53 protein-coding genes and 2 pseudogenes (2 of these 55 running past the window's edge) are annotated in these 56,332 nt (G+C 63.9%); 29 read left to right on the plus strand and 26 right to left on the minus strand.

Annotated features, from left to right (window positions below):
* The 9 genes from C4K40_RS11325 to C4K40_RS11365 all read left to right on the plus strand — a co-directional run.
* Positions 1 to 343: the final stretch of an RtcB family protein gene (locus C4K40_RS11325; RefSeq protein ID WP_053138441.1), read on the plus strand. 884 nt of this gene lie to the left of the window's left edge; only the last 343 of its 1,227 coding nucleotides appear in the window; its start codon lies off the left edge, out of view; it ends in the stop codon at positions 341 to 343.
* Between the two features lie 4 nt (positions 344 to 347).
* The gene (locus C4K40_RS11330; protein ID WP_053138438.1) at positions 348 to 1,688 is read left to right on the plus strand and encodes a hypothetical protein; all 1,341 of its coding nucleotides are present in this window, start codon (positions 348 to 350) and stop codon (positions 1,686 to 1,688) included.
* A 16-nt stretch (positions 1,689 to 1,704) separates the two neighbouring features.
* Entirely contained in the window at positions 1,705 to 2,349 is a 645-nt protein-coding gene (locus C4K40_RS11335) for a hypothetical protein (RefSeq protein WP_053138435.1), read from the plus strand.
* A 14-nt stretch (positions 2,350 to 2,363) separates the two neighbouring features.
* Complete coding sequence (locus C4K40_RS11340; RefSeq protein ID WP_053138432.1) at positions 2,364 to 3,155, plus strand: nucleotidyltransferase domain-containing protein; 792 nt, start codon at positions 2,364 to 2,366, stop codon at positions 3,153 to 3,155.
* Positions 3,156 to 3,163: 8 nt separating this feature from the next.
* The gene (gene rtcA, locus C4K40_RS11345) at positions 3,164 to 4,195 is read left to right on the plus strand and encodes an RNA 3'-terminal phosphate cyclase (RefSeq protein WP_053138429.1); all 1,032 of its coding nucleotides are present in this window, start codon (positions 3,164 to 3,166) and stop codon (positions 4,193 to 4,195) included.
* A 36-nt stretch (positions 4,196 to 4,231) separates the two neighbouring features.
* Entirely contained in the window at positions 4,232 to 4,867 is a 636-nt protein-coding gene (locus tag C4K40_RS11350; protein ID WP_031321440.1) for a glutathione S-transferase family protein, read from the plus strand.
* Positions 4,868 to 4,948: 81 nt separating this feature from the next.
* Complete coding sequence (locus C4K40_RS11355; protein WP_022643607.1) at positions 4,949 to 6,037, plus strand: site-2 protease family protein; 1,089 nt, start codon at positions 4,949 to 4,951, stop codon at positions 6,035 to 6,037.
* Between the two features lie 102 nt (positions 6,038 to 6,139).
* The gene (locus C4K40_RS11360; RefSeq protein ID WP_022643608.1) at positions 6,140 to 6,433 is read left to right on the plus strand and encodes a DUF3144 domain-containing protein; all 294 of its coding nucleotides are present in this window, start codon (positions 6,140 to 6,142) and stop codon (positions 6,431 to 6,433) included.
* Positions 6,434 to 6,636: 203 nt separating this feature from the next.
* The gene (locus C4K40_RS11365; protein ID WP_053138426.1) at positions 6,637 to 7,053 is read left to right on the plus strand and encodes a hypothetical protein; all 417 of its coding nucleotides are present in this window, start codon (positions 6,637 to 6,639) and stop codon (positions 7,051 to 7,053) included.
* 67 nt (positions 7,054 to 7,120) lie between these two features.
* On the opposite strand, the gene C4K40_RS31795 is transcribed toward C4K40_RS11365, so the two are convergent.
* Positions 7,121 to 7,297 (minus strand): hypothetical protein, encoded by a 177-nt coding sequence (locus C4K40_RS31795; RefSeq protein ID WP_157064377.1) that lies wholly within the window; start codon positions 7,295 to 7,297, stop codon positions 7,121 to 7,123.
* 584 nt (positions 7,298 to 7,881) lie between these two features.
* On the opposite strand from C4K40_RS31795, the pseudogene C4K40_RS32215 reads away from it, so the two are divergent.
* Positions 7,882 to 8,517, plus strand: a pseudogene (locus C4K40_RS32215) (cache domain-containing protein); the annotation flags it as partial.
* A 585-nt stretch (positions 8,518 to 9,102) separates the two neighbouring features.
* Positions 9,103 to 9,639, plus strand: a pseudogene (locus C4K40_RS32220) (methyl-accepting chemotaxis protein); the annotation flags it as partial.
* 92 nt (positions 9,640 to 9,731) lie between these two features.
* On the opposite strand, the gene C4K40_RS11380 reads toward C4K40_RS32220, so the two are convergent.
* Both C4K40_RS11380 and C4K40_RS11385 read right to left on the minus strand, forming a co-directional pair.
* Positions 9,732 to 10,157, minus strand: a complete 426-nt coding sequence (locus C4K40_RS11380) for a hypothetical protein (RefSeq protein ID WP_022643612.1) — start codon at positions 10,155 to 10,157, stop codon at positions 9,732 to 9,734.
* A 118-nt stretch (positions 10,158 to 10,275) separates the two neighbouring features.
* A complete protein-coding gene (locus C4K40_RS11385) occupies positions 10,276 to 11,169 on the minus strand; it encodes a LysR family transcriptional regulator (RefSeq protein WP_053138419.1) in 894 nt (297 codons plus the stop codon).
* Positions 11,170 to 11,303: 134 nt separating this feature from the next.
* Here C4K40_RS11385 and C4K40_RS11390 point away from each other — a divergent pair, with 134 nt between their 5' ends.
* Positions 11,304 to 12,740, plus strand: coding sequence for an MFS transporter (locus C4K40_RS11390; protein ID WP_053138416.1), 1,437 nt, complete (start codon positions 11,304 to 11,306; stop codon positions 12,738 to 12,740).
* A 36-nt stretch (positions 12,741 to 12,776) separates the two neighbouring features.
* Complete coding sequence (locus C4K40_RS11395) at positions 12,777 to 14,498, plus strand: alkaline phosphatase D family protein (protein WP_053138413.1); 1,722 nt, start codon at positions 12,777 to 12,779, stop codon at positions 14,496 to 14,498.
* 144 nt (positions 14,499 to 14,642) lie between these two features.
* Here C4K40_RS11395 and lysA read toward each other — a convergent pair whose 3' ends face one another.
* Positions 14,643 to 15,875: a diaminopimelate decarboxylase gene (gene lysA / locus C4K40_RS11400; RefSeq protein WP_022643696.1), complete on the minus strand. Its 1,233-nt coding sequence runs from the start codon at positions 15,873 to 15,875 to the stop codon at positions 14,643 to 14,645.
* Positions 15,876 to 16,003: 128 nt separating this feature from the next.
* Here lysA and C4K40_RS11405 point away from each other — a divergent pair, with 128 nt between their 5' ends.
* Both C4K40_RS11405 and C4K40_RS11410 read left to right on the plus strand, forming a co-directional pair.
* Positions 16,004 to 16,927 (plus strand): LysR family transcriptional regulator, encoded by a 924-nt coding sequence (locus C4K40_RS11405; protein WP_053138411.1) that lies wholly within the window; start codon positions 16,004 to 16,006, stop codon positions 16,925 to 16,927.
* 306 nt (positions 16,928 to 17,233) lie between these two features.
* Positions 17,234 to 17,536: a hypothetical protein gene (locus C4K40_RS11410; protein WP_053138407.1), complete on the plus strand. Its 303-nt coding sequence runs from the start codon at positions 17,234 to 17,236 to the stop codon at positions 17,534 to 17,536.
* A gap of 217 nt (positions 17,537 to 17,753) precedes the next feature.
* Here C4K40_RS11410 and C4K40_RS11415 read toward each other — a convergent pair whose 3' ends face one another.
* Genes C4K40_RS11415 through C4K40_RS11425 form a run of 3 tightly spaced genes read right to left on the minus strand, consistent with a single transcriptional unit; the run spans position 17,754 to position 20,337 of the window.
* Positions 17,754 to 18,932 (minus strand): acetyl-CoA C-acetyltransferase, encoded by a 1,179-nt coding sequence (locus C4K40_RS11415; RefSeq protein WP_022641052.1) that lies wholly within the window; start codon positions 18,930 to 18,932, stop codon positions 17,754 to 17,756.
* 10 nt (positions 18,933 to 18,942) lie between these two features.
* Entirely contained in the window at positions 18,943 to 19,602 is a 660-nt protein-coding gene (locus C4K40_RS11420) for a CoA transferase subunit B (protein ID WP_031320552.1), read from the minus strand.
* 36 nt (positions 19,603 to 19,638) lie between these two features.
* The gene (locus tag C4K40_RS11425) at positions 19,639 to 20,337 is read right to left on the minus strand and encodes a CoA transferase subunit A (RefSeq protein WP_053136486.1); all 699 of its coding nucleotides are present in this window, start codon (positions 20,335 to 20,337) and stop codon (positions 19,639 to 19,641) included.
* Positions 20,338 to 20,553: 216 nt separating this feature from the next.
* Between C4K40_RS11425 and C4K40_RS11430 the strand changes: the two genes are divergently transcribed.
* Positions 20,554 to 21,453: a LysR family transcriptional regulator gene (locus tag C4K40_RS11430; protein ID WP_053136455.1), complete on the plus strand. Its 900-nt coding sequence runs from the start codon at positions 20,554 to 20,556 to the stop codon at positions 21,451 to 21,453.
* Position 21,454: 1 nt separating this feature from the next.
* On the opposite strand, the gene C4K40_RS11435 is transcribed toward C4K40_RS11430, so the two are convergent.
* The 9 genes from C4K40_RS11435 to C4K40_RS11475 all read right to left on the minus strand — a co-directional run bounded on the left by C4K40_RS11435 (position 21,455) and on the right by C4K40_RS11475 (position 31,760).
* Entirely contained in the window at positions 21,455 to 22,294 is an 840-nt protein-coding gene (locus tag C4K40_RS11435; RefSeq protein ID WP_053136452.1) for an NAD-dependent protein deacetylase, read from the minus strand.
* 144 nt (positions 22,295 to 22,438) lie between these two features.
* On the minus strand, positions 22,439 to 24,670 hold the full coding sequence (locus C4K40_RS11440) for an LTA synthase family protein (protein WP_053136449.1): 2,232 nt from the start codon (positions 24,668 to 24,670) through the stop codon (positions 22,439 to 22,441).
* Positions 24,671 to 25,089: 419 nt separating this feature from the next.
* Positions 25,090 to 25,530, minus strand: coding sequence for a CBS domain-containing protein (locus tag C4K40_RS11445; RefSeq protein ID WP_022641043.1), 441 nt, complete (start codon positions 25,528 to 25,530; stop codon positions 25,090 to 25,092).
* A 206-nt stretch (positions 25,531 to 25,736) separates the two neighbouring features.
* Positions 25,737 to 26,261 carry a DUF2867 domain-containing protein gene (locus tag C4K40_RS11450; RefSeq protein ID WP_022641042.1) on the minus strand — a complete coding sequence of 175 codons (525 nt, stop codon included), beginning with the start codon at positions 26,259 to 26,261 and terminating at the stop codon, positions 25,737 to 25,739.
* A 385-nt stretch (positions 26,262 to 26,646) separates the two neighbouring features.
* Positions 26,647 to 27,759, minus strand: coding sequence for a polyamine ABC transporter substrate-binding protein (locus C4K40_RS11455; protein WP_053136446.1), 1,113 nt, complete (start codon positions 27,757 to 27,759; stop codon positions 26,647 to 26,649).
* 60 nt (positions 27,760 to 27,819) lie between these two features.
* A complete protein-coding gene (locus tag C4K40_RS11460) occupies positions 27,820 to 28,716 on the minus strand; it encodes an ABC transporter permease subunit (RefSeq protein ID WP_053136443.1) in 897 nt (298 codons plus the stop codon).
* The gene (locus C4K40_RS11465) at positions 28,713 to 29,594 is read right to left on the minus strand and encodes an ABC transporter permease subunit (protein ID WP_162165130.1); all 882 of its coding nucleotides are present in this window, start codon (positions 29,592 to 29,594) and stop codon (positions 28,713 to 28,715) included. The genes C4K40_RS11460 and C4K40_RS11465 overlap by 4 nt, the downstream gene beginning before the upstream one ends.
* A 41-nt stretch (positions 29,595 to 29,635) precedes the next feature.
* Positions 29,636 to 30,778, minus strand: a complete 1,143-nt coding sequence (gene potA / locus C4K40_RS11470) for a polyamine ABC transporter ATP-binding protein (protein ID WP_053136440.1) — start codon at positions 30,776 to 30,778, stop codon at positions 29,636 to 29,638.
* Between the two features lie 226 nt (positions 30,779 to 31,004).
* Complete coding sequence (locus C4K40_RS11475) at positions 31,005 to 31,760, minus strand: gamma-glutamyl-gamma-aminobutyrate hydrolase family protein (protein WP_053136438.1); 756 nt, start codon at positions 31,758 to 31,760, stop codon at positions 31,005 to 31,007.
* A gap of 259 nt (positions 31,761 to 32,019) precedes the next feature.
* On the opposite strand from C4K40_RS11475, the gene C4K40_RS11480 reads away from it, so the two are divergent.
* The 8 genes from C4K40_RS11480 (at position 32,020) to C4K40_RS11515 (ending at position 40,961) form a co-directional block, all read left to right on the plus strand.
* Complete coding sequence (locus tag C4K40_RS11480; RefSeq protein ID WP_124421294.1) at positions 32,020 to 33,402, plus strand: glutamine synthetase family protein; 1,383 nt, start codon at positions 32,020 to 32,022, stop codon at positions 33,400 to 33,402.
* A 33-nt stretch (positions 33,403 to 33,435) separates the two neighbouring features.
* Positions 33,436 to 34,926 carry an aldehyde dehydrogenase gene (locus C4K40_RS11485; RefSeq protein WP_022641036.1) on the plus strand — a complete coding sequence of 497 codons (1,491 nt, stop codon included), beginning with the start codon at positions 33,436 to 33,438 and terminating at the stop codon, positions 34,924 to 34,926.
* A gap of 52 nt (positions 34,927 to 34,978) precedes the next feature.
* Complete coding sequence (locus C4K40_RS11490) at positions 34,979 to 36,259, plus strand: FAD-binding oxidoreductase (RefSeq protein WP_053136437.1); 1,281 nt, start codon at positions 34,979 to 34,981, stop codon at positions 36,257 to 36,259.
* Between the two features lie 318 nt (positions 36,260 to 36,577).
* The gene (locus C4K40_RS11495) at positions 36,578 to 37,126 is read left to right on the plus strand and encodes a cupin domain-containing protein (RefSeq protein WP_022641033.1); all 549 of its coding nucleotides are present in this window, start codon (positions 36,578 to 36,580) and stop codon (positions 37,124 to 37,126) included.
* 414 nt (positions 37,127 to 37,540) lie between these two features.
* The gene (locus C4K40_RS11500; RefSeq protein WP_053136434.1) at positions 37,541 to 38,524 is read left to right on the plus strand and encodes a DUF1852 domain-containing protein; all 984 of its coding nucleotides are present in this window, start codon (positions 37,541 to 37,543) and stop codon (positions 38,522 to 38,524) included.
* A gap of 26 nt (positions 38,525 to 38,550) precedes the next feature.
* Entirely contained in the window at positions 38,551 to 39,579 is a 1,029-nt protein-coding gene (locus C4K40_RS11505; RefSeq protein ID WP_172681676.1) for a methionine synthase, read from the plus strand.
* A 103-nt stretch (positions 39,580 to 39,682) separates the two neighbouring features.
* On the plus strand, positions 39,683 to 40,192 hold the full coding sequence (locus C4K40_RS11510) for a flavin reductase family protein (RefSeq protein ID WP_053136431.1): 510 nt from the start codon (positions 39,683 to 39,685) through the stop codon (positions 40,190 to 40,192).
* A gap of 115 nt (positions 40,193 to 40,307) precedes the next feature.
* Entirely contained in the window at positions 40,308 to 40,961 is a 654-nt protein-coding gene (locus tag C4K40_RS11515) for an epoxyqueuosine reductase QueH (protein ID WP_031321478.1), read from the plus strand.
* Positions 40,962 to 41,293: 332 nt separating this feature from the next.
* Here the strand turns inward: C4K40_RS11515 and C4K40_RS11520 are convergent, their stop codons facing one another.
* The 5 genes from C4K40_RS11520 to C4K40_RS11540 form a co-directional block, all read right to left on the minus strand.
* Positions 41,294 to 42,007, minus strand: coding sequence for a lecithin retinol acyltransferase family protein (locus C4K40_RS11520; RefSeq protein ID WP_083456980.1), 714 nt, complete (start codon positions 42,005 to 42,007; stop codon positions 41,294 to 41,296).
* A gap of 75 nt (positions 42,008 to 42,082) precedes the next feature.
* Entirely contained in the window at positions 42,083 to 42,643 is a 561-nt protein-coding gene (locus tag C4K40_RS11525) for a hypothetical protein (RefSeq protein WP_022643704.1), read from the minus strand.
* A gap of 105 nt (positions 42,644 to 42,748) precedes the next feature.
* On the minus strand, positions 42,749 to 42,910 hold the full coding sequence (locus C4K40_RS11530) for a DUF2986 domain-containing protein (RefSeq protein ID WP_083456979.1): 162 nt from the start codon (positions 42,908 to 42,910) through the stop codon (positions 42,749 to 42,751).
* 83 nt (positions 42,911 to 42,993) lie between these two features.
* Positions 42,994 to 43,653: a hypothetical protein gene (locus C4K40_RS11535; RefSeq protein WP_053136428.1), complete on the minus strand. Its 660-nt coding sequence runs from the start codon at positions 43,651 to 43,653 to the stop codon at positions 42,994 to 42,996.
* An 89-nt stretch (positions 43,654 to 43,742) separates the two neighbouring features.
* The gene (locus C4K40_RS11540) at positions 43,743 to 44,921 is read right to left on the minus strand and encodes a hypothetical protein (protein ID WP_124421295.1); all 1,179 of its coding nucleotides are present in this window, start codon (positions 44,919 to 44,921) and stop codon (positions 43,743 to 43,745) included.
* Between the two features lie 298 nt (positions 44,922 to 45,219).
* On the opposite strand from C4K40_RS11540, the gene C4K40_RS11545 reads away from it, so the two are divergent.
* On the plus strand, positions 45,220 to 45,726 hold the full coding sequence (locus C4K40_RS11545; protein WP_053136421.1) for a GNAT family N-acetyltransferase: 507 nt from the start codon (positions 45,220 to 45,222) through the stop codon (positions 45,724 to 45,726).
* A gap of 114 nt (positions 45,727 to 45,840) precedes the next feature.
* On the opposite strand, the gene C4K40_RS11550 is transcribed toward C4K40_RS11545, so the two are convergent.
* The 5 genes from C4K40_RS11550 to C4K40_RS11570 all read right to left on the minus strand — a co-directional run bounded on the left by C4K40_RS11550 (position 45,841) and on the right by C4K40_RS11570 (position 52,029).
* Positions 45,841 to 46,590 carry an amino acid ABC transporter ATP-binding protein gene (locus C4K40_RS11550; RefSeq protein WP_172681675.1) on the minus strand — a complete coding sequence of 250 codons (750 nt, stop codon included), beginning with the start codon at positions 46,588 to 46,590 and terminating at the stop codon, positions 45,841 to 45,843.
* Positions 46,591 to 46,604: 14 nt separating this feature from the next.
* Complete coding sequence (locus C4K40_RS11555) at positions 46,605 to 47,264, minus strand: amino acid ABC transporter permease (protein WP_022643710.1); 660 nt, start codon at positions 47,262 to 47,264, stop codon at positions 46,605 to 46,607.
* 9 nt (positions 47,265 to 47,273) lie between these two features.
* Complete coding sequence (locus tag C4K40_RS11560) at positions 47,274 to 47,921, minus strand: amino acid ABC transporter permease (protein WP_053136417.1); 648 nt, start codon at positions 47,919 to 47,921, stop codon at positions 47,274 to 47,276.
* Positions 47,922 to 47,984: 63 nt separating this feature from the next.
* Positions 47,985 to 48,773: an ABC transporter substrate-binding protein gene (locus tag C4K40_RS11565; protein ID WP_053136413.1), complete on the minus strand. Its 789-nt coding sequence runs from the start codon at positions 48,771 to 48,773 to the stop codon at positions 47,985 to 47,987.
* Positions 48,774 to 48,981: 208 nt separating this feature from the next.
* Positions 48,982 to 52,029, minus strand: coding sequence for an aminotransferase class III-fold pyridoxal phosphate-dependent enzyme (locus tag C4K40_RS11570; protein ID WP_053136410.1), 3,048 nt, complete (start codon positions 52,027 to 52,029; stop codon positions 48,982 to 48,984).
* A gap of 139 nt (positions 52,030 to 52,168) precedes the next feature.
* Between C4K40_RS11570 and C4K40_RS11575 the strand changes: the two genes are divergently transcribed.
* The 4 genes from C4K40_RS11575 to C4K40_RS11590 form a co-directional block, all read left to right on the plus strand.
* On the plus strand, positions 52,169 to 52,609 hold the full coding sequence (locus C4K40_RS11575; protein WP_022643714.1) for an Lrp/AsnC family transcriptional regulator: 441 nt from the start codon (positions 52,169 to 52,171) through the stop codon (positions 52,607 to 52,609).
* Between the two features lie 177 nt (positions 52,610 to 52,786).
* Positions 52,787 to 53,293: a sigma-70 family RNA polymerase sigma factor gene (locus C4K40_RS11580; RefSeq protein ID WP_022643715.1), complete on the plus strand. Its 507-nt coding sequence runs from the start codon at positions 52,787 to 52,789 to the stop codon at positions 53,291 to 53,293.
* Positions 53,290 to 54,255 (plus strand): FecR domain-containing protein, encoded by a 966-nt coding sequence (locus C4K40_RS11585; RefSeq protein ID WP_053136408.1) that lies wholly within the window; start codon positions 53,290 to 53,292, stop codon positions 54,253 to 54,255. The genes C4K40_RS11580 and C4K40_RS11585 overlap by 4 nt, the downstream gene beginning before the upstream one ends.
* A gap of 97 nt (positions 54,256 to 54,352) precedes the next feature.
* Positions 54,353 to 56,332 carry the 5' portion of a TonB-dependent receptor gene (locus tag C4K40_RS11590; RefSeq protein WP_053136405.1) on the plus strand. It continues 855 nt past the right edge of the window, so the window shows 1,980 of its 2,835 coding nt (coding positions 1–1,980); its start codon is at positions 54,353 to 54,355; its stop codon lies off the right edge, out of view.

Below are 56,332 nucleotides of genomic sequence, written 5' to 3' on the forward strand. Positions count from 1 at the left end.
GGTGACCCGCAAGGGCGCGGTGTCGGCGAAGAAGGGCGAGTTGGGGATCATCCCCGGGTCTATGGGGGCCAAGAGCTTCATCGTCCGCGGATTGGGTAACGAGGAGGCGTTCTGCTCCTGCAGCCACGGTGCCGGTCGAACCATGAGCCGGACCAAGGCCAAGAACACCTTCACCCTGGCCGACCAGATCCGCGCCACCGCCCATGTGGAGTGCCGTAAGGATGAGAACGTGATCGACGAGATCCCGATGGCCTACAAGGACATCGACCAAGTGATGGACGCCCAGCGCGAACTGGTGGAAGTACTGCATACCTTGCGTCAGGTGGTATGCGTTAAGGGGTAGAGCGATGGATGTCATGGATATGCTGGAGTGCCCGCCCGATTGGCACTATCAACTGAGCGACTATGAAATTGGCCGGATGCGCGAAGTCTGGCAAACCCGGGACGAACACGATGCCTGGCTGGTCCTGAGCGGTTTTGGCAATGGCTTCGTGCGCCAGTCGGCAGTACGACGCCTGGCCCGCCAGCCGTCGGCCGCCGCCTTGGTGGTGCTGCTGGAGCGTCTCAACGATTGGGTACCCCAGGTTCGCCAGGAGGCGGCTACGGCCGTGGAGCTGTACCTGGTACCTGAACATGGCGCCTTGTGGTTGCAGGTTCTCGGTCCGCTGCTGGCCTTGACCGCCAAGCAGCGGGTCAGCCACGGGGCGACCCTGGAACGGGCACGAGCGGTGCTGCAGTTGCCGCAAGTACGAGGCAAGGTCGAGCAGGCCTTTGCCGCTTGCCGGGGCCGGGCCGCACGGTTCGTCTTCGAGCTGCTGCTGGACAGTGGCGCGGATCGCCCGGCACTGCTGGCCCAGGCCCTGGGCCATGGCGAGGTCAGCGTGCGGCAGATGGCGGTGGACGCCTGCGCCGAGCTGGCTAAAGAGCAGGCCCGGCCGTTGCTGGAGCAGGTCATGCGGACCTCGGGCGCTAGCGTGCGGGTCAAGGCCCTGCGCTTGTTGCTGCCGCTGTTGGACGACCCGCGCGAGCAATTGCGCCAGGCCTTGCTCGACCCCTCGGCGGCCCTGCGTGGCCTGGGGCATTGGGCGGCGCCACGCTATGGCCTGGAGCCACGGGAAGTGCTGCTGGCCCGGGTGCTGCAACCGGCGCCGGCAAACCGGTCGCAGTGGCAGGGCCTGCTGGGCCTGGCCAGGGAACTGCAAGAGCCCCGGGCCGATGCCATGGTGCAACTGGCCCTGGACTCGCCGGCCTTGAACACTCGTCTGCTGGCCCTGCATAGCCTGGGCGAGCGCGGCATGGCCTGGCAGCTCAAGGCCCTGGGCGATGTCTCGGACAAGGTCTTCGAGATGGCGGTCAGCCTGCTGCGCGAACAACCCTGGGCGGTATTCGACGAAGCCCTGGAGCAGTACCTGGATGTTCACTGGCCAGCGCTGCCTGCATGGCGCCAGCGGATGCTGCTGAGTCTCAAGCCGGGCTGGCGGCAGCTGGAGTACCTGCTTTGGTGCCTGGACCAGGCCCCACAACAGGCGAGCTACTGGCAGGCGCAATTGGCCGGCTGGTGCAGTGGGCGTTATGCGCTGTTCGACCCGGTGACCCCCAAGCCGCTGCGCGAGGCGCTGACCCAGCGGGTACGAATGATGGAAAAAACCGGAGAACTGCCGGCGGGCTCACTCAAGTGGCTGCCATGAACCAAGGAGAGCAAACATGCTGCCAGCACTGCTGAACCTGCAGGACAACGAGTCGATCCAGGCCCTGCGCCGGCAATTGAGTGAGGCGGACTGCGTGTTCGATTTCGCGGTGCTGGACGTCGCGCCACAGGCCAGCGTCGACCTTGATCTGCATCGCCAGGCCCTTGGCGCCTTGTACCTGCAGATAGAAGAGCAGCGCCGCGAGGCGCGGCGCCGGCTGATCCAGGAACATCCGCGCTATGCCGATCTCGGCGAGGCGCCGCCGATGCGCTGGGAAGTGCAGCGGGCCGTGGCTCGGGAGCTGGGTGCGCAAGAGATCCAGCGCCTGGGTACCGCCAGCGTGCTACCAGGTCCGCAGGCCTTGTACCAGGCCTTTATCGATCCGCCTTACCGAACGCGTTTCCCCGAGGATGGCGAGCCGCCGGAGGCGATCTTCCAGCGCTGGCTGGCGTTGCTGGGGCTTGAACCCGAGGCGCGGCCGGTGGTGATCGACTGGGTGAGCGACTTGCAGTTGGAGTGGGAGGTCGAGGGCACTGCGGCGACCGAGGCCTGGAGTGATTATTTCGATGAGGGCCTGGAGTGGTGGGGCGTCTGGTGCCTGAGCATCTGGAACCCCGAACGCCGGACCTTGGGGGTGCTGATGGCCAGTGCCACCGATTGAACAGGAAGCAGGACATGCAAGTAGACAAGGAACTTCACCCCCTGGACGACGCTATGCGCGAACGGGTCCTGGAGGAGCTGGCGCGGATCGAGCGCGAGCGCAATGTGCAGGTGCTGTATGCCTGTGAGTCCGGTAGCCGGGCCTGGGGGTTCTCCTCCACCGACAGCGACTATGACGTGCGTTTCATCTACGTGGAGAAACCCGAGTGGTTCATCCAGGTGGACGCCGCGCGGGACGTGATCGAGCGCCCTCTGGACGATGAGCTGGATGTCAGTGGCTGGGAGCTGCGCAAGACCCTGGGGTTGCTGCGCAAGTCCAACCCGACCTTGCTGGAATGGCTCGACTCGCCCCTGGTGTATCGCCGCGAGGCGACTGCGACCGCGCGTTTGCGCGAGCTGGCCGAGACCTTCTACAGCCCGCCGGCGGCACGCAACCACTACCTGTCGATGGCCCGGAAGAACTTTCGCGGCTACCTCCAGGGCGACAGCGTGCGGTTCAAGAAATACTTCTATGTGCTGCGACCGTTGCTGGCTGTGCGCTGGATCGACCAGGGCCGGGGCCGACCGCCCATGACCTTCGCCGAGCTGCTGGAGACCGTCGATGACCGGCGACTGCTGGACGAGGTGGATGAGCTGCTGGACTTGAAGCGTCGTGCCGATGAGTCCGCCTACGGTCCACGGCGCCCGGTGCTGCACGACTTCATCGCCGCCGAGCTTGCGCGCCCGGTGCCGAAGCTTGCGCGCACCCATGAAGACAATGCCCTGCTGGACGCCTACTTGAGAGACACCGTCCGGCACTACGCTTAAGGAACATGATGAAACAGGATGTGATCGAGCTGGACGGCGCCATTGGCGGCGGCCAGGTACTGCGCAGTGCCCTGAGCCTGTCGATGCTCACCGGCAAGGCCCTGCGGATCGGCAATATACGCGCCCGGCGCAGCCGCCCGGGCCTGATGCGCCAGCACCTGACGGCGGTCCAGGCCGCTGCCCAGGTGTGCGGGGCCAGTGTCCGGGGGGCCGAGCTGGGCTCCCAGGTGCTGGCCTTCGAACCGGGGCCGATTCGTGGCGGCGACTACCGCTTTTCCATCGGCACCGCCGGCAGCTGCACCCTGGTGTTGCAGACCTTGCTGCCGGCGTTGCTCCAGGCTCCGGAGCCCAGCCGGGTGATGGTTACCGGCGGCACCCATAATCCCCTGGCGCCACCGGCGGACTTCCTCCAGCACTCCTGGCTGCCGCAGCTGCGGCGCATGGGCGCGCAGGTGGAGTTGCAGTTGCTGCGCCATGGTTTCGTGCCGGCTGGCGGTGGCGAGCTGGAACTGTTGGTCCGGCCTTCGACCCTGCAACCTGTGCATCTGCAAGAGCGTGGCGCCTTGCTTGGGCGTCGGGCCTGGGCCCTGAGCGCCGGCCTGCCGGAGCATGTGGCCGAGCGTGAACTGCGGCGGGTGGGCAATCGCCTGGGGCTGTCCCGGGAGGAGCTGCAAGACGTGCAACTGGATGAGCAATACGGCCCGGGCAACGTGCTGTTGCTGGAGTTCGCCCACGAGCACCTGACCGAGTTGTTCTGCGGTTTCGCCCAGAACGGCCTGCGGGCCGAAAGCGTCGCCGATGCTGCCATCGACCAGGCCCGGGAATGGCTGGCCTCCGGCGCGGCGGTGGCCGAGTGCCTGGCCGACCAGTTGTTGCTGCCCATGGCTCTGGCCGGTGGCGGCAGCTTCACCACGCCGCGCCTGACCAATCATCTGGCGAGCAATATCCAGGTGATCGAAGCCTTCCTGCCGGTGCGCTTCCAGACGCGCTCCGTGGCCGAGCAGGTGCTGCACGTGGAGTGTCGTTCCCGGGACCGATAGGCGTAGAGTGCCCCGGTCAACCTGGAGGTCGCCAAGATGTATCACTTGTATGGAAGCCAGGGCACGGGGTCGGCCATGGTGGAGATTGCCCTGGAGTATTGCCAGGCGCCGTATCGCTGTATCGAGGCCGCGCCCTGGCAAGCCAGCCCGGGGCGGGATGCCCTGGAGCGGCTCAATCCGTTGTTGCAGATTCCCACCTTGCAACTGCCCGACGGCAGCATCCTCACGGAAAGCGCGGCGATCCTGATCCACCTCGGGTTGCAGTTCGCCGATTCCGGGTTGCTGCCGACCCAGGCCTCGGCGCGGGCCCAGGTCATTCGTGGCTTGGTGTACATCGCCGCCAACTGCTATTCGGCGATCGGCATCCTCGACTACCCGGGACGTTGGGTGAGCGATGCCGACCCGGCGCTGGAGGCGCGGGTGCGCCAGGCGACCGGGCAACGCCTGCACCACGCCTGGGAGCTGTTCGCCCGCCAGTTCACCCCACGGCCTTTCCTGGGTGGCGACGCGCCCGGGGCCCTGGATATCCAGGCGGCGGTGGTGTCGCGTTGGGGCGGCGCCAGGGACGCGCTGCGCCACAGCCAGCCGCACTTCGTGGCCTTGCTCGAGCGCATCGAGCACGAGCCCCGGGTGGCCCCGGTGCTGGCCCGGCATTGGCCCGGATCCTGCTGAGAGCCGGCTTGAGGTGTTGGGGGCAAAGCTGGCAGTCTGCGCGCCCGGATTCCCCAAGGTTCACTTCGAGGACGTTACGCAATGGATGGCAAGCACTGGCCCAAGGCCCTGAACCGACTGCTGCTGATGGTGCAAGGCGCCTTGGTGATCAGCGGCTGGTTCAGTGCCACCTTCGTCATCGGCACCAGCAGCGGCCGGCCATTGCTGGGGCTGCTCCTGGCCTTGGCGCTGGGGATCCTGGGCATCTTCGTGCACGAGGCCGGGCACTACCTGGCGGCCCGCTGGTGGGGCATGCCGGTGCTGTCGATGCGGCTCACCGTCCTCGAACTCCAGGCGCGACGGCGTGGCTGGCGGCTGCGCCTGCGCAAGTGCCTGGGCGGTTATGTGATGGCGGCGAGCAACCTGCAACGCTCGCTGCGCGGGCAATGGCTGGCGGTGGCGTTCTGTGGCCCATTGCTGAACCTGCTGGCGGGCCTGGCCGCCCTGGGCCTCGGGCTCGCCTGGCCTGGGTTGGCCGGCGCGGTGCTCCTGGGGTTTGCCGCGATCAACCTGGCGCTGGGGGCGGCCAATCTCATTCCGACCCTGGGGACCATGCCCAGTGACGGCCTGCTGCTGTGGCGCTGGTTCACTCATCGTGATGACCAGCTAGCGGAACTGGCCTACGCCCGACTGCTGGCCCTGAGCGTGGCCGGAGCCACCAGTGGGCAGTTGCCGCAAGCGGACCTCGAACACCTGGACCAGGCGGCCATGCCCCAGCCCCTGGTCGCCTTCAGCTACCGGCTCGCTGCCCGGCAAGAGCAGGGCGACTGGGCGGCGGCGCAGGCGATGGAACCTGAACTGGAGCGGCTGCTGGAGGGTCGGGCAGGGGAGCTGCCTGGCCTGCAGGTGGTGGTCGATCTGTTGCGCACGGAACTGGCCTTCTGCCGTGCCTGCCAGCAACGTGACGCGAGCCTGTTGCAAGGGGCTCCGCTGACCGCCGAGGTCGAGTGGTACTCACCCTGGTTGCGGCCGCGGGGCCAGGCTCTGGCGGCATTCCTCGACGGTGACCGGCCGCGGGGCGAGTCGCACCTGGAACAGGTCCAGCGGCTGGCCGATGACAGCGTGATTTTGTCCCTGGGCAAGAGCGAAGCCTTGTTGGCCGAGCATCTGCGGGCCTTGCCCGGAGCATAGGGGCAGGCGGAGATTGGCGCGGCGCTGAAAACCGTCGGTTTTGCCGGGCAAAGCTCTTATACTCCGGCGCCTCGTTTTCATACCCAGTAAAAGGACCCACCTGTGGCCAACGAACCGGATCACGAATTCTTCGATCGCGCCGACGCCATCATCGACCTGGCCAACTCCCAGGTCGCCACCTGCGGCCGTGGCAAGGTCAGCGCCTCGCTGATGTACGCCAATGCCCGTTTCTGCGCATTCATCCGCGCCACCGGTTGCCGTGACGCCGAGGAAATGGCCGCTTCCAAGCAGCAGACGCTGGACTACTTCGTCGATCAGTTCCGCCACATGCTCGACGAGCACTTGACGGACTACGCCGAGAATTTCGCGCAGTACACCAACCGCTCGCCGGAGTGAAGACCGCCGGCGCCGCCTGGCGCCGGGGCACCCAACCGCTGGTCCTGTTCCTGCCAGGAGTCCCGAGGCTTGCCGAGGGGCTCGACTAGACTTCGCTTGCGGCGCGTCTTGCCGGTCGTTGCACCTGTACCAGAGGCCAGCGTCCGGTAGTGGCAGGCGCTGTCCGCAAGCAGGACATACCCAATCAGCAAGGAGTGCCAACCATGATCGTCATTCCACAACGTGTCATCGAAAACGGTAGTGTCATCTCGCTGCGTGGCGACTCGGGCAACTACATGTCGCGCATGGGCGCGACCGGCCTGGAGTTGTCCAAGGGTTCCATCGATCAGTACTGCAAGTTCAAGGTGGTGCTGGTGCAGATCGGCACCGACAAGAAGCTCGCCCTGCAGGGCGATAACGGCAAGTTCATGTCGCGCATGGGGGCCACGGGCCTGGAGCTGTCCAAGGACAGCATCGACCCGTATTGCCAGTTCGCCTACGCCATCGATACGGCCAGCGGCCAGATATCCCTGCGTGGCGACAACGGCAAGTGGATGTCGCGGATGGGCGAGAAGGGCCTGGAGCTGTCCAAGGACGGCATCGATCGCTTCAGCCAGTTCATGCTGGTGCTCGAAGGTTGAGGCGCACGCGATAAGGGCTCAAGCCGCAGGTGACCATGCTTCCATGGCTCGAGCCTGCGGCTCGGCCTTACCGGCTCCGCGCCAGGACCTCCATCAACTCGCCGCCGTTCTTCACCGCGATCACCGTGGCCAGGAAATCCTCCAGGCAGGTCAGGCTGCCTGAGGTGTGCATGTCCACCTGCCGCCCCTCGACCCCAAAGCTCCAGGGCCCACGGCGTCCGCTGCTGGGCAACTCGAACTGCACGCATGGGTGCTCGGCGAGCGCCTTCTGGCCTTGGAACTGGCCGGCTCCCGGTCCAGGTCAATGCGGTGGCGCCGGGCATCGTCGATCCCCCCTTGCATCCGACCGAACCGCAGACCCGTGCCGCGCTCCAGGCCCTGGCCCCCAGGGGGCGTACCGGCGGTGAGACAGTGACGGCGATCCGCCGGCGCGAGCGCAACAGGCGAGGCTGACGCATCGGGCGTGCCCTGGCCGGAAGCGATATTTATGTGAACGATGTCACTCTTTTCTCAAGGGAACACCGGTCGCGGTCGATAACGTCGGGATGCCTAACTGATACGGAGTTCGTCATGGCTTTGCTTCCGGTTCGTCTGTCTCATCGTTTGACCCTCGGCAGCGTGCTGCTGTTGCTGTTCACGGCGTTGGCGGTTTTTGCCGTGATGACCCTGCGGGGACAACCCAAGGTAGTGGAGGCGAGCTCGGCACTGATCGAACAGACCGGCAGTGCCATCGTCCGTCAACTGGCCTTGCAGTTGGCGGGGATCGAAGGCGTGACCGTGAGCATGGCGCACATGGTCGAGGGCCTGCCCAAGGAGCCGGAGCTGGTCATGGCCACCGCGCCCAAGGTGATCGACCACGAGAACGACAAGGCCATCGCCGGTGGCGGGATCTGGCCGGAACCCAATGCCTTCGCCCCGGGCGTGGAACGCCGCAGCTTCTTCTGGGGGCGCAGCGACGCGGGCTCGCTGGTGTATTCCGATGACTACAACGCCGCCGGCAGCGCCGGTTATCACCATGAAGCCTGGTACACGGGGGCGCGCAATAGCGCTGCCGGGCACTGCCTGTGGTCCGAGGCCTACCAGGACCCGGTGACCCAGGTGCCGATGACCACCTGCAGCGTGCCCTATCGCCAGGGCGGCGCCTTTGCCGGGGTGGCCACCATCGACCTGCGCCTGGACGACCTGGCGCGCTTTCTCAAGGAACAGGGGGCGGTCACCGGCGGTTATGCCTTCGCCCTGGACCAGGCCGGCAACGTCCTGTACTTCCCCGACGCCCAGGCCAGCGGTGGCGCGCAGATGCTCAGCTTCGACGCCTTGAGCAAGCAGCAGGCCTGGTTGCGCCCGGTGGCCGAGACCCTGGCCGGCGCGGCGCGTCCCGGCCAGGTGCGCAGCCTCGACCTGGACCGCGACGGACGCTTGCAGGAAGCGGCGCGAGTCAGCCTGTTCACCATGCCTGGCACCGGTTGGACCATCGGCCTGGTGACTCCAGAGAAGCGGGTCACCGGCCTGGCCCGGGCCATGACCACCGAGATCCTGGTATTCCTCCTGCCATTGCTGGCCCTGTTGCTGTTCTTCGCCTGGCTGGCGGGCAACAAGCTGATTGCCCAGCTTGAGGAAACCACCCGCCAGATCGATGCCCTGGGCAGTGGCCAGGCCACTGACAATGCCGAGCTGCACGTGGATCGGGCCGATGAGATCGGCGCTCTGCGTGGCGCGGTCAACCGCTATGCCGGGCAGTTGCGGCAGATGCTGCAGAAGATCGCCAGCGAAGCCCGCCAGTTGCAGAGCGAAGCCGCGCGCCTGGGCGAGTTGAGCAGCACCCTGGCCCGGCGCGCCGAGCAGCAGCGCCAGGAAAACACCCAACTGGCCACGGCCATCACCGAGATGTCCTCCAGTGCCCAGGAAGTGGCGCAGAACACCAACAACTGCGCCGATACCGCGCGCCAGTCGCTGGTGGTGGTGCAGGATGGCCAGCAGCGGGTGGCGGCCAACAGCGAGTCGATCCAGCAGCTGTCCACGGAAATGGCCGAGGCAGCCTCGGTGATCCAGCGCCTGGAGCAGGACAGCCAGCAGGTCGGCGCGGTCCTGGACGTGATCAAGGCCATCTCCGAGCAGACCAACTTGCTGGCCCTCAATGCCGCCATCGAGGCGGCCCGGGCCGGCGAGCAGGGCCGTGGTTTCGCCGTGGTGGCCGACGAGGTGCGGACCCTGGCCGGGCGTACCCAGACCTCGGCCAACGAGATCAGCGGCATGATCAACGATCTGCAGCAGGCCTCGCGCCAGGCGGTGCAGGCCATCCAGTCCGGCGAGTCACGCACCCGCCAGGCGGTGGGCGAGGCAGCCGGGGCTTCGGACGCGCTGTCGAGCACGGTCAACAGCTTCGATGACATTTCCCAGCGGGCGCAGCAGATTGCCGTGGCGGCGCAGGAGCAGAGCCACGTGACCCAGGAAATCAACGAGCTGGCGGTACGTATCCACAGCATCAGCGAAGACAACGCCCGGGACGCCCAGGCCCTGGACAAGGTCAGCGAGGCCATGCAGGCCTTGTCAGGACGCCTGGCCGATCTCAGTCACGGTCAGGTCTGAAGCCGTGCCCGCCCGACCCAGCCAGGGTCGGGCGGGCGGCTTCGGCCTTTTTCGCCGCCGGGCCCGCCGGCGCCGAATCAGCTGTACGCCAGCTATTGCAGCTTGAAGTTCAGCAACAAGCCCAACGCCACACCGAAGAACCCCAGCAGGCCGCTGCCCAGGGCGCTGCGTGGCGGGCGGCGCTTGGCCAGGTAGCGGGCCGCGGCGGCGCCGAGCACCGCACCGGGGAAGTTGAGCAAGTAGTAGATCCAGCCCAGGGCATCCTGCGGGGTGGTGATCCACAGGCAGAACAGCAGCAGGTGGATGGCCAGGGCCAGGGCGGCGCCGGCGACCATGGCCGAGGTCGGGCGGGTCAGGAGCAGCAGGCCGAGGACCAGCGCCTGGGGCAGCCAATAGGCCGCGAAGTTGTCCCAGAAGTAGTCCAGTGGCACCAGGGCCCGGGCAATGGCCAGGGCCATGCCCAGGATGATGGCGATGATGGCGGGCAGGTGCTGGAGCGGTAGACGGTGCAGTGGCATGAGGACCTCGGGATGGGCGGGCAGGGACTTTTTACGGCCCAGGGTCGTGCCTGTCCAGTGTCACCGGGCGATGGCCAGCGTTGGGCGGTCCAGCGCAGGTGGCGCGTGGCGTGCGCCTTCAGGCCATGCTGCACAGTTCGTGCACGCACTGGCGTAGCCAGCGGTGGGCCGGGTCGGCTTCCATGCGCGGGTGCCAGAGCAGGGAAATGGTCATCGGTGCGAGCGCCACGGGCAGCTCGAAGGCATGCAGGCCGGCCCGCAGGTTGCTGGTGTGGCGCTCGGGCACCATGGCGATCAGGTCCGAGCCCCGGGCCAGGGCCAGGGCGGCGGAGAAACCGCTGACCAGGGCCATCACCTGGCGTGCCAGCCCCCGCTCCTGGAGGACATCGTCCATGGGACCGTGGCCATGTCCCTGGTGGGATACCAGGATGTGCTGGCCGGCCAGGTAGTCGTCGAGGCTGACCGGGCCCCGGCTCAAGGGGTGGCCGGCACGTACCACGCCGATCAGGCGATCGCGGAACAGCGCTCGGGTGCGCAGCTCGGGGCTGGTGCCGGCATCCACTACTGCGGTTTCCAGATCGATGCTGGCTTCGCGCAGGGGCTGGCTGTCGCGGTCCAGCTTGGGCACGAAATGAATCCGCACGCCCGGTGCTTCCCGCTGCAGGCGGGCGAGCAGTGCCGGGCCAAAATTCTCGACGAAACCGTCGCGGCTGCGCAGGGTAAAGGTGCGACGCAACTGCCGCAGGTCGACCTCGGTGGCCGGGCGCAAGGCGGCCAGGGCCTCTTCCACCAGAGGGCCGATCCGCTGGCGCAGTTCCAGGGCTCGGGGCGTGGGCACCAAGCCGCGCCCGGCGCGCACCAGCAACGGGTCGCCAGTGGCCTGGCGCAGGCGGGTCAGGGCCCGGCTCATGGCCGACGGGCTCAGTTGCAGGCGTGCGGCGGCGCGCGCCACGCTGCCTTCGGCCAGCAGCACGTCCAGGGTCAGCAGTAGATTCAGATCGGGAGTCGACATGGGCGAAATCTAGCATGGCCGAACGCGGCTGGCATGGCGTTGCCTGCAGCTATTAACTGCACCTGCCGCGCCTTCCGCCACCCTTGCAGCCAGTCCAGGCTAGGGGGACCGATCACCCTCGCAGGAGTCGTTGCATGTCCACCCTCGAAGTCGCCCCGCGCCTGGAACCTCTTGCCTCCCGGGCGCGCTGGGCCCTGGCCAGCCTGGCGCTGGCGATGCTGATGCCCTCCCTGGATACCAGTATCGCCAATGCCGGCTTGCCGCAGCTGGCCCTGGCGTTCGATGCCTCCTTCCAGCAGGTGCAATGGGTGGTGCTGGCCTACTTGTTGACGATCACCATCCTGATCGCCAGTGCCGGGCGCCTCGGCGACCTGCTGGGACGGCGGCGGGTGCTGTTGGGCGGGATCATGCTGTTCTGCCTGGGATCGCTGGGCTGTGGCCTGGCCCCGGGCCTGCATGGCTTGCTGGCAGCCCGGGCGGTGCAAGGGGTAGGGGCGGCGGCGATGCTGGCGCAACCCCTGGCGCTGGTGAGCGATAGCTTGCCCAAGGGGCGCACCGGTAGCGCCATGGGGCTGCTGGGCACGCTATCGGCCCTGGGGACCACCCTGGGGCCAGCGCTGGGCGGCTGGTTGCTGGCCAGCGTCGGTTGGCGCTGGATGTTCCTGGTCAATCTGCCCCTGGGCCTGGCTGCCCTGGTGCTGGCCTGGCGCTGCCTGCCGGAGGATCGCCGTTCGACCGCAAGCGATGGGTTCGATGTGCCCGGGACGTTGCTCCTGGCCCTGGGGTTGGTGGCTTATGCCTTGGCCCTGACCCTGGGCCGCAACCTGCTGGCGCCTTTGAACCTGGGGTTGTTGCTGGTGGCCGTGGTCGCGGCAGGTGCCTTGCTGTGGGTCGAGCGCCGGGCCCGAGCTCCGCTGTTCCAGCCGGCCCTGCTGCGGCGCCGGCAACTGCGCGCCAGCCTGCTGACCAGCTTGTTGGTGTCCACGGTGATCATGAGCACCTTGGTGGTCGGGCCGTTCTATCTTTCCCGTGGGTTGGCGCTGCCAACCGTCTGGGTGGGCCTGGGATTGTCCCTGGGGCCCCTGGTGGCGGCGATGGTCGGGGTGCCGGCCGGACGCCTGGTGGATCGCCATGGCCCGCGGTTGTCCTGCCGGGTCGGCTTGTTCGGCATGTTGCTGGGCCTGGGTTTGCTGGTATTGCTGCCGGTGCGCCTGGGACTGGCCGGGTACCTGCTGCCGATCGTCTTGGTCACTGGCGGTTATGCGTTGTTCCAGGCGGCCAACAATAGTTTGCTGCTGCTCGATGCACCGGCTGCGCAGCGCGGGCTGGCGGCCGGGCTCCTGAGCCTGTCGCGCAATCTCGGGCTGATCAGCGGCGCGGCCGCCATGGGCGCGGTGTTCGCCCGGGCCTCCCGGGGTGGTGCGCTGGAGCATGCCGCAGCCGCTGCGCAGGGTATGCGGGTGACCTTCGGGGTGGCGGCGGTGCTGGTCCTGCTGGCCTTGCTGGTGGCCCTGGTGGAGCGCCGACCGGAGGCGTCGTTCGAGGCTTGCCGGGCACCGCGCCCGGACTAAGCTTGGCTGGCACACCCTGCCAAGGAGCCGGTCATCGTGAGCAGCCTGCGTACCCCTTCGTTAGGCCCGATCGTCGGGCACACCACCGATACTTCCTGCCGCCTGTGGATCGCCGGCTCCGATGCCCTGGACGAGAAGGGCGTGGCCGAGGACATCCGCACCATCGGCGTCATTGGTGTGGTGGGCGGCAATGGCAAGGTCGCCGCCCAGGACATCTTCTATTTCCGCTTGCGTCGCGAGTTCCACCGCACCGGCACCTTCAACCTCGGTATCGACACGAGCCTGTGGCGCAACGAAACCGAACGCAAGCAGCTCAAGCCGTTCCTGCTGAGCCCGGCGACGCGCTACCGGGTACGCATGGCCTCGCTCAACGTCGATGACGCGGGCAGCAACGACGATGCGGTGTCCAGTGAGTCGGTGGTGCAGCGCCTGCCGGCACCCGGGGCCTGGGCCAATGACCTGAACCGCAGCGGGGCGGACAAGAAGTACGTCGAGGCCGAATTCACCACCCAGGCCAGCTCGGCCAAGAAGCCGGCGCCGCTGAGTTTCCTGCTGGGTTCGTGCCGTTATCCGGGGCTGCTGTGGAAGCGCAAGAATGCCGATGCGATCTTTGCCCCGATGCTGGCCGATCATGGCGATGCGCAATTGGTGCTGATGGTCGGCGACCAGATTTATGCCGACCTGCTCAACCGCCTGGTGCCGATAGGCCTGGCCGATACGTTCGAGGAGTTCGAGGAGCGCTACCACACGGCTTTCGGTTCGCCGAACATCCGCCAGCTGCTGGCGTGCCTGCCGACCTACATGATCCTCGACGATCACGAAATCGAGGATAACTGGACCCAGGACCGCATTCGCAAGGATCGCGGCAAGCGCTTGTTGTTCAACCTGGCCATGGGCGCCTACATGAGCTACCAGTGGAGCCATGGCCCGCGCTTTGCCGACAGTTACGTGCACGGGCGCGGCATGTCGGGCGACGACCAGTACTTGCAGCAGTTGCAGACCAACCAGCTGTTCTATGATTTTTCCTGTGTCGACTATCCATTCTTCGTCCTCGACACCCGCACCCAGCGCTTCCTCGACGACGTCCCGGATGCCCTGGAGGACAATCACCTGCTGGGCCGGCCCTCACTGCATCGCAGCGAGCCCGGCCAACTCGATCGCTTGTGTGCGTGGCTGCGGCACATGCAGGAAGATCGAGGCAACCAGCCGAAGTTCATCGTCACCTCCAGCGTCTTCGTGCCCAATGGCGTGGATACCCTGGGCAGCGACGGTGATGCCCTGCGCCACAAGAACGACAGCGATGCCTGGGCGGCATTTCCCAGCACTCGCCGCGCGGTGCTGGACACCTTGCTCGAACACCGGGTGCAGAACGTGGTGTTCCTGTCCGGGGATATCCATTGCTCGAACATTTCCCGGTTGCAGTTCAGTGGGGCGGGCAAGGACTTGGTGGCCTACGCGGTGACCTCATCGGCGTTCTACTGGCCCTTTCCCTTCGCCGATGGTGATCCGGCCGGCTATGTGCACGACTCCCAGGCGCCAGCCACGCCCGACGGTTTTACCCTGGCGGGCGGCGAGACCATGCATTACCGCACCTGGGCCTTCACCCAGGCCGATAACTTCGCACGGATCGACCTGCAGCCGGGCAGCGCCGAAATGCAGGTGCAGTTCTACGGTGCCGATGGCGCGCCCCTGGTGACCCGCAAGCAGGACGACGCCATGGACGAGCGGCCGGAACGACTGCAACTGGCGCCTTGGTAGGTCAATGCCGAGCAGTTAATGGAACTGCAGGAGCGAGGCTCACCCGCGATGGACTTCTGAGCGCCGGGTTTATCCGGTAGACACCCGCTACCGTTAACGAGCATCGACCGGCTGCTCCTACAGGGGATCCAGTGACAGGCCCAGTTACAGCCCCAGTTCCAGTGCCAGCAGGTCGGCCAGTGGCTGGCGCCGGCGAATCAGTTTCGGCTGGCCGTTTTCGAACAGCACCTCAGGCAACAGGGTCCGGCTGTTGTAGTTCGAGGACATGCTCGCGCCATAGGCGCCGGTATCGTGCAGCACCAGCAGGTCGCCGACCTGGGCCTGGGGCAGCAGGCGCGGGGTCAGGCACTCATCGTCCTGGGTGAAGATGTCGCCGGACTCGCACAAAGGGCCGCCGACCACGGTCGGTCGTTGCGGGCGCCGGACCGCTTGGCCGTTGGCGTCCAGCAGGCTCATGCCGTGGTAGGCGCCATACATGGCCGGGCGCATCAGGTCGTTGAAGCCAGTGTCCACCAACACGAAGTGATGCTGGCCGGCATCCTTGACCACCCGCACCTCGCTGACCAGGCAGCCGGCCTCGGCCACCAGGAAGCGCCCGGGTTCGATTTCCATGTGCACGCCGTGGCCCAGATAGGCCTCGATTTCCTCGCGGGCGACTTTCCAGGCGTTGGCGTAGCGCTGCACGTCCACCGGAGTGTCGCCGTCGCGGTAGGGAGTGGACAGGCCGCCGCCGATGGAGAAGGCCTCGATGTCGTGGTCCAGGGACTTCACGGCCGCCACCATGGCCGCGCCCACCTGCTCCAGGTGGTCGTAGTCGACCCCGGAGCCGATATGCATGTGCAGGCCCACCAGGTGCAGGTTGTGCTGGCGAATCACCGCCAGGGCCTCGTCCACCTGGTCGTGCCAGATCCCGTGCTTGCTGTTTTCACCGCCGGTGTTGGTCTTGCGGCTGTGGCCGTGGCCGAACCCGGGGTTGATCCGCAGCCAGACACGATGCCCGGGGGACTGTTCGCCCAACTGGCGGAGCATGTCGATGGAACCGGCGTTGACCTCCACTTGCAGTTCCACCACACGCTTGAGGGTGGCCTCGTCGAACAGGTCGCAGGTGAAGACGATGCCGCCGTTGGCCGGGCTGAAGCCGGCCAGCAGGGCCCGCTCGATCTCACCCAGGGAGACCGCATCGACCCGCACCCCGGCTTCGCGGATCAGGCGCAGCAGGTGCAGGTTGGACGAAGCCTTCTGGGCATAGCGCACCACGTCGAAGGCTTGCAACTGGGCGATACGCGCCTGGATGGTGGCGGCGTCATAGCACCACAGCGGGGTGCCGTACTGGCGGGCGGCGGCGACAAGCTGTTCGGGGGAGAAGGGGATGGCCATGGCGAATGCAATCTGTGGTCAGTAAGAGAGCGAGCAGCATGCCGACTCTTGTCCATTCAATAAAATATCTATTCTTTGTCGTGTGATTCAGTTTTGATATGGGCTGAATTCAAATCTGGAGCCTGTCCGTGCAGATTTCTCTGCGGCACATCGAAGTCTTTCGCGCCATCATGCAGGCCGGCAGCGTCACTGGCGCCGCGCGCCTGTTGTTCACCTCGCAACCCACGGTCAGTCGCGAGCTGGCGCGCCTGGAAAGCCTGTCCGGCCTGTGCCTGTTCGACCGCGAGGGCGGGCGCCTGTTGCCCACGGCCCAGGCCCTGCTGTTGCTGGAAGAGGTGGAGCGGGCCTATGTAGGCCTGGAGCGGATCAACAGCGTCGCCCAGTCGATCCGCCGCTTCGAGCACGGCCAATTGAGCCTCTGCTGCCTGCCGCTGTTTTCCCAGACCTTGCTGCCCCCGGTATGCAAGGACTTCCAGGCCTGCCACCCGGGGATCGGCCTGAGCATCAGTGCCCAGGAATCGCCATTGCTGGAAGAGTCCCTGAGTGCCCAGCGCCACGACCTGGGGCTGACCGAAAGCGAACACCTGCCCCGGGGCACCCAGGGCGAGCTGCTGTTTTGCGCCGACATGGTCTGCATCCTGCCTGAAGGCCATCCACTGCTGGCGAAGACGCGATTGTCGGTGGCGGACTTTGGCGGCCAGAACTTCATCAACCTCTCGGGGCTGGATATCTATCGGCAGACCCTGGACGAGCATTTTCGCCAGGCCGGGGTCGACCGCCGGGTGGTGGTGGAAACCACCAACGCCGCCTCGGTGTGCGCCATGGTGCGACAGAGGCTGGGGGTGGCGATCATCAACCCGTTGAGTGCCATGGAGGAAGTGGGCAGAGGGCTGGCGATCCGTCCGCTTGAGCTTTCGGTGCCTTATCGGGTGATGTTGATTCGCCCGGACTACAGGCCGTCCTCGAGCTTTGTCGAAGGTTTCTGCCAGTCGTTGCGGGCCCAGGCCAAGGCGCTGGAAGCGCAGGTGGGCCAGATCGTGGTGGGGGGCTAGGCTGGGCGCATGTGCGAGCCGCTCGGGGAACGGACGCTCCCGAGAGCTGTTTCGACGTGATGGGCCGGGTAGGGTGGAGCTTCGCTTCGCGAGGAAAGATGTCCCTCTCGTATTGCTGCAGGCAATTATCCAGGATCAGGTCAGTTGTCGGCCGGGCATGTTGAAAGAGCTGGGCGGTGTGACGCAACACGGCATGCCTTGGGGTGCGCAGTCAGGCAGCCATGGCGGCACCTGTCTGGCACATTCTGCATGCCCGGACCGGCAGCCACTCGCCTAATCCTCTGACTGCTTCTGGAGTTGAACATCATGCCTATCGCCATTCACGCACGGAACAATACCGCTGCTGCGCAGCAAGTCGCCATCAGGAACAATCGCCAGGGCAATGACCTGGCCAACGTGAACATACCGGCTGGTAACAATGTGGTGCTTTATGTCTTGCCGGCGGATGCCAGCGCCAACCTGTATTTGATCTGCAATGGCAACAATGCCCAGACGACCGACTTGAGTGTGGTCTACCAGGGTTTCAGCAGTGTGCAGCAGGACAGTGACTGGGCCCGTCAGTGGACGGTCGAAGGCGCTCCGGATGGGGTGCAGCTGGATCTGGCGTGACGCTCCGCCAGCCTTTGATACCGGGACTGTCTCCCGCGCTCGGGTGGACGGTCCAAAGATGCCGGAGCCCATAGGGCTCTGGCTTTTTTTCGAGCTCATCACAGCGACCCTTGGCAGGCGAGCAGCCTGCGCGGATCACCGGCCTTGCTCGAGGGTGTCGCGACCCGGCCGTCGGATGTCGTGGGTCCTCGGGCCGGGCGTTGAACGCGGGGGGGGGTTAGCGCTCGATCGCCAAGGCCACGCCCTGGCCGCCGCCGATGCACAGGGTCGCCAGGCCCTTGTGGGCATCGCGCTTGATCATTTCATGCAGCAGGGTCACCAGCACCCGGCAACCCGACGCACCGATCGGGTGGCCGATGGCGATGGCACCGCCGTTGACGTTGACCTTGGCCGGGTCCCATGCAAGCTCCTTGGCCACCGATAGCGACTGCGCGGCGAAGGCTTCGTTGGCTTCGATCAGGTCCAGTTGCTCCAGGCTCCAGCCGGCCTTCTCCAGGCAGCGGCGGGTGGCCGAGACCGGGCCGATACCCATGATCGCCGGATCGACCCCGGCGTTGGCGTAGGCGGCGATCTTCGCCAGTACCGGCAGGCCCAGGGCCCGCGCCTTGCTGGCGCTCATCAGGATCACGGCGGCGGCGCCGTCGTTCAGCGCCGAGGCGTTGCCGGCGGTGACGCTGCCGTCTTTCTTGAACGCCGGCTTGAGCTTGGCCAGGGCCTCGGCGGTGGTGCCGGGGCGGGGTTGTTCGTCGGTGGCGAAGGTGACGGGCTCGCCCTTGCGCTGGGGAATCTGGATCGGGGTGATCTCGTCGACGAAGCGCCCGGCCTCGATGGCCGCGGCGGCCTTGCGCTGGGAGTCGGCGGCGAAGGCGTCCTGGGCTTCACGAGTGATGCCGTATTTTTCCACCAGGTTCTCGGCGGTGATGCCCATGTGATAGTCGTTGAAGGCATCCCACAGGCCGTCGCTGATCATGGAGTCGATCATCTGGCTGTGGCCCATGCGCAGGCCGGTGCGGGCGCCGGGCAGGACGTAGTTGGCCAGGCTCATGTTCTCCTGGCCGCCGGCGATGATCACCTCGGCGTCGCCGCAGCGGATGGCCTGGGCGGCCAGGTGCAGGGCCTTGAGGCCGGAGCCGCAGACCTTGTTCAGGGTCATGGCGGGCACGGCATGGGGCAGGCCGGCCTTGATCGCGGCCTGGCGTGCGGGATTCTGCCCGGCGCCGGCGGTGAGTACCTGGCCCATGATGACTTCGTCGACCTGGGCCGGGTCGATGCCGGTCTGGGCCAGCAGTTGGCGGATCACCGCGGCGCCGAGGTCGACGGCGGGAATGGCCGCCAGCGAGCCCTGGAAGGTGCCCACGGCGGTGCGGGTAGCGGCAACGATTACGACGTCTTGCATGATGGGCTCCTCAGGCGAACTGCATTTCGGGAACGTGGTCCGGCACGATCAGCTTGCCGGCGGTCTTGCTGACGATTTCCTCGACGCTGACCCCGGGGGCGCGTTCCTTGAGGATGAAGGCGCCATCCTCGATTTCGAGGTAGGCCAGGTCGGTGAGCACGCGCTTGATGCACTGCGCGCCGGTCAGCGGCAGGCTGCAGCGGCTGAGCAGCTTGGACTCGCCGTCCTTGGACGCGTGGGTCATGGTGACGATGATGTTGTCGGCACCGGCCACCAGGTCCATGGCGCCGCCCATGCCCTTGACCAGCTTGCCGGGGATCATCCACGAGGCGATGTTGCCCTGCACGTCCACTTCGAAGGCGCCGAGCACGGTAAGGTCGATGTGGCCGCCGCGGATCATCGCGAAGGATTCGGCGGAGGAGAAGATCGATGCGCCGATGCGTGCGGTCACGGTCTGTTTGCCGGCGTTGATCATGTCGGCGTCGATCTGGTCCTCGGTGGGAAAGGCGCCCATGCCCAGGAGGCCGTTTTCCGATTGCAGCATGACTTCCATGCCGTCGGGGATGTAGTTGGCCACCAGGGTCGGGATACCGATGCCCAGGTTCACGTAGTAGCCGTCCTGCAGTTCGCGGGCGACGCGCTGAGCCATTTGTTCGCGGGTAAGAGCCATGTTTATTGTCCTTTTAGTCGGGCTGGGGAAGGGCGATCACTTGCGCACGGTGCGCTGTTCGATGCGCTTCTCGAAGGTGCCGCAGATGACCCGGTCGACGTAGATGCCCGGGGTGTGGATCTGCGCCGGGTCCAGTTCGCCCGGCTCGACGATTTCTTCCACCTCGACCACGGTGATCTTGCCGGCGGTGGCCGCCAGGGGGTTGAAGTTCTGTGCGGTGTGGCGATAGATCACGTTGCCGAAGTGGTCGGCCTTCCAGCCCTTGACGATGGCGAAGTCGCCGGTGATGGACTCTTCCATCAGGTAGGTGCGGCCATTGAACTCGCGGGTCTCCTTGCCTTCGGCCACGGGAGTACCGACGCCGGTGGCGGTGAAGAAGGCCGGGATGCCGGCGCCGCCTGCGCGCATTTTTTCCGCCAGGGTGCCCTGGGGGGTCAGTACCACCTCGATCTCGCCGCTGAGCAGTTGCTGCTCGAACAGGGCGTTCTCGCCGACATAGGAGGCCACCACCTTGCTGATCTGGCGGTCTTCGAGCAGCACGCCCAGGCCGAAGCCGTCGACGCCGCAGTTGTTGGATACCACGGTCAGGTCGCGGGTCCCCCGGCGCTTGATCTCGGCGATCAGGTTCTCGGGAATGCCGCACAGGCCGAAGCCCCCGGCGATCACGGTCATGCCGTCTTGCAGACCTTCCAGGGCTTCCTCGTAGGACGCCACGCGCTTATCGAAACCTGCCATATGCACCATCCTCTTTCTTGTTCGTTGGCGGCTGGCCAGCCGTTGTGGGATCAGTGTTGCGCTATGGGATTGATTTGTTAAGTTGATTTTTAAGGTTGATTGATTTGAAAAACAGCATAATGCGCTGCAAGCTGCAAGCTGCAAGCTGCAAGCTGCAAGCTGCAAGCTGCAAGCTTATAGCTTGTGGCCTGTAGCTGCGCCTCCTGAGGATGATGGATGACGGTCAAACAGATAAGGGCCTTCCTGGCGGTGGCCCACAGCATGAGTTTCGCCCTGGCCTGTGAGCGCCTGCACCTCTCGCAGTCGGCGCTGAGCCTGACCATCAAGGCCCTGGAAGAGGGTCTGGGCGGACGCTTGTTCACCCGCAATACGCGCAACGTCGCCCTGACGCCCGAGGGCGAGGCGCTGTTGCCCCTGGCCCGGCGCCTGATCGCCGACTGGGACAACGCCGAGGACGAAATGCGCCAGCGCTTCACCTTGCAACGCGGACGGGTGACCCTGGCGGCCATGCCGTCCTTCGCCGGCAACCTGCTGCCGCCGATCCTCAAGCAGTTCCGGGCCCGCTACCCGCAGGTCAACGTCACGGTCAACGATGTGATCAACGAGCAGGTGCTGGAGATGGTTCGCGACCGCGAAGTCGAGCTGGGGGTGGCCTTCGAACCCCAGGACAGCACTTCGCTGGCGTTCACCCCGCTGTATGTCGATCGCTTCGTCGCCGTGGTGTCCCGGGAGTCGCCCCTGGCACAGCGCAGCGAGATCGACTGGCAGATGTTGTTGCAGGAGCCTTTCATCACCCTGCAGCGCCCCTCCACGGTGCGAGTCATGCTCGAGGAGCATCTGCGGGCCCAGGGCGTGCAGTTGCCGGTGGAGTTCGAGAGCCACCAGTTGGCGACCGTGGGCCGCATGGTCGCCAGCGGCCTTGGGGTGAGCGCGGTACCGGCCTTGTGTGCCGGGCAGATGCGTGAGCTGGGTGGGCACTGCATCACCCTCGGCGAGCCGGTAGTGGAGCGGGCCATCGGGGTACTGACCAAGCCGGGAGAGGAGCTGTCCACCGCGGCCCAGGCCTTGTTCGACATCCTGCGCGAGGCCAGGCTCGGCGAGCGCTTGCCTGCTTGACTCAGCCTTTCAGGCGCTCGGCCAGCCAGGGCAGGGCCTGGTCGCAGGGCTGCTCCAGCTTGAGGTCCAGCAACGCATCGGCGCGGGTCTTGCCGAAATTGATGGCCAGCAGCGGCTTGCCTTGCTCGACCACCGCCCGGCACAGGCGAAAGGCCGAGTAGGCCATCAGCGACGATCCCACCACCAGCAGGCCGCCGGCCTCATGTACCGCGCTCCAGGCCTCGGCGGCCGTGGGCGGGGCCACGTTCTCGCCGAAGAACACCACGTCGGGCTTGAGCCGCGCGCCTTGGCAGTGGGGGCAGTGGGGCACCTGGAAGCGTGCCTCGAAGGCCGGGTCCAGCAGGGTATCGCCATCGGGCGCCTGTACTGCGTCAACGCCGGCCAGGTACGGGTTCTGTGTCTCCAACTGTTGCTGGATGGTGTCGCGCTCGCTGCGCTGGTTGCAGTCCAGGCACAGCACCCAGTGCAAGCTGCCGTGGAGTTCGATGACCCCGGGGCTGCCGGCCTGGTCGTGCAGGGTGTCGACGTTCTGGGTGATCACCCCGGCGATCCGTCCTCTGGCCTGCAACTGCGCCAGGGCCGTGTGCGCGGCGTTCGGCCGGGCCTGGCGGATGCGCGGCCAGCCGAGCATGGCCCGGGCCCAGTAGCGCCGGCGGGCTTCGCTCTGGTTGAGGAATTCCTGGTACATCATCGGTTGCCGCCCACGGCGCACGCCTTCGTTGTCGCGGTAGTCGGGGATGCCCGAAGGGGTGCTGATACCGGCTCCGGTCAAGACCATGAAAGGCTGGGTGTCCAGGGCGGCGGCGAGTCGTTCCAGGGATGGCGCGGCGGGTTGGTTCATGCTCGGGGCTCGTTCAGGCAGGCCTGGTAGAAATAGCCGCAAAGCCGGCGTTGCGCCAGCGCCCGTCAGCAGGTGGCGGAACCTGGACCAGGTTCCGGATTACCGTGGGGCCTGCCGCAGGGCATGGGCAGGCCCGCCCGTGGATCAGCTGGAATGCTCGTTGTCGTCCTCCAGGGGCATGTCCACGTTGTTGTCTTCCTGGCCCGGCAGTTCGGTGATCACGCTGAAGTCGCTGACTTCCACGGCGCCCAGGCCATAGCCCAGCAGGTGGAAGGAGAATGCCTTGCGGGTCTGCGGGTTGTCGAAGCTGAAATCCATCTGCAGGGGCTGGTCCGGGGTCACCAGCATTTCGTCCGGCAGGCCCAGGGGCACGTCCTGTTCCAGTTCCTTGCCCTTGAGCAGGATGTAGGCGTTCTGCTGCGGATCGGCCGAGCGCACGGTGAAGCGCACCCGGGTCTGCGAGCCCTTGGGCATTTCCAGGTACTGGGCGCCGATCAGGTTGTCGGCCCAGTCGTCCTTGATCTGCGCTTGCAGCGGGATGATCGCCGGGCTGCCGAACTGGTAGTGCTGGTTCAGCGGCGATTGCAACAGGCTGCGGTCCAGGTTCGTGGCCCGGGCGCTGACCAGCCGGGCCCGCTGGCCGCCGTACTGGGTCAGGAAGCTGGCGCTGTCGGCGATGAAGCCGGGGCTGGCGTAGTTGCGGCAGCGCTGCTGGAAATCACACTCGGTGAAGGTGCCCTGGCCATCGTGGTAGCGCAGCTTGCCGTTGGTGTAGGACATGATTTCCCGGCCCCCGGCATAGTCGCGGAACAACGAGCGGCCGCTGAGGCTGGCGGGCACCGGCAGGGCGAAGTAGTCCAGCACCGAGGCGCTGAGGTCGACATGGCCATAGGTGCCGGACTTGATGTGCGGCAACAGTTGCTGGTCCGGGGCCAGCATCAGGTTGAAGCCCCAGGACGAGGCCAGGCGCACGCCGTCGATGCCGTGGGACTCATCGGACGTGATGATCACCAGGGTGTCCTTGAGCACGCCCTTGCGCTCCAGGCCCTCGAGGAAGTTGCCGATGGCGTCGTCCAGGTAACCGACCGCAGCCTGCTTGGGCGTGTCATAGCGTTCCAGGTACTCCTCGGGGGCCGAGTAGGGCTGGTGGGTGCCGACGGTCAGCAGGGTGAGCATCCACGGCTGCTTGTTCTTCTTCAGCTGGTCGATGTAGCCCAGGGCGCCTTCGAAGAACGCCTTGTCATCCTTGCCCCAGGGAAATTCCAGGTAATTGGGGTTATTGAACCATTCCAGGCCATGGGTCGAATCGAAGCCGATGTGCGGCATGATCTTGTCCTTGGCCATGAAGCGCAGGCCGGCACCCTGCAAGTAGTGGGTCTGGAAGCCGAACTTGTGCATCTGCGCCGGCAGGCAGGCCTTGTTGCGCTGGTTCTGGGTCAGCATCTCCACGCCCTTGGGCGTGCCGTTGTCCAGCTTGTCGTAGTCGCCGCAGAGCATGGCGTACAGGCCGCGGATGGTCTGGTGGCTGTGCAGTACGTAGTCGGGGGTGTTCATCCCGCGTTCGGCCCAGGCGCTGAGCTTGGGCATCAGGTTTTCCTGGTAGCGGCTATGCAGCGCTTCGCGGTTGGTCTTGATATAGGCGCCGGGAATGCCTTCCAGAGCGATCAGCAGCACGTTGCGCGCCCGGCCGGCGCTGGGCAGCAGCGGCTGGCCTTCGAGATCCAGGCTGGTCAGGCCGGCCATCTGCACTGGCGCGTCTGGGGCGTCGCCATCGAGCCAGTCTTCCACACGGATTTGCGCCTGGCCCACGGCAGTGGCCAGGGCCTGGTGCGGCAGGTTGAACAACTGCCATTGGTCAGCCTCGCTGGGCTTGAGGTACTGGATACCACCGTGGGCCAGCAGCAGCACCGCCGGCAGGCTCCAGGCGTGGCGAGGCAGGGCCGGCAGCGATACCCCGCGACTGCTGCGCTGCACCACCAGCCACAGCACCAGGCCCAGCAACAGCGCCAGGCCCAGCTCGGGGTGGGCCTGGCCGCCGCCAGTGGAGTTCTCGACGAATTGCGGGTCCACCAGGTAGTGCAGGTCGGAGACGTTGGGCATGCGGCCCACGGCGCTGACCAGCTCGGCGCTGACCAGGGTCAGCAGGGCCCAGATCACCAGCACAGGCAAGGCCAGCCACCAGCGTCGGCGGTACAGCAGCACGGTGAGCAGGCTGGCGCTGGCCAGGTCGGAAAGGTAGCCCAGCGGGTTGGACCAGCCCAGGGCCAGGCGCGCGCCCATGGGGATCAGCAACAGAAGGCCGAACAGGGTGCACAGGGGGGCAAGGGGGTGTTGTAGGCAACGACGGATAAAATTCACAGATAACCTGCCTGTCATCAAAGCTTCACGCAAATGTGCGCAATGGTAACAAGACCCGACGGCAAGTCCTGCCATAAATTGCCGGCGCGATGCTGATCCAGGAGGTGTTGCTGAACGCCCCAGTGCGCCACCAGGGAGCTGCAGGGCCCTGGAACAGGGGCTCGCGGGGCGCCTAGGGGCCGGGTATGCAGGCTGGATTTACTATTGCAGGTTGTTAAAAAAACGCATGGCCAGTGGCGGCGCTGCCGGCCGGCGAGGCAGGAGCATCACCCGTGCCAGGCAATCTGCGTCGTATGCCTGGGCCCGGGCTTGGCGAGTCCCGGGCAGGCAGATATCCCCGCTGCCCATGGCGTTGTCCGTGATAGGCAGGGTTGGCCAAGGCCTGCGCTGGTCCTCGGGGTGGTGGGAGGAGCCGAAGGTCCGGCCCCTGGAAAGCATCACTCGCCGCGGATGTACTGCTCCAGCTGGCGGATCAGGTCGGCCTGTTCGGCGATCGCTTCCTTGACCAGGTCGCCGATGGACAGCAGGCCCAGCAACTGGCCGTTCTCCACCACGGGCAGGTGGCGCAGGTGGTTGTCGGTCATGATGCTCATGCAGGTCTCGACATTCTGGTGCGAGTCCACGGTGATCACCGGCGAGCTCATGATCGCGCTCACCGGCGTGCCCACCGAGGAGCGCCCGTGCAGCACCAGCTTGCGCGCATAGTCGCGTTCGCTGATGACCCCGACCACTGCGCCGTTTTCCAGGACCGGCAAGGCGCCGACGTTTTTCTCGGCCATCAGCATCAGGGCTTCCAGCACCATCTGCTGCGGGGCGATGGTGTGCACTTGCTGATGGTGCTTAGCCTTGAGTTTCAGCAGTTCTGCGACGCTCTTCATTGGGGCGCTCCGGTTGTTCTGCAGGGGGCGGCGCCGGCCGCCCCAAGGTGGGTTTCTACAGAATCGTAGAGACTGGGCCGGCCGGCAAGGCTGAAAGCGGCAGATAGACGGCGAAAAACGTCAATCGGCAGGATTTTTCTGCTGCCTTGCCAGGAAAAGTCCCGCCTGGCCTTGGCATCGGGCGCTCCAATCCTGGGCGCAGCGGTTCAGCAGCGGTTGATATTGGCCAGGGTCATGGGCGCGATGATCCGGTGAAAGGGCGCTACCGGCAGCATGTACAGGCGCCCCAGCAGGTTGTGCGGGTGCACCACGGTGGACAGCACCACTGGGCGTTGCCCGTCGTCGTTCAGGGGCAGGCGATTCAGGGACAGGTACACGTCCAGGTGCTTGTCGCGGTCCACCACCAGCACTTCGTCGGGCGTCTGCGACACCAGGGTGAAGATGCCGACCCGCTGGCCCGGCTGGTAGTTCTCATCGGCTCGTGCCAGGTCGATACGGGTCAGGCGCCCCAGATCCTTGAGGCCGACCAGCTGCACCACGCGATTACGCAGGGCCATCATCCGGTCGATCCAGGCCGGGGTCCGGCTCATCAGACCCAGCAGGTGGCGCATGGCGCTGCGCTCGGGGTCGTCGGCCAGCACTTGTCGGCAATCGATGAAGCTTGCCCCGACGGCCAGGTTGGCGATGCTGGATGGGCTGGGTACTGGGCAAGGCTGGACGGCGGTATGCATCGATACGATTCCCTGTAGGTCATGACGGCGTCTGGTGGCGCGCGGCAAAAATACCATTGTGCTATGGCCGCTGCCGAGCCTGCGAGGTTGCGACAAGGTCGAGCCTCGGCGGCCGCTACGCGCCCGTGTGCAGCCTGCGGCAGCGGCTACACGAAGCGACCTCGAGGCCTCCACTGCACCCGTCAATGGCCGCAACGCCCAGCAAGACTTGGGCAGTGGCTGTGCGCAGAAGGTGACAGGCAGCATGAAAAAAGGCGCCCGCAGGCGCCAAGGATTCACCCCAACCGAGGGAGCCGGGTGAAGCCGTTCGCAGGAGTGTCGCGGTGGTAAGGCGCGACGTGAACGGAAGAGGGAGGGCGCCGGTGGGAGCACGGGCGCCGGAACATCACTTGCCCAACTTGATCCGGGTCCAGCCGCGGTTCATCACGCGCTGGATCGGGATCGGCTGGTCGGGCACCGCATACAGGGTGGCCAGTACGTCCTGGGGCGGGTAGGAGGCCGGATCGTTGCGGATCGCCTCGTCCACCAGCGGTGTGGCGGCGGCATTGGCGTTGCTGTAGCCCAGGCTGTTGGTGACCTCGGCGATGATGTCCGCGCGCATCAGGAAGTTCATGAACAGGTAGGCGTTGTCGACGTTGGTGGCGTCCTTGGGAATCGCCATCATGTCGTAGAAGCTGCCGGCGCCTTCCTTGGGAATGCTGAAGGCGACTTTCTCCTTGTTGCCCGCTTCTTCGGCGCGCGAGCGAGCCTGCAGCACGTCGCCGGAGTAACCCACGGCCACGCAGATGTTGCCGTTGGCCAGGTCCGAGATGTACTTGGAGGAATGGAAGTAGGTCACCGACGGGCGGATCTTCATGAACAGCGCCTCGGCCTCGAGGATCTGCGCCTTGTCCTTGCTGGCCGCCGGGTAGCCCAGGTAGTGCAGGGCGGCCGGGAGCATCTCGGTGGGCGAGTCGAGGAAGCTGATGCCGCAGGCCTTGAGCTTCTCGGCGTTCTCGGGCTTGAACAGCAGGTCCCAGGAGTTGACCGGTGCGTCGCTGCCCAGGGCCGCCTTGACCTTGTCCGGGTTGTAGCCGATGCCGATCGAACCCCACATGTAGGGGAAGGCATGGGCATTGCCCGGGTCGCTGGCGGAAGCGTTCTTGAGCAGCACCGGGTTGAGGTTCTGCCAGTTGGGCAGCTTGGACTTGTCCAGTTGCTGGTAGACCCCGGCCTTGATCTGCTTGGCCAGGAAGCTGTTGGACGGTACTACGATGTCGTAGCCCGACTTGCCGGTCAGCAGTCGCGCTTCCAGGGTCTCGTTGCTGTCGAAGACGTCGTAGGTCACGTGGATGCCGGTCTCGGCCTCGAACTTCTTCAGGGTGTCCGGGGCGATGTAGTCCGACCAGTTATAGACGCGCAGCACTTTGTCGCCAGCTTGGGCGCCGGCGACCAGGGCGCCGGTCAGGGACAGTGTCAGCAGCAGTTTGGCGGACCATATCCTGCCAGGCATTTTCATCACGACAACTCCATTCTTATTCTCAAAACGGCCGCCGGGGCGGCCTTGTCACACAAGGGTTCAAGCCGTCGCCGGCTCCCGCTTGGCCTGCGGCCTGGCGGGTGTGGGGCTCCACGCTTCGTTGGCCGTGAACTCCATGGCCTCCTGGATCGCCCGCTTGCGGGCCTCCTCGGCGCGCCGGCCGAAGTACCAGACCAGGAAGGTCACCAGCGATACCGCCAGCAAAATCAGGCTGGCCACGGCGTTGATCTCCGGCTTGACCCCCAGGCGCACCGCCGAGAAGACTTCCATCGGCAAGGTGGTGGAGCCCGGGCCGGACACGAAGCTGGCCAGCACCAGGTCGTCCAGCGAGAGGGCGAAGGACATCATGCCGCCCGCCGCCAGGGACGGCGCGATCATCGGGATGGTAATCAGGAAGAACACCTTGAAGGGCCGCGCTCCCAAGTCCATGGCCGCTTCTTCGATGGACAGGTCCAGTTCACGCAGGCGCGCGGAGACTACCACGGCTACGTAGGCTGCGCAGAATGTCGTGTGGGCGATCCAGATGGTGGCGATCCCACGCTCCATGGGCCAGCCGATCAATTGCGCCATGGCCACGAACAGCAGCAACAGCGACAGGCCGGTGATCACCTCGGGCATCACCAGCGGCGCGGTGACCAGGCCGCCGAACAGGGTGCGGCCCTTGAAGCGGGTGACCCGGGTCAGCACGAAGGCCGCCAGGGTACCCAGGGCCACCGCCGCCACGGCGGTGTAGCAGGCGATTTCCAGGGAGCGCAGTACCGAGCCCATCAGTTGCTGGTTGTCCAGCAGGCCCACGTACCATTTCACCGACCAGCCGCCCCAGACCGTCACCAGCTTGGAGGCGTTGAACGAGTAGATCACCAGGATCAGCATCGGCAGGTAGATGAACGACAAGCCGAGCACCAGCATCAGTTTGGAAAATTCAAAGCGTTTCATGCCCGTCCCTCCATCTCTTTGGCCTGGCTGCGGTTGAACAGCAGGATCGGCACGATCAGGATCGCCAGCATCACCACCGCCAGGGCCGAGGCCACCGGCCAGTCGCGGTTGTTGAAGAACTCCTGCCACAGCACGCGGCCGATCATCAGGGTTTCCGGGCCACCCAGCAGTTCCGGGATCACGAATTCGCCCACCACCGGGATGAACACCAGCATGCAGCCGGCGATGATGCCGTTCTTGGCCAGGGGCACGGTGATCTTCCAGAAGCTGTTGAAGTTGCTCGAACCCAGGTCGGCGGCGGCTTCCAGCAGGCTCTGGTCATGCTTGACCAGGTTGGCGTACAGCGGCAGCACCATGAACGGCAGGTAGGCGTAGACCACGCCGATGTACACCGCGAGGTTGGTGTTGAGGATCTCCAGCGGCTGGCTGATCAGCCCGGTCCACAGCAGGAAGCTGTTGAGCAGGCCGTTGTTGCTCAGGATGCCCATCCAGGCATAGACGCGGATCAGGATCGCGGTCCAGGTCGGCATCATGATCAGCAGCACCAGCACGTTCTGGGTTTCCTTGCTGGCCCGGGAGATGGCGTAGGCCATGGGGAACCCCACCGCCAGGCACAGCAGGGTGCTGATCAGCGCCACCTTCAGCGAGCCCAGGTAGGCCGAGAGGTACAGCTCGTCGCTGGCGAGCATGGCGTAGTTGCCCAGGTTCAGCAGCAGCTGGAATTTCTGTTCGGCGTAGGCATAGATCTCGGTGTAGGGCGGGATCGCCAGGGCTGCTTCGGAGAAGCTGATCTTCATCACCAGGAAGAACGGCAGCATGAAGAACAGGAACAGCCAGAGGAAGGGAATGCCGATCACCAGCTTGCGGCCAGTGGGCAGCATGCGCAGCAGTTTGCGGTCCAGGGTCATGGTCGAGGTCCTCATGCGCGCAGTACCACGCCGCTGTCGTCTTCCCACCAGACGTAGACTTCGTCATCCCAGGTCGGCCGGGCGCCGCGGCGTTCGGCGTTGGCCATGAACGACTGGACGATCTTGCCGCCGGGCAGCTCGACGTAGAACACCGAGTGGCCGCCCAGGTAGGCGATGTCGTGGACCTTGCCCCGGGACCAGTTGTAGCGCGACTCCGGCTTGAGGGTGGTGACCAGCATCTTCTCCGGGCGGATGGCGTAGGTCACCGACTTGTCCTGGACCGAGGTGCTGACCCCATGGCCGACGTAGATCTGCTGCGCCAGGTCCGGGCAGTCGATAATGGCGTAGCCTTCCAGGTCTTCGGTGACGGTGCCTTCGAAGGCGTTGACGTTGCCGATGAACTCGCACACCAGGCGGCTCACCGGGGCCTCGTAGATGTCCACCGGGCTGCCGGTCTGGGCGATCCAGCCCAGGTGCATGATGGCGATGCGCTGGGCCATGGTCATGGCTTCTTCCTGGTCGTGGGTCACCATCACGCAGGTCACGCCTACGCGCTCGATGATCTCCACCAGCTCCAGTTGCATCTGCGAGCGCAGCTTCTTGTCCAGGGCGCCCATGGGCTCGTCGAGCAACAGCAGCTTCGGCCGCTTGGCCAGGGAGCGGGCCAGGGCCACGCGCTGGCGCTGGCCACCGGAGAGCTGGTGCGGCTTGCGCTTGGCGTACTGGGTCATGTGCACCAGCTTGAGCATCTCGCCGACCCGGGCGTCGATCTCGTCTGCCGGCAAACGGTCCTGCTTGAGGCCGAAGGCGATGTTCTGGGCCACGGTCATGTGGGGGAACAAGGCATAGGACTGGAACATCATGTTGATCGGTCGTTCGTAGGGCGGCATGTCGGTGATGTCCACGCCATCCAGCAAGATGCGTCCCTCGGTGGGCCGCTCGAACCCGGCGAGCATGCGCAGCAGGGTGGACTTGCCGGAGCCGGAACCGCCCAGCAGGGCGAAGATCTCACCCTGGTGGATCTCCAGGGACACATCGTCCACGGCTACGGTTTCGTCGAACTTCTTGGTCACGCGGTCGATCTTCACCAGAACCTTCTGCGGGCTCGGGTGGCCTTCGAGGGCCTTCCGGTAAGTGCTGGAGGCGTTTGCCATGTGAAACTCCCAACAGATATCAGCGGCCCGGCCAATTCGGCCCGGCCTAAAGGTTGATTGCCAGCCCGGGGGCGGGCTGATTCGGCGCCGCCTCCCTGGCGGCCTGACGCTATTTGTTGTTGTGGTCTTGCCGTTTGCCGCTCACGCCGAATGTGGGGCGCGCACGAGGGCACGCGCCATGGGGCAGGGCGTGTTGTTACAGGTGCAAATGCGCGACGCGCAGGGCTTAGCGGCGCTGTGCGGCTCGTTGCCGGCAGGCGTCGCCGAAGGCCTGGAAGATCCGCAGGTAGGCCGGGTTCGACAGCACCTGCCATTCCGGGTGCCACTGCACGCCGAAGGCGAAGGCCTTGCTGTGTTCCACCGATACCGCCTCGATCAGGCCGTCCGGCGCCACGGCCTCGACCCGCAGGCCCGGAGCCAGGCGATCGATGCCTTGGCTGTGGATCGAGTTGACCTGGATCTCGCCATCCAGGCCCATGGCCGCGAAGACCCCACCGGGCTGGATCGCCACCGGGTGCGCGGGGGCGTACTGCACCTCGATACGCGGATCGTCGGCTTCGCGGTGATCGAGAAAGCCCGGCAGCTCGTGGACCTTCTGGTGCAGGCTGCCACCGAAGGCCACGTTCATTTCCTGGAAGCCGCGGCAGATACCGAGCACCGGCACGCCGGCGGCGACGGCCGCACGCAGCAGGGGCAGGGTGGTGGCATCGCGTTGCGGATCATGGGCGGTACCCGGTTCGCTGGGCGGGCCCTGATAGTGGAAGGGTTCGACATTGGATGGCGAGCCGGTGAACAACAGCCCGTCCAGGTTGTGCAGCAGATCCTGGATATCGACCAGGTCCGCCAGGGAAGGAATGACCAGGGGCAGGCCTTCGGCCGCGACGCTGACCGCACGCAAGTACTTGTCGCCGCTGACGTGGTAGGGATGCAGACCGATCTCTTTGACGCACGCAGTAACGCCGATCAATGGCTTGAATGCCATTTTTATCACCTCGAAATTCACGCTGGAACGAGTTTTTCCAGAGCTTATCCTCGTTGATTTTAATTAACAACTTCCATGTAAAAAATTCTAAACGCATTTCATCTGAAAGCCTTGATTGGCGCAGGTGCTGAGGCTTATTTGGTTTTTATGGGGCAAAATAATTAACGAATCGGCGCCCTGCGGGGCTATTGACTTCGGTTTTTCTTTCGGATTGACTGCTGGTGCGTCACCGCAGTGAACATAATAATTAACACGATAGGTGCATCATGTCGGTCCCCCGCGTGCCATTCAGCTCAATGAAGCCAACGCCTTCCTGAAAAAACATCCCGAGGTTCTCTACGTCGATCTGCTGATTGCGGACATGAACGGTGTGGTGCGCGGCAAGCGCATCGAGCGTACCGCCCTGCACAAGGTCTATGAGAAGGGCATCAACCTGCCGGCCTCGCTGTTTGCCCTGGATATCAACGGCTCCACGGTGGAAAGCACCGGCCTGGGCCTGGACATCGGCGACGCCGACCGCATCTGCTACCCGATCCCCGGCACCCTGAGCGTCGAGCCCTGGCAGAAGCGCCCCACCGCGCAGTTGCTGATGACCATGCACGAGATCGAGGGCCAGCCGTTCTTCGCCGACCCCCGCGAAGTGCTGCGCCAGGTGGTGAGCAAGTTCGACGAACTGGGCCTGACCATCTGCGCCGCCTTCGAGCTGGAGTTCTACCTGATCGACCAGGACAACGTGAACGGCCGGCCGCAATCGCCGCGTTCGCCGATCTCCGGCAAGCGCCCGCAATCGACCCAGGTCTACCTGATCGACGATCTGGACGAATACGTCGACTGCCTGCAGGACATCCTCGAAGGCGCGAAAGAGCAGGGCATCCCCGCCGACGCCATCGTCAAGGAAAGCGCCCCGGCGCAGTTCGAGGTCAACCTGCACCATGTGTCCGACCCGATCAAGGCCTGCGACTACGCGGTGCTGCTCAAGCGCCTGGTGAAGAACATCGCCTACGACCATGAGATGGACACCACCTTCATGGCCAAGCCTTACCCGGGCCAGGCGGGCAACGGCCTGCACGTGCACATCTCGATCCTCGACAAGCAGGGCAACAACATCTTCGCCAGTGAAGACCCCGAGACCAATGCGGCCCTGCGCCATGCCATCGGCGGCGTACTGGATACCCTGCCGGAGCAGATGGCCTTCCTGTGCCCCAACGTCAACTCCTACCGCCGTTTCGGCGCCCAGTTCTACGTGCCGAACTCGCCGACCTGGGGCATCGACAACCGCACCGTGGCCGTGCGCGTGCCCACCGGTTCGCCGGACGCGGTGCGTATCGAACACCGAGTGGCTGGTGCCGATGCCAACCCCTACCTGCTGATGGCCTCGGTGCTGTCGGGCATCCACCACGGCCTGACCAACCAGATCGAACCCGGCCCGGCCATGGAGGGCAACGCCTACGAGCAGAGCGAGCCGAGCTTGCCGAGCAACCTGCGCGACGCCCTGCGTGTGCTGGACGACAGCGAGGTGATGGCCAGGTACATCGACCCGATGTACATCGACGTGTTCGTGGCTTGCAAGGAAAGCGAGCTGGCGGAGTTCGAGAACTCCATCTCCGACCTGGAATACAACTGGTACCTGCACACGGTCTGACGGCCGTGTGTCTTCGCGCGTTGAGTATTCGCCATGACTAGATCCCGCAGCGATTGGGAGCAGCGCTTCCAATCCCTCACCCTGGAAGGTCGCGCCTTCATCGACGGCCAGTACTGCGCTGCCCAGGGCGGCGCCACTTTCGAATGCCTGAGCCCGGTGGACGGGCGCTTCCTGGCCAATGTCGCCAGTACCGACCAGGCCGATGCCGATCATGCCGTGGCCGTGGCACGCCAGGCCTTCGCCAGCGGCGTGTGGTCGGGCAAGGCCCCGGCCGAGCGCAAGCGCATTCTGATCCGCTTTGCCGAGCTGATCCTCGAGCACCAGGAAGAACTGGCGCTCCTGGAAACCCTGGACATGGGCAAGCCCATCAGCGATTCCCTGGCCATCGACATCCCGGCCACGGCCAATGCCATCCGCTGGAATGCCGAAGCCATCGATAAGCTCTACGACGAAGTGGCGGCCACGCCCCACGATCAGTTGGGCTTGGTGACCCGCGAGCCTTCGGGGGTGGTGGCGGCCATCGTGCCGTGGAATTTCCCGCTGATCATGGCCAGCTGGAAGTTCGCCCCGGCCCTGGCGGTGGGCAACTCGTTCATCCTCAAGCCTTCGGAAAAGTCGCCGCTGACCGCGATCCGCATCGCCCAGCTGGCCCTGGACGCGGGCATTCCCAAGGGCGTGTTCAACGTCCTGCCGGGCTACGGCCACACCGTGGGCAAGGCCCTGGCCCTGCACATGGACGTGGACGTGCTGGCCTTCACCGGCTCCACCGCGGTGGGCAAGCAACTGTTGCAGTACTCCGGCCAGAGCAACATGAAGCGGGTATGGCTGGAGGCTGGTGGCAAGAGCGCCAACGTGGTGTTCGCCGATGCACCCGACCTGGGCGAAGCGGCCCGAGCGGCGGCTGCGGCGATCGCCTTCAACCAGGGCGAAGTCTGTACTGCCGGCTCGCGGCTGCTGGTGCAGGCGTCGATCCGCGAGCAGTTCCTGCCGTTGCTGGTGGAGGCGCTCAAGGCCTGGCAGCCCGGGCATGCGCTGGACCCGGCCAGCCGCGTCGGCGCCGTGGTGGATGAGCGCCAGCTGGACAACGTGCTGCGCTACATCGGCATCGGCCGGGAGCAGGGCGGGCGACTGTTGGCCGGTGGTGCGCGCACCCTGCAAGGCACCGGCGGCCTGTATGTCGAGCCGACCGTCTTCGACGGTGTGACCAACGCCATGACCATCGCCCGCGAGGAGATCTTCGGCCCGGTGCTGGCGGTGATCGAGTTCGACAGCGAGGAACAGGCGTTGCAGATCGCCAACGACAGCATCTTCGGCCTGGCCGCTGCCGTATGGACCCGCGACCTCAGCCGCGCCCATCGCTTCGCCCGGGGCCTGCGCGCCGGCAGCGTATGGGTCAACCAGTACGACGGCGGCGACATGACCGCGCCGTTCGGTGGCTTCAAGCAGTCGGGCAATGGCCGCGACAAGTCGCTGCATGCCTTCGACAAGTACACCGAGCTCAAGGCGACCTGGATCAAGCTCTAAGACCTATAACAACGGCAGGGCGGTCGAGCCGCACCTGCTGGGGAACTACGACATGCAAACCTACGTGAACAGCTATTACGCGGCGACCCGCAACCGGACCGTCGACTACCCCGAGCTCGACCAGTTGGTGGAGTGCGATGTCTGTGTGATCGGCGCCGGCTATACCGGCCTGTCCTCGGCGCTCTTCCTGGCCGAGGCCGGCTACAGCGTCACCGTGCTCGAGTCGGCCAAGGTCGGCTTCGGCGCCAGCGGGCGCAACGGCGGGCAACTGGTCAACTCCTACAGCCGCGACGTGGATGTGATCGAAGAGCGCTACGGGGAAAAGAGCGCCGAGGTGCTCGGCAGCATGATCTTCGAAGGCGCGGACATCATTCGCCAGCGCATCCAGCACTACGATATCCAGTGCGACTACCGTCCTGGCGGTATCTTCGCCGCCCTGAACCCCAAGCAGCTCAAGGGCCTGGCCGAGCAGAAGCGCAACTGGGAACGGTTGGGCAACCACAACCTCAAGCTGCTGGACAAGGCGCAGATCGACCACGAAGTCGGTACCCGCAACTACGTCGGCGGCTTGCTGGACATGCAGGGCGGGCATATCCACCCGCTGAACCTGGCCCTGGGCGAGGCCAGCGCCTTCATCGGCCTGGGCGGCAAGATCTTCGAGCAGTCGGCGGCCCTGGAAATCACCTACGGCGAGCCCAACGTGGTGCGCACCGCCAAGGGCGTGGTCCGCGCCAAGTACCTGCTGATCGCCGGCAACGCTTACCTGCAGCAGGACCTGGACCCGCGGGTGACCCGCAAGAGCATGCCCTGCGGCTCGCAGATCGTCGTCACCGAGCAGCTGCCGGAACCACTGGTCCGCAGCCTGATCACCAACAATTATTGCGTGGAAGACTGCAACTACCTGCTGGACTACTTCCGCCTAACCGGTGACAACCGCCTGCTGTACGGCGGCGGGGTGGTCTACGGTGCCCGCGAGCCCAACGACATCGAGCAACTGATCCGGCCGAAGATCCTCAAGACCTTCCCCCAGCTCAAGGACGTGAAGATCGACTACCGCTGGACCGGCAACTTCCTGCTGACCATGTCGCGCATGCCGCAATTCGGCCGGATCGAGAAGAACGCCTACTACATGCAAGGCTATAGCGGCCATGGCGTGACCTGCTCGCACCTGGCCGGCAAGCTGATCGCCGAGATGATTCGTGGCGATGCCGAGCGCTTCAACGCCTTCGCCTCGCTGCCGCACATGCCAATGATCGGCGGCCGCACCTTCCAGGCGCCGCTGACCGCCATGGGCGCTGCCTATTACGCCCTGCGTGACCGTTTCGGCATCTAATCTGAAAGGATGCATGAGCATGGCACTGCGCGCTCCTGTTCTATGTAGGAGCGCAGCTTGCTCGCGATGAGCGATGACGCGGTTTGCCAGGCACCACGCGTCGACAGGCTTGTTGCCGCTTCGCGGTCGAACGCAGGACCTCCCAGGCCCCGAAAATCCACCGTAAAATCCCCGTAAACCCCTTGTCGCCAGCCTTTACAGCACCGCCGTCAAACATGTTTAAATAGCCGCCTTTCCGGCTCCAGGGGCAGCCAGATCGCGATTTTCGCGACCCAACCGCCACACGATTCCCTCCAGTTCCTCTCACATAAGGCTGTTATGGACACGGGCACCCGACTCAAACTCGTTCGCGAAAGCTACAACCTCTCCCAGCGCGAGCTGGCCCGGCGTAGCGGCGTTACCAATGCCACCATCTCCCTGATCGAACAGAATCGCGTCAGCCCCTCCGTCAGTTCCCTGAAAAAGCTGCTGGAAGGCATTCCCATGTCCCTGGCCGACTTCTTCACCTTCGACCAGCCGCCCCGTGAGCACCAATACGTATTCCGTGCCAGCGAACAACCGGACCTGGGCCGTGACGGCCTGCGCCTGTTGATGGTCGGCGCACCCCTGGCCAACCGGCAGATGCGCTTTTTGCGCGAGCAGTACGCCCCGGGCGCCAGCTCCGGCGAAGAGCCGATCGTGCACAACGAAGGCGAGGAGTGCGGCCTGGTGATCCGTGGCACCGTGGAACTGACGGTGGATGGCCAGGTGAGCGTGCTCAATCCGGGCGATGGTTACTACTTCCCTACCACCTTGCCCCATAGCTTCAGGAACATTGGCCAGGATGAGGCCGAGATCATCAGTGCCAACACCCCGGCGAACTTCTAAGCAGGCAGGGCACTGATCCGGCATTGCCTGCTGTAACCCCGCTCGAGCCCGCGCCCATGTGCCGCGGGCTTTTTTGTGCCCTGGCAAACACCCGTCGGGTGCCGTTGCAGCGCTTGTGGTGGGGATGCTGTCGCCTGCGCTGGGATTGCCCCAGGCAATGGCGTTGCGCGCTGCAGGGGGGGCTAGGCCCCCGTGCTGCAGAACTTCTGCGGTTGGCCGTATAACGCATCATGAAGATGGCTAAAGACTCAGTGAAATCAATTCATTTTCACTCAATCATTCAGTTTGCATAAAATACATGCAACTTGTGAGTGTCGCAAAGAATATTAAGTGAAGCCGGACAATAAATTGGAATTAATCAAGGTCCGATTAATTGCCTCTGGTTTGCCTCTTCTTTTAGGGTGTCGGATTGAAATGAGTAGAGAATTTTTATTTTCGATTAAAAGCATTTCTTTTGACGAGAATTATCAACCCTCCGAAAATACACGGATCACTACCAATTTCGCTAACTTGGCCAGGGGTAATAGTCGCCAAGAGAACTTGCGCAATACCTTGAGAATGATAGATAACCGTTTCAATGCCTTGGCGCACTGGGATAACCCCAAGGGTGATCGTTATTCCGTTGAGCTTGAAATCATCTCTGTCGCGATGAATCTTGGTGTCGGCAATAGCGGTGATTCCCTGCCGCTGATTGAAATACTGAAAACCAATATTCTCGATCGACAGACCAATGTGCGTACCGAAGGCATTGTCGGCAATAACTTCTCGTCTTATGTGCGAGATTATGACTTTAGCGTGCTGTTGTTGGGGCACAATAATGGGCGGCCAGATTTTAGCACTCCGGAAAACTTCGGTGACCTGCATGGCAACCTCTTCAAGTGCTTTGTGAACTCCAGTGCGTACAAGCAGAATTTCAACAAGCCGCCAGTCATATGCCTGAGTGTTTCGAGTAGCAGAACCTATCATCGGACTGAAAACAATCATCCTGTATTGGGTGTGGAATACCAACAGGATGAATATTCCCTGACGGATGAATATTTCAACAAGATGGGGTTGAAGGTTCGCTATTTCATGCCGCCGAACAGTGCTGCGCCCCTAGCCTTTTATTTTTCCGGCGATTTGCTCGATGACTACACTAATCTTGAGTTGATCAGCACCATCAGCACGATGGATACCTTTCAAAAGATTTACCGGCCTGAAATCTACAATGCAAACTCTGTGGCAGGAAAATCCTATCAGCCAAGCCTGAAGAATCAGGACTATTCATTGACCCGAATTGTCTACGACCGAGAAGAGCGCAGTCGCTTGGCCATTGAACAGGGACAATTTGTCGAGGAGCACTTCATCAAGCCCTACCAAGGCATTCTCGAGCAGTGGTCCGCAAATTACGCCCTTTGAATGATAAAAATACAAGGTTATCTATTGTGAAGAAATTGCTCCCTACCTCAACCGCTGGCAGCCTGCCCAAACCTTCCTGGCTGGCACAACCAGAGAAACTCTGGTCACCTTGGAAGTTGCAAGGCGAAGAGCTGGTCGAGGGTAAGCAGGATGCTTTGCGCTTGTCATTGCAAGAGCAGCAGCAGGCAGGCATTGATATCGTCAGTGATGGCGAACAAACCCGCCAGCACTTCGTCACCACCTTTATTGAGCATCTGGACGGTGTCGATTTCGAGAAGCGCGAGACCGTCAGGATTCGTGATCGCTATGACGCCAGCGTGCCGACGGTCGTGGGTGCGGTCACTCGCCAAAAACCGGTATTTGTCGAAGATGCCAAGTTCTTGCGCCAGCAAACCAAGCAACCCATAAAGTGGGCCCTGCCAGGTCCGATGACGATGATCGATACGCTTTATGACAGCCACTATAAAAGCCGCGAGAAACTGGCTTGGGAGTTCGCCAAGATCCTCAATCAAGAGGCCAGGGAGCTTGAGGCTGCTGGTGTCGATATCATCCAGTTCGATGAGCCTGCGTTCAATGTCTTCTTCGATGAGGTGAACGAGTGGGGCGTTGCCACATTAGAGCGCGCTATTGAAGGCCTCAAATGTGAAACAGCGGTACATATCTGCTATGGCTATGGCATAAAAGCCAATACAGACTGGAAAAAGACGCTGGGGTCAGAGTGGCGGCAATATGAAGAAGCCTTTCCCAAGCTGCAGAAATCCAGCATCGATATAGTTTCACTGGAGTGCCATAACTCCCATGTGCCGATGGACCTCATAGAACTCATTCGCGGTAAAAAGGTGATGGTAGGCGCTATCGACGTCGCCTCCAACGTCATTGAGACTCCAGAAGAAGTAGCCAACACGCTGCGAAAAGCACTGCAGTTCGTCGATGCCGACAAGCTCTATCCTTGCACCAACTGCGGCATGGCGCCTTTGTCTCGAAAAGTAGCGAGAGGCAAGCTGGGCGCTTTGAGCGCAGGTGCGGAAATCGTCCGAAGAGAACTTTCGAACTAGTGCTTAGCTGGTGCCGCAAGGAATGCCAAAGGGGCGGTGGTAGCTCAAGCTACTTCAACCGTCCTTGGCACTTTCGTACGGCACCCAATATTCAGGTCCTGATATGCCATTCCCTAGTACTGCTATCGAACCTATGAGCTTTCGCGAAGCGCTCGGGCACTACGCATCCGGTATCACGGTGATTACCTCCCACATCGATGGCGAACCGATTGGTTTCACTTGCCAGTCGTTCTACAGCGTCTCGATGAGCCCGCCGCTGGTGTCGTTCAGCGTCATGTCCAACTCGGCCAGCTACCCAAAAATTCGCCAGGCCGGCCGGTTCGTCGTCAATATCCTCTCAGGCGAACAGGTCAGTATTTCCAACCAGTTCGCTCGCCGTGGCACGGACAAATGGCGCGGAGTCCAATGGCAGGAGTCACCGCTGGGTAATCCCATCATTGCCGGTAGCCTGCACTGGCTGGATTGCGAAATTCATGCCGAACACGCTGCAGGCGATCATCTGATCGTGATTGGTGAAGTGAAGGCATTGAACTTGCAAGAAGCTGCCGCCACGCAGCCATTGCTGTACTTCAAGGGGCAGTATTGCAACATCGCCGCACACAGCACGGTTTGAGCATCTATCTGCGCGGAGCGCTTCACGCATCCAGCGACGTTTGCCTAAAGGTTGCCGGAGCACATCATCGTGCTCTGGTTTTTTCATCTGGGCGATCTATCCAGGACATCCCCCAATGCCAGACTTCAAAAGGCCTCGGCTGAGCCTTCCCAATGGTGCGCAGAAGTTGCTGTTGCACTCCTGCTGCGCTCCCTGTTCGGGAGAGGTGATGGAGGCGATCAGCGCCTCGGGCATCGACTACACCATCTTCTTCTATAACCCCAACATTCATCCCGAACGGGAATACCTATTGCGCAAGGACGAGAACATTCGCTTTGCCGAAGATCACAATGTGCCGTTCATCGATGCCGACTATGACAAAGACAACTGGTTCGAACGGGCCAAAGGCATGGAGCATGAGCCCGAACGTGGCACGCGCTGCACCATGTGCTTCGATATGCGCTTCGAACGCACTGCGCTCTACGCCTATGAAAACAACTTCAGGGTGATTTCCAGTTCCCTGGGTATCTCGCGCTGGAAAGACATGAAGCAAATCACCGATAGCGGCATCCGCAGCGCGCAAAAGTATCCGGGGATCACCTATTGGGATTACAACTGGCGCAAGGGCGGTGGTTCGGCGCGGATGATCGAAATCAGCAAGCGCGAACGTTTCTACCAGCAAGAGTACTGTGGTTGCATCTACTCACTGCGCGATACCAACCACCACCGCAAGGACCAGGGACGAGACATCATCCGCATTGGCGTCAAGTACTACGGGGACGATGAATGATCGAGCCTTCGTTTACGTCGCGAAGATTGTTCCCAAGCCTTCAGAAGATGCAGCGGATGCGGAGCTTTACTATAAAGACAATCACCCCAAGCTGGATTCCGCCATGCGCGCTTGAAGCAAGGTACTCATCAGTACTTAGCTGCTCGATATCCCTAACTGGGCTCAGCGATACTTCGGTGGGGTTGAAACTTGACGATAAAGCGTTGCCCCAGGATGAACGTCGAGCCTGGGTGATGTGGAGCTAGCCCTGACGATACGAAAGAACGCGACGCCTGGATCGCCTGTTGGTTGGACAGGGCTCTCGAACTAGAGGGTTCCTGTCCCGTGGTTCGTTACCAGTCCGTAATCCAGTCCCAGATGCTACTGACCACATAAGCCGCACCTGCCGCGACTGCTACTGTTGCCACCGCCGGAGCAAGGGCTGTCCCGCCGGCCAGCCCCGCCACGCCAAGTCCTGCAGCAGCCATGCTGGAAACTCCACTAGTGGCAGCGAAACCAGCAACGGTGCCGACTGCTCCCTTGGCCATGGCCTGGCCGGCCAATGAGCGGGCCATATGGTTAGTTGCGGTCCTGGTTGCCTGTCCGGCCAGCATCTGGCGTGCAGCGGTCGTTGCTCCTTTGCCGAGCAGGGCCTTGGTGGTTTGCCCTGCGGCCTGCTTCGCGGCCTGGCGCCCCAGCAAGTGGGTCGTGGCTGCTGCGCCCAGTCGTTGCCTTGCTGCCTCGACTTGTTTGCTGGAGTGCCGATCGGTGGCGCACCAAGTGGCGAAATGCTCGCAGTTGTTGAACAGCAGGTTGTATTGATCTTCGCCCAGTCGCGAGCGAGCCCGGCGGCAGATCTCGGGGCCGCGGAAATAGACCTTCTTGTAAGTCCTGGTTCTGGCTTGCTTGCCTTGCAGGAAAGCTTCCAGGCTGGTCGATTCGATACAGCCCTTATGCAGGCCCGAACCCATGCCGGAATAGTGGATCACGCGATTCCTGCCGACAAAGATCCCGTGGTGGGTATAGAGGCCTCGACCAACAATCAGATGAGTTCCGGTGGGGTACATGTCCAATAGTGCTCCAGTTGTGTGCTTTACCAGCGGTCCTTGCAAGCATCCCGGCCTTGATCCTCGCCACCCAAGCTATGCCGGAATCTCCAACTGCTCATAGGCATACAGCCAATACAGGGTTCTTTGGTTGTCGAAGGTCTTGACCTCGACTACGCCGCGATCGTCTGGCAGCCAACTGTTGTCCCAGGCCCGGGTGCTGTCTTCCATCCGCCACCAGCTGACGATGTTCTTATGCCAGGTTTCGGCCAGTATCAGGCGATAGACCGTGCGCGCCTTGGTGGAAGGGGCGACGAACTTCTCCAGGACCGGAGCCAGGTTCTCCGTCCCCATGCGCTGGAAGTCGATACGCAGTTGCGCGGCTTTTTTCGGCGTGAACAGGCGCTTGGCCTCGACAAAGAACACGCGCTCCTTGTCGAACAGCATGCAGTCGATCCGATACTCATAGCGCTGTGTCAGTGGGTTGAGAAACGGCACTTCCATGAAGGCATGGGCGTTGTTGCGTGCGCCAAAGGCATTGGCCAGTTGAAAGGTGAGGTTGCGTTCGTTCATGCCATTGCGGCCATAGGAGGGGTAGAACGCACTCAGGCTATCGGCGAAGTTCTGTGCGGCTTGCTGGATTACACGGTTGATCACTCGACTCACATCATCCCTCTGTCGTTGTCCGTAAATCGTCTGGCCCTGGCGTCAGTGTCCTCGAGCATGGCTGGCGGCATGCGCTGCGGCACCAGGGCATTTCACTCAGTTCTGGGCAGCGGCCTGGGCCTCACGGGCGGCTTCCTCGGCCAGCTTCAAGCGGTCAGCCTTGCAGATGTACTTGGGCTTGTTTTTCGGTGCCAGCTTGGCTTTGGCTTTCTTGGCGTGGGCGTCCAGCAGCTGCTTGATTTTCTTGCGACGGTTCATCGTTCTCTACCTGGGGGACAAGCGCGCGGATGATATCAGCTTGAGCTGGATCCCTGGGCGCGCTTGGGTTGCCGCGTGTCGTCTCAGCAGCCTGGGCCCTTGAGGTCGGTGCCTATGGTGACCGCGGTGACCTGGACCTTTTCAAAGGCTTTCTGGGCTGCGGCGGCGTATTTCTGGTCGCAGTTGAAGCGCGTTTCCATCACATAGTCCTCGCCTTCGGCCTTTTGCATCTGGCTCGCCCATTGGTCGGCGGCGTTGATCGCGGCATCCGAGACCAGCGTCACTTCCAGCATTACCTGCTTGAAGTCCACGGCATGGGGTCCTTCCCACAGCGCATAGACCGAAGGGTCCGCGGCGTTGCCGCACATGCTCAGGCAGTCGGCGCTATAGCTCAGGCCGCCGCCGGATGAAGCCTCGAAGGCGCCCAGGGTCAGAGGCTGGCCGGGAGCAGGGGCATAGGTACCGATGAACTGGGTCAGGTCGGCCTGGCATTTGGGGCCCAGCTCCATGCGCAGGGCGCTGACCTTGCCGCCTTCTACCGTTGCGGTGATCTGGCAACCCTGGACCTTGAACACATGGGCGTTGCCGTTGGATTCCCGGGGGATTCCGGCGATCGATTCGAAGTAGCGCTGGTTGGTGCCCAGCATGTCGCCGGTGAAGACCTCGGCCACGGAGGCGGCGTGGGCCACGTCGAGCGACAGCGCCAGGGTGGCGGCACAAAGGCTGTAGAGCGCCTTGTTCATGGAAGCGTCCTTTCAATTGAGAGACCAATACCTGTGGTCATCGACAGGTGGATCGGGACGCGAGTGTAGCAGGCGCGCGCCGGTGTATTTCAATGGGGACTGTGATCGGTATGGGGGTCATACCAGATCTTGTTGACGTAGCACTTGGACTTGTTGTTGCCCACTTCGTCGGAGGAGTACGCCTGAAGGGATTTCGCTGTGGAGGCGATGGTATCCAGCCGCGCCTGATACTCCGCCAGTTGCGGTTGGGTGAGCATCTCGAAGCTTTTCACTTGCTCCAGGCCTTGTGCCAGGGCCTGGCCGCGAGCGGTCAGGGAGTACCCCAGGTTGCAGGAGTGGACGCGCTGGCTGGTATTGCCCGAGGCAAGTTTCCTGGCGTTGGACAGATCCGCCTCGGCACTTGCCAGGTACCTTTCCTGTTCCGACAGACGAACCTTGGCCTTCTCGATCCGGGAGGTGGAAACCAGAAGCAGTTGATCGCTCAGGAACAGCATCTTGCCGAGTGCTTGTTCGTATTCCTGGACGTTGTAGGTATTGACCAGGCCCAGGAAGGAAGACTTTCGCTCGATGCTGGGCTTGAAGCTGGCGAAGCGTTCTTCTGCCCTGGTCACGGCAAGATCCTGTCGCGCCGCGGAGCTCAGGTTGTCCTTGAGGGTCTTGTAGACCAGGGCATAGCAATCTTCGGAACGTGTGCACATGTCCCGCAGCCTGGCCCAGAGGATGTAGGACTCGCTGGCCTGTCCTCGCAGTCGGGTCATTTCCCTGCCGGTTGCACTGGTCCTACCCTCGGCGCATACCACTGTGCGTGCGCTGGCATCGTAATCGGCATAGACGGTCGTGAAGTCATCGGCGGTTGTCTTGTAGGAGAAGTCCTTTCTTATTTCTATCAGTGCGTCCTTCATGTCCTTGACGTCGTTGGGGGTGAATCCCAGTACCTGTTTCAAGCCCTTGCCCGCTCCGTAGCCTGCGCCGGTAGCGGCACACGAGAGCTCGTCCACGGCATTGCGCACGGTTTCGTTCACTTTATCGAGGTATCCATAGACGCTTCGGTCGGTGCGATCGAGGATCTTGAACACCTCGGTGCGCACATCGGCGGGCAGCGCCTTGATGACCGCCAAGGTCTCCTTGTCGACCCCGGCGGTTACTTCGAAACCCAGGGTCGCTTTCAATTCCCCCAGGAAGGCGGAGCTCGTGCCTGGCAGGCCCAGCAAGATCGTGGCCCCCAGCGCCGTTGAAACCGTCCTGAATACTGCTGCATGTTTTGGCATTTGAACTCCTTGTAGGAAGACAGGCTGACCAGCTTGACCCTGCATCTGAACCATGAGCCTGGGCAGCGCAATGCTATCAAAGCGCCAGGTTTCGCCGAGAAGCGTAGGTGCAAACGGTGGGAAAGCCATCGCGGGCAAAAAATATACCTGGCCCCCGTATTAAGTACCTCGAGTGCCGGGATACTTCGGGTCAAGCTGGATAACGCGGCGGCCCTTGCTTGCAATCGACCCTGGGCCCATGGTTCATGCCTGGTTGGAGTCGGCAGCGACGAGCTGACCATTGAAAAGGAGCTGCGGGGTGATTTCGACGCGTTCGATAAAGGCCAATGAATGGCCGCAATACCGGGATATGCGCCTGCGGGCGCTGGAGGATTCACCGGATGCTTTCGCCAGCACCCTTGAGGACGAAGCGGTGCGGACGGACGAGGAGTGGGCGGCACGTATCGCTGCAGGCCTGGCTGGCGGCAATGACCTGCCGTTGTTCGCCTTCAAGGGGAGCCAGGCCTGTGGCCTGGTCTGGTGCAAATTGCCGGTCGCCGAAAGCGCGGTAGCCGATATCTACCAGATGTGGGTCGATCCGGCTTGCCGTGGCCTCGGGGCCGGCGCTGCCTTGCTCGAGCAGGTACTGGCCTGGGCCCGGGGCAAGGGCGCGCGGCGGATTCGGCTGGGGGTCACCTATGCCCAGACGCCAGCCATGCATTTGTACCAGGCCTGTGGTTTTCGCCCCGTGGGTGCGCTCGAGCCATTGCGCGCGGGTTCTAGCCTGATGTCCCAGGCCATGGAGTTGGAGCTCGCTGCGCTGTGAAACACCGGTGAGCCGAGTCCGGGTCGGGCGGTGCCCGGCCCATCCTGTTGCGCCAGGCAAACGGTCAAGACCATTGGCCTGGCGCAACAGCTGCTGGCGAAGCGGCCTGGCAATCTATCGATCGTGCAGGTGCTTTTTCAGGAAGAGGCGAGTCCGTTCCTGCACCGGGTTCTGCAGGATCTCCCGGGGTGTTCCCTGCTCGACCACCACGCCACCGTCCATGAAGACGATCCGGTCGGCGACCTCGCCGGCAAAGCGCATTTCATGGGTGACGATCAGCATGGTCATGTGTTCGGCGGCGAGCTGCTGCATTACCTGGTTGACCTCTTCGACCAGCTCCGGGTCCAGCGCCGAGGTCGCTTCGTCAAACAGCATCACCTTGGGGCGCATGGCCAGCGCCCTGGCGATGGCCACCCGTTGTTTCTGCCCGCCGGACAGGCGCGAGGGGTATTCGTCGAGCTTGTTGGCCAGGCCCACTTTCTCCAGGTACTCCATGGCCAGCTCACGAGCCAACGGCTTGGTGAGCCCCTTGAGCTTGATCGGGCCGATGGCGATGTTTTCATGGACGGTCAGGTGCGGGAACAGGTTGAAGTGCTGGAACACCATGCCCATCTGCTGGCGCACGCTATTGATGTGCTGCTCGAAGGCCCGGCCTTTCAAGGGTCGGTTGACCTGTTCGCCTTCGAGCCAGATCTGGCCGTCGTCAAGCACCTCAAGGTGATTGATCGAGCGTAGCAGGGTGCTCTTGCCCGAGCCGCTGGGGCCGATGATGGCGATGATCTGCCCGCGCGCGACGGACAGGTCGATGCCCTTGAGGACTTCCAGCGCCCCATAGGCCTTGCGCGCCCCCTTGACTTGGATCATGAGCTTTTCTGTGGTCATCGAGACATCTCTACCCGGGTTTCAAGAAGGTGCAGGCCGGCTTCCAGAACAAGATTGACGGCGTAATAGATCACCGCGACGGCCAGATAGAATTCGAACGGACTGTAGGTTTCGCTCACCGCGCGCTGGGCGCTGTAGACCAGCTCGGCAATGCCGATGATGGACACCAGGGAGGTGTCCTTGAGCAGCACGATCAGGTTGTTGCCAAGAGGAGCGATGGTGCTGCGCAAGGCTTGCGGAACGATGATGTAGCGCTGGGTCTGGCTGCGGCTCAGGCCGATGGAGCGCGCGCCTTCGACCTGGCCCGGATCCACCGACAGTACGCCGGCCCGGATCACGTCGGCGTTGTAGACAGCGAAGTGCAGGCTCAGGCCGATGATCCCGGCCATCAATGCCGGGATGTCGATCCCCACTTGCACCAGGCCGTAGTAGATGAGGTACAGCTGCAGCAGCAGCGGGGTGCCCATGAGCAGCCAGGTCATGAAGCGTATGGGCAGCGACACCAGCCTTGGGGTATAGAGCACGATCAGGGCGAAGGCGATTCCCGCCAGCAGGCTCAAGGCGCTGGAGCTCAGGAACAGGACGACGGTCCACCACAGTCCGGTCGCCAGCAGTTCGGAATAAGGTGTCACGATACTCAGGTCGAGGCTTGGCATTGGAGGGTCTCACTTGGCCGCGAAGCGCTGATCGAGGTGGTCGACCAGCAGCCTCACCGCATAGACCATCACGATGTAAAGCACCGCCGATACCATGAAGATCTCGAAGGGTTTATAGGTCGAGCTGATGAACCGCTGCGCGGTATAGGACAGCTCGACCACGGAGATCGTCGACACCAGTGCCGAGCCCTTGATCAATGCCACGGCATTCACGCCCAGGGGCCTGATCATCAGCTTTGCCGTTTGCGGCAGGGTGATCAGCCAGAGGGTCTGCCCCCTGCTGAAGCCAATGGAGCGAGCCGCTTCCTCCTGGCCGGGATCGACGTTGGCAATAGCGCCTCGAATGGATTCGGCCATGTAGGCCGCGATGTTCAGGCCCAGGCCGAGGACCCCGGCCGAGAACGGCTCCAGCTCCAGGCCGATTTGCGGGCCGCCAAAATAGATGAGGAACAGCTGCACCAGGCAGGGCGTGCCGCGAAACACGCTGATGTAGAGCCTGGCCAGGCAGCGCAGGATGAAGCTGCTGCACAGGCGCGCCGCCACCAGGACGATGGAAACCAGCAAGCCGAGCACCAGTGCCAGCAGCGACACTTGCACCGTGATCCACGCTGCCTCCAGGAAGAACGGCAGCGTGCGTTGGATGAGAGTCAGGTCCATGGGAAGGCTCGGAAAAATCAGGTGGACGGGCTCGACGCCGGGTCGAGCCAGGCGACGAGGGTGTCAGCGAATATCCTTGCCGATCCACTGCATCGAGATCTTTTCGTAGCTGCCATCGGCGAGCATGTTGTCCAGTGCCTTTTGCAGCGCAGCCTTGAGTTCGGGGTTGTTCTTGCGCAGCGCGATGCCCATGCCTTCGATGCCGCCATCGCTGTCCGGGGGCGTGATGATGCGCACTTTCTGCCCGGTTTCCTTGACGGCCACCAGCACTGGGACGCTGTCCATCACGATCGCGTCGATCCGCCCGGCCTCCAGGTCGACCAGCATCTCGGGAAGGCCCTTGTAGGTCTTCACCTTCAGGTTGCCGCGGGCCCTGGCCCATTTGTCGTGGGCATCGCCCAGGGTCACGCCGACCGTTACATCCTTGAGCTGGTCCAGGCTGTGGATCGCCGAGTCATCCTTGACCACTATCGTGCGCCCGGCGTGGTAGTAGGGGCCGGCGAAGTCCACGGCCCTCAGGCGCTCCGGGGTAATGGTCATGGAGGCGATGATGGCGTCGTATTTCCTGGCCAGCAGCCCGGCGATGATCCCGTCGAATGGCGTGGTGATGATGGTCACTTTCACCCCCAGCCGCTCAGCCAGGGCCTCGCTGATGGAGGCGTCGAAGCCGACGATCTGGTTCTGCTCGTTGGCGAAGCTGAAGGGGGAATACTGGCCGCTCATGGCGATGCGGATTTCCCTGGCTTGCTGGATCGTCTGCAGGTCATCGGCCTGGGCGGCAGTGGGACAGAGCAGCGCTGTGGCTGCCACGGTGGATGCGAACAACAGACCCTTGAGCGTTCTGACTAGCATTGGATGGCACCTTTGAAGAATTTTTATTTGTTTTATCGGGCTCTTCACCCAGGCCTCGCAAAAAGCTTTGCACAGGCCACCCTGGAAAGCACCAGGCAAGGTGTTCACTTGCCGGGCACATTGCCGGAATTGGCCGGCACTATGCCGGCGCCGCGTGCAGCCCGCGCCGGCCCATGAGTGCTGTCTTTGCCGTGCCGTTGCTGGCGGCTTATTGCAGCGCCGCCCGGAAGCTGTCGTCCAGGACCTCCAGCAGGAAGTCGGCGTTCTTCTGGCTGAAGATCATCGACGGGCGCATTTTCAGCACGTTGTCGTAGGGGCCTTCGGTGCCGATCAGGATGCCGCGCTCCCGGGCGCCATCGGCGACCTTCCGGGCCAGCTCGGTGGCGGGGCACTTGCTCTTGCGATCGGTCACCAGTTCGATCCCCAGGAACAGCCCCAGCCCGCGCACATCGCCAATGGCCTCGTAGCGTTGTTGCAGCCGGCCAAAGCCTGCGAGCAGGTAATTGCCGATGGTCAGGGCGTTGAGCTTCAGGTTGTCGCGCTCGATCACCTCCAGCACGCTGAGCCCCACGGCGCACGAGACCGGGCTGCCGGCGAAGGTGTTGAAGTACTCCATGCCGTTGTCGAAGCTGTCGGCCAGCTCCCGCGTGGTGACCACCGCCGACAGCGGATGGCCGTTGCCGATGGGCTTGCCCATGGACACCGCATCGGGGACCACCCCCTGGGTCTCGAAGGCCCACCAGTGGCTGCCCACTCGGCCAAAACCGACCTGGACTTCGTCGGCCAGGCACAGGCCGCCTGCGGCGCGAACCATGGCATAGACCTCCTGCAAGTAGTTTTCCGGGAAGAACAGCTGCCCGGCGACACTGGGAATGGACTCTGCGAGAAAGAACGCCGGCGCGCGCCCCTGCTTGCGCATGCTCTGGATCTGGTCGGCCACGCTCTGTGCGAAGCGCTGGCCCAGTTCCTCGAACGGCCAGTCGTCGGCGGCGCGGTAGGCATCCGGGACGCTGGCCTCGAACACGTGTGCCGCGCGGCCCTTGCCGGCCTTGCGCTTGTACTTGTAGGGGCTGAGGTCGATCAGCTCCTGGGTCGTCCCGTGGTAGGCCCAGTCCAGCACGATGGCTTCGTCGCGCCCGGTGTGATTGCGCGCCATGCGCAGCATCAGGCTGTTGGCTTCGCTGCCCGAGCAACCGAAGGAGGCGACCGTCAGCCCTTCGGGCAAAGTGGCGGTGAGCCGCTCTGCATACTCCACGATAGTGTCGTGCAGGTAGCGGGTGTTGGTGTTCAGCCGCGCTGCCTGGCGCGTCAGCGCTTGCACCACGTCCGGGTGGCTGTGGCCCAGGTGGCAGACGTTGTTGAAGCAGTCCAGGTAGGCCCGGCCGAAGTTATCGATCAGCCAGACTCCGTCGCCACGCACGAACTTGATCGGGTCCGAATAGGAAATCGACAGGTTGGGCAGCAGTAGCTCCTTGCGCCTGGCCACGATCTGGGCCTTGCTCCGGCCTTCCTGGCTGTAGGTTTCCGCGGGGATGCCGGCCAGCTCCGAGGCGTCGGGGAACAGGTCGGCCCACACATCCAGATAGGCCCGCTCGCCAACGCCGATGAACTCGCTGGCTTGCAGCTGGGTGTCGGTGGACATCTGCAGGTGCAGGTGGGGCAGCCAGCCGCCGTTTTCCGTGTCCGCGCCCATGTAGCCCAGCAGTGCGCCGGCATCCAGGTGATCGCCGGGCTTCAGGCGCTCCAGGGCTTCGTGGGCCAGGTGGCCCCACAGGGTCAGGAAGGGCGGGCAGCCCTGCGGCGTGTGCTCGAGCATGATCAAGCCGCCATAGCCAAGGGGTTCGGATTCGACCTCGACGCTGCGCACCACGCCGGCCACCGGGGTGTACAGCGGGGTACCTGCGGGCATGATCAGGTCCACGCCGAGGTGGATGATCCGGCGTTGCCCTTCGATGAAGCGCGAGACGAATGCCACGTCGGTGTAGATGGTCCGTTCTTCGCCCCAGGGGCCGATGCCGAGAGGGACTTTGTGCCGGGCAGAGAAATCGTTCCACCACTGGGTCGCCTCCGCCGGACGTTGGGCGGCCGAGGCGATCGTCATCGCATGGGAGGCGTCCGCGAACGGCACTATGACCTTGTTCAGGGTCGCTGCCGCTGGCCGCACGATATCCGCGAACGACTTGCGGTTGTCCATGACCCAGCGGCGCACCTCGCCGGCGCCCTCCATGGCGTCATGGCCACAAGCCTTGCGCAGGATCGCCGTCGCCAGTCGCGGGTGCATGCGATCCAGCCTTTCCAGCAGGCGCCAGGCCGGGGCTTCGCTGATCGCCAGGTAGGGGTTGTCCTGGGCCTGCTCTTGCCGCGATGCCGACAAGGTGACGCTGATGACCAGGCGCATGGCGATCAGGTTGAACAGCACATCCAGCTCTTGCGGTTGCAGGGGGAAGCGCTCGTGGAAGCCGGCAGTGAGGGCTGCGGCCGCGCCTATCGGGTCTTCCATGTCGAGGATGGCGTAGGCGCAGGCGATGGCGACTTCGGCGATGAGCACCGTATGCAGCGCATCGCCAAAGTCGATGATGCCCGCGACCTGCTGGTGGTTCTGTGGGTCGACGAGGATGTTCCAGTCGTTGCCGTCGTTGTGGATGACCTGGGTGCGCAAGCGTGCGAGCTTCGGCTGCACCGTACTTTGGAAAGCATCGATGAAGCGCTCGAGGATGGCTCTTTTGCCGGGGTCCTTGATGAAGTGCAGGCGTGACCTGGCGCGTGCGGCGTGGCGCAGGTCCCAGTCCAGATCGCGGACCGCGCCCGGATGCATGAAGCCTTGCAGTGCGCGATCCAGGTTGCCGAACGCCTGGCCCAGGCTGCGCATCAGCCCGGGCGTGCGCTTGACCTCGGCCAGGGGCGTGCCGTGCAGCCAGCTGACCAGGCGGACCGCATGGGTCTCGCCGGAAGGGGCCAGCGCAGAGGCGAGGAAGTCGCCTGCAAGGCTGGTCTTGAGCTGGGGTACGGCAAGTTCGGGATCACTGCTGGCGAGGTGGTCGAGGATGGCGGTCTGCAGCTCGCTTTCGGTGCGCGGCTCGCTGGAGTTGACCACTTTCAGGATCCATCCCGCGTCGGTGCCCGTCTGCAAGCGGAAGTTGCAGTCACGTTCGCTAGCCAGGGGCGTGGCCGTGCCGGTGACATTGAACAACTGCTCGGCCAGCTTTTCGACGGCGCTGCTGGAGAACTGCGGGGCGGGGTGGCGAAGGTCGGTCATGGCGGCGGTTTTCCAAGCTGTTTTTTTCAGTTAGCTTGGCATGCGCGGCCTGGGCGGGCAGTAGGTATGCGGTCGGCCCTGGCCGGCATATTGTCGGAATCGACCGGCACAAAATCGGTAGCGGACTTGAGGAGTTGCAATGCGCGACCTCGATGCAAAAGATCGCGAAATACTCGAAATCCTGTCCAAGGAGGCGCGGATTGCCTTGAAGGCCCTGGCCGCGCGAATCGGCCTTTCAAGAAGCGCTACCAGCGAACGGGTCATCAACCTGGAGCGCAGTGGCGTGATCAGGGGCTACCGGGCCGATATCGGCGAAATCGATGCCCATGTGATTCGCGCCATCTTGCTGGTGAGCCTCAAGCGCACGCCAGCCATGGGTTTGCTCGACGTCCTGGCGCAGCACTCGCAGGTACGCCGGGTCTCCTCGGTCAGTGGCCAGCTCGACCTGGTGATCGAGATCGAGGCGCGAACCATCGATGACCTGAACCGGGTCCGGGATGCCGTCGCGACTCACGAATCGGTCGAGGACATCACCACGGCGGTGGTGCTGCGCCGTGATATCGATCGACAGCCAACCTGACTCTCTGCGCTGGGAAGGTTGCCTGGTGAGTACTGGAAAGTCTTTGCAAGCCAATCTTCTCGCCTGATCCTGTTGCGCATGCTGTGGCTGTCGCCTGGCTGCAATTGCTTGCCATGCTGTACAACCTTCGTGCGGCAATAATAAAATGAGAAGCATTATCATTAATGCGAATCTCTCATGCACAACAACAGCATTGTCTCGCCCGTTGCCCAGTTGTATGTGAACCATCACGGCTGGCTGCGCGGCTGGCTGCACCGGCGCCTGGGGCACAGTGCCGATGCCGAGGACCTGGCCCACGACACCTTCATCCGTGTGCTGCGTTCCCAGGATGATGTGCGTGAGTTGCGCCAGCCCATGGCGTTTCTGGCCACCATCGCCAATGGCCTGCTGATCAATCGCTGGCGCCGCCAGGCGATCGAACGGGCATACCTGGAGGCCCTGGCGGCCCGACCGGAGGGGGAGGAGCCTTCGCCGGAGACACGATTGCTGATGATCGAGACGTTGCTGGAGCTGGATTCGCTGCTGGTGGGGCTGTCGATGCAAGTACGGCAGATCTTCTTCTTGTCCCAGCTCGACGGCCTGACCTACCCGCAGATCGCCGCGCAATTGAGCCTGAGCGTGGCCCAGGTGCAGCGAGCCATGGGCAAGGCCTTCAGTGTCTGCTACGCGAGCCGTTTCGAATGAATGGCATGACCGTCGACCCGCAGGTGCGCGACCGTGCCATCGACTGGCTGGTGCGCTCGCAGTCCGGGCTGATGAGCGTTGGCGAGCAACAGGCCCTGGAGCGCTGGCGGCAGTCCTGCGCCGAGCATGAGCAAGCCTGGCAACGGGTCAGCAGCCTGCCCCTGCTGTTGCAGCCGGGGGCCGGGCTGCTGGCCGACGCCACGGCCCGGCGGACCCTGGAGGCGGCGGGGACCGACCCTCGGCGGCGCCGGCAGTTGCTCAAGTGCCTGCTGGCCTTCGGGCTGCTGGGCGGACTGTCCTGGCAGGGCGCGGACTCTACCCTGGTGCGCTCGGCCCTGGCCACCTATCGCACGGGCGTCGGCGAACGGCGGCGCTGGACCCTGGCCGATGGCAGTGGGCTGTGGCTGAACACCGCCAGTGCGGTCGACCTGCAGTTCGATTCGCTGCGACGCAACGTGCAACTGATCGAGGGCGAACTGGCGCTGGATGTGCGTGCGCAGGCTCCGGCCCTGCGACTGTTGACTCCCGATGCGTTGCTCCATGGCCATGGTGCCCATCTGCTGGTACGCCATGATTCCCTGGGGACCCAGGTCACGGTGCTGCGGGGGCAGGTGCAGGTCGAGGCTCGGCAGCGCCCGGCCTTCCTCAGCCTGGCGGCCGGCTGGCGGGCGCGGGTCGACAGCCGTGGCGTCGGGGTGCCGAGCCCGGTCGATCCGGCGCTGGCCCAGGCCTGGCTACGGGGTATCCTGCCGGCCGAGCGCATGCGCCTGGACCAGGTGCTGGCCGAGCTGGCGCGCTATCGGCCGGGCGTGCTGCGTTGCAGCGAAGCGGTGGAGGCCCTGCGGGTGACCGGCAGTTTCCAGTTGGACGACACCGATGCGGCCCTGGCGCTGATCGCCCAGACGCTGCCGGTGCGCATCGAGCGCCGGACCCGCTACTGGGTGACTGTGGTGCCGGTCTGAAAATATTTTTTCTTTTGCGCGCAGTTTTTGTCGAGCTCGCGGGGCCTCTAGGTATTACCCACCGGGACAGGTGGGTGCCAACCCCTAGGAGCCTTGCATGACATCCCCCGCCCGTGCCTTGCGCACCCGCACATTTGCCCTGCTATTTCTCAGTTTGCAGCCATTGGGCAGCGAGCTGGCGTTTGCCGTCGGCGAGCGCCAGTACCAGATCGATGCCGGCCCGCTGGACCAGGTCCTGGCGCGTTTCGGGGCGCAGGCGGGCATCAGCATGGCGGGCAATGCCTTGCTCACCGCCGGCAAGACCAGCCGGGGCCTGCATGGCGAGTTCAGTGCCGAGCACGGCTTGAGCCAGTTGCTGGAGGGCACCGGCCTGGGTTATCAGCGCCAGCCTGACGGTGGTTATGCCTTGCGCTTGCGCCAGGAGTCGGTAGCCCTGCCGGTGCAGAAGGTCAAGGGCGAGAACCCCGACCAGGAAGAGGTATATCGGGCACCGCGCTCGTCGGTGTACATCTCCAGTGAAGACATGCAGCGCTTCGGCGTGGTTTCGGTGGGCGACATGCTCAAAGGCCAGCCGGGTGTACAAGTGGGTGACAGCCGCAATGGCGGTGGCCTGGACGTGAACATCCGCGGCATCCAGGGCCAGAGCCGGGTGGCGGTGACAGTGGATGGTTCGCAGCAGGCGCTGGATGTCTATCGCGGCTACGCCGGCACCCAGCAGCGCAGCTACATCGATCCCGACCTGATCAGCGACATTGCCATCGACAAGGGCCCGAGCCTGACCTCCAGCGCCATCGGCGGTACGGTGAAGATGCGCACCATCGGCGTCGACGACATCCTGCGCGAGGGCAAGGATGTCGGCCTGCGCTTGAAGGGCGACCTGTGGAACAACGGCGTTGCGCCAGCCTCGCGCGATGGTTATTCCAAGACCCAGGACCTGTACTCCGAGCCGCACCAGAGCCGTGGTGGCCTGTTCGGTTCCGAAGCTGAAGCCGGTAGCGCCGCGTTCGCCTATCGCCATGACCTGTTCGACGTAGTGGCCGCCTATGCCAAGCGCAACCAGGGCAACTACTTCGCCGGCAAGAAGGGCCAGGACCGCTACCGCGTGTATAACCGCTATGGCGATGAGGAGAGCAGCGTGGCCAAGACCTACAACGCCGGCGAGGAGGTGCTCAACTCCTCGTCACGGACCGAGTCGTTCCTGCTCAAGACCACCCTGCGCCCGGCGGACGGCCACACCTTCGAGCTGGGCTATCGCCGCTACGACGGGCGCATTGGCGAAATCATGCCTTCGGACATCTTCCGTTTCGGCACCGGCGGCATCTACCAGTATCCGTTGGGCCAGACCAAGATCGACACCTATACCGCGCGCTACAACTACCTGCCCGACAACAACCCCTTGGTGGACCTGACCGCCGGCCTGTGGATGACCGATGCACAGACCAGCCAGTTGACCTCTGTGGCTGCCCCGGCATCCCAGTCCTATCGCTCGGACCGCAGCTGGAGCCGCCAGGCCGACCAGCGCATCGGTGGCGACTTGAACAACAGCTCACGGTTCAAGACCGACTACGGCGACTTGAAACTGGACCTGGGCGGTTCGTTCCAGATCGAGGACCTCAAGCCACAGAAAGGCGTAGCCACCACCCAGCACGACATCAACGCCAACCGCATGCTGCGCGAAGGTTCGCGGCAGGAGTTCAGCCTCAACGGCAAGCTGGAATACAAGCCCGTGGAGAGCCTTACCCTGTGGGGTGGCGGACGCTACACCTACTACCGCACCAAGGATGAAATTCCCCGGGCCAGCGCCCGCCGCGAGGAGCTCGAGCACAAGTACGTGATGGTTTCCAAGCCCGGCAACTACGGCTACCTGATGTGGTTCCCCGACCAGAGCGGCCAGTACACCGATGCCACCGATCCGCGGTTGAACAACGGTACGGTGTTCACCAATACCAACTTCCCATTCGAAGGCACGCCCTACAACCAGTATGGTGCCACCAGCACCAGCGTCTATGGCGCCCAGGTGGGGGAGGTGGTCACCGGCTACGACTACTCCGGTAAGGATCGCAATAGCGGCAGCGCC

The sequence above is a fragment of the Pseudomonas sp. CMR5c genome (assembly GCF_003850545.1).
Classification (GTDB): Bacteria; Pseudomonadota; Gammaproteobacteria; order Pseudomonadales; family Pseudomonadaceae; genus Aquipseudomonas; species Aquipseudomonas piscis.

Bases quoted from the DNA above. Each gene is read 5' to 3' on its own strand.
- C4K40_RS11515 (WP_031321478.1), top strand. From the start codon at position 40,308: ATGCCAGACTTCAAAAGGCCTCGGCTGAGCCTTCCCAATGGTGCGCAG.
- C4K40_RS11565 (WP_053136413.1), bottom strand. From the start codon at position 48,773: ATGCTAGTCAGAACGCTCAAGGGTCTGTTGTTCGCATCCACCGTGGCA.
- C4K40_RS11430 (WP_053136455.1), top strand. From the start codon at position 20,554: ATGACGGTCAAACAGATAAGGGCCTTCCTGGCGGTGGCCCACAGCATG.
- C4K40_RS11555 (WP_022643710.1), bottom strand. From the start codon at position 47,264: ATGCCAAGCCTCGACCTGAGTATCGTGACACCTTATTCCGAACTGCTG.
- C4K40_RS11455 (WP_053136446.1), bottom strand. From the start codon at position 27,759: ATGAAAATGCCTGGCAGGATATGGTCCGCCAAACTGCTGCTGACACTG.
- C4K40_RS11420 (WP_031320552.1), bottom strand. From the start codon at position 19,602: ATGGCTCTTACCCGCGAACAAATGGCTCAGCGCGTCGCCCGCGAACTG.
- C4K40_RS11385 (WP_053138419.1), bottom strand. From the start codon at position 11,169: ATGTCGACTCCCGATCTGAATCTACTGCTGACCCTGGACGTGCTGCTG.
- C4K40_RS11570 (WP_053136410.1), bottom strand. From the start codon at position 52,029: ATGACCGACCTTCGCCACCCCGCCCCGCAGTTCTCCAGCAGCGCCGTC.
- C4K40_RS11330 (WP_053138438.1), top strand. From the start codon at position 348: ATGGATGTCATGGATATGCTGGAGTGCCCGCCCGATTGGCACTATCAA.
- C4K40_RS11490 (WP_053136437.1), top strand. From the start codon at position 34,979: ATGCAAACCTACGTGAACAGCTATTACGCGGCGACCCGCAACCGGACC.
- C4K40_RS11340 (WP_053138432.1), top strand. From the start codon at position 2,364: ATGCAAGTAGACAAGGAACTTCACCCCCTGGACGACGCTATGCGCGAA.
- C4K40_RS11440 (WP_053136449.1), bottom strand. From the start codon at position 24,670: ATGACAGGCAGGTTATCTGTGAATTTTATCCGTCGTTGCCTACAACAC.
- C4K40_RS11530 (WP_083456979.1), bottom strand. From the start codon at position 42,910: ATGAACCGTCGCAAGAAAATCAAGCAGCTGCTGGACGCCCACGCCAAG.
- C4K40_RS11580 (WP_022643715.1), top strand. From the start codon at position 52,787: ATGCACAACAACAGCATTGTCTCGCCCGTTGCCCAGTTGTATGTGAAC.
- C4K40_RS11355 (WP_022643607.1), top strand. From the start codon at position 4,949: ATGGATGGCAAGCACTGGCCCAAGGCCCTGAACCGACTGCTGCTGATG.
- C4K40_RS11475 (WP_053136438.1), bottom strand. From the start codon at position 31,760: ATGGCATTCAAGCCATTGATCGGCGTTACTGCGTGCGTCAAAGAGATC.
- C4K40_RS11410 (WP_053138407.1), top strand. From the start codon at position 17,234: ATGCCTATCGCCATTCACGCACGGAACAATACCGCTGCTGCGCAGCAA.
- C4K40_RS11535 (WP_053136428.1), bottom strand. From the start codon at position 43,653: ATGAACAAGGCGCTCTACAGCCTTTGTGCCGCCACCCTGGCGCTGTCG.
- lysA (WP_022643696.1), bottom strand. From the start codon at position 15,875: ATGGCCATCCCCTTCTCCCCCGAACAGCTTGTCGCCGCCGCCCGCCAG.
- C4K40_RS11435 (WP_053136452.1), bottom strand. From the start codon at position 22,294: ATGAACCAACCCGCCGCGCCATCCCTGGAACGACTCGCCGCCGCCCTG.
- C4K40_RS11560 (WP_053136417.1), bottom strand. From the start codon at position 47,921: ATGGACCTGACTCTCATCCAACGCACGCTGCCGTTCTTCCTGGAGGCA.
- C4K40_RS11550 (WP_172681675.1), bottom strand. From the start codon at position 46,590: ATGATCCAAGTCAAGGGGGCGCGCAAGGCCTATGGGGCGCTGGAAGTC.
- C4K40_RS11335 (WP_053138435.1), top strand. From the start codon at position 1,705: ATGCTGCCAGCACTGCTGAACCTGCAGGACAACGAGTCGATCCAGGCC.
- C4K40_RS11390 (WP_053138416.1), top strand. From the start codon at position 11,304: ATGTCCACCCTCGAAGTCGCCCCGCGCCTGGAACCTCTTGCCTCCCGG.
- C4K40_RS11500 (WP_053136434.1), top strand. From the start codon at position 37,541: ATGAGTAGAGAATTTTTATTTTCGATTAAAAGCATTTCTTTTGACGAG.
- rtcA (WP_053138429.1), top strand. From the start codon at position 3,164: ATGAAACAGGATGTGATCGAGCTGGACGGCGCCATTGGCGGCGGCCAG.
- C4K40_RS11540 (WP_124421295.1), bottom strand. From the start codon at position 44,921: ATGCCAAAACATGCAGCAGTATTCAGGACGGTTTCAACGGCGCTGGGG.
- C4K40_RS11350 (WP_031321440.1), top strand. From the start codon at position 4,232: ATGTATCACTTGTATGGAAGCCAGGGCACGGGGTCGGCCATGGTGGAG.
- C4K40_RS11450 (WP_022641042.1), bottom strand. From the start codon at position 26,261: ATGCATACCGCCGTCCAGCCTTGCCCAGTACCCAGCCCATCCAGCATC.
- potA (WP_053136440.1), bottom strand. From the start codon at position 30,778: ATGGCAAACGCCTCCAGCACTTACCGGAAGGCCCTCGAAGGCCACCCG.
- C4K40_RS11380 (WP_022643612.1), bottom strand. From the start codon at position 10,157: ATGCCACTGCACCGTCTACCGCTCCAGCACCTGCCCGCCATCATCGCC.
- C4K40_RS11485 (WP_022641036.1), top strand. From the start codon at position 33,436: ATGACTAGATCCCGCAGCGATTGGGAGCAGCGCTTCCAATCCCTCACC.
- C4K40_RS11510 (WP_053136431.1), top strand. From the start codon at position 39,683: ATGCCATTCCCTAGTACTGCTATCGAACCTATGAGCTTTCGCGAAGCG.
- C4K40_RS11520 (WP_083456980.1), bottom strand. From the start codon at position 42,007: ATGTACCCCACCGGAACTCATCTGATTGTTGGTCGAGGCCTCTATACC.
- C4K40_RS11575 (WP_022643714.1), top strand. From the start codon at position 52,169: ATGCGCGACCTCGATGCAAAAGATCGCGAAATACTCGAAATCCTGTCC.
- C4K40_RS11495 (WP_022641033.1), top strand. From the start codon at position 36,578: ATGGACACGGGCACCCGACTCAAACTCGTTCGCGAAAGCTACAACCTC.
- C4K40_RS11445 (WP_022641043.1), bottom strand. From the start codon at position 25,530: ATGAAGAGCGTCGCAGAACTGCTGAAACTCAAGGCTAAGCACCATCAG.
- C4K40_RS11415 (WP_022641052.1), bottom strand. From the start codon at position 18,932: ATGCAAGACGTCGTAATCGTTGCCGCTACCCGCACCGCCGTGGGCACC.
- C4K40_RS11425 (WP_053136486.1), bottom strand. From the start codon at position 20,337: ATGGCAGGTTTCGATAAGCGCGTGGCGTCCTACGAGGAAGCCCTGGAA.
- C4K40_RS11365 (WP_053138426.1), top strand. From the start codon at position 6,637: ATGATCGTCATTCCACAACGTGTCATCGAAAACGGTAGTGTCATCTCG.
- C4K40_RS11460 (WP_053136443.1), bottom strand. From the start codon at position 28,716: ATGAAACGCTTTGAATTTTCCAAACTGATGCTGGTGCTCGGCTTGTCG.
- C4K40_RS11585 (WP_053136408.1), top strand. From the start codon at position 53,290: ATGAATGGCATGACCGTCGACCCGCAGGTGCGCGACCGTGCCATCGAC.